General features: G+C 56.0%; 47 protein-coding genes and 2 tRNA genes (1 of these 49 cut by a window edge). 18 read left to right on the top strand and 31 right to left on the bottom strand.

From position 1 onward, the window contains the following. Positions 1-583 precede the first annotated feature (583 nt). Positions 584-667: transfer RNA gene (locus tag SH421x_RS04230), tRNA-Leu, on the bottom strand. Positions 668-955: 288 nt separating this feature from the next. Here SH421x_RS04230 and SH421x_RS04225 point away from each other — a divergent pair. Both SH421x_RS04225 and SH421x_RS04220 read left to right on the top strand, forming a co-directional pair. Continuing rightward, a complete protein-coding gene (locus SH421x_RS04225) occupies positions 956-1606 on the top strand; it encodes a hypothetical protein (RefSeq protein WP_488854149.1) in 651 nt (216 codons plus the stop codon). Positions 1607-2004: 398 nt separating this feature from the next. Next, positions 2005-3441 (top strand): IS4 family transposase, encoded by a 1437-nt coding sequence (locus SH421x_RS04220; RefSeq protein ID WP_488851384.1) that lies wholly within the window; start codon positions 2005-2007, stop codon positions 3439-3441. Between the two features lie 52 nt (positions 3442-3493). Here the strand turns inward: SH421x_RS04220 and SH421x_RS04215 are convergent, their stop codons facing one another. From SH421x_RS04215 to SH421x_RS04205, 3 genes are read right to left on the bottom strand one after another with little or no spacing between them, the layout of a single operon-like run. Further along, positions 3494-3826: a gamma-butyrobetaine hydroxylase-like domain-containing protein gene (locus SH421x_RS04215; protein ID WP_488854147.1), complete on the bottom strand. Its 333-nt coding sequence runs from the start codon at positions 3824-3826 to the stop codon at positions 3494-3496. A 3-nt stretch (positions 3827-3829) separates the two neighbouring features. Continuing rightward, positions 3830-5062 (bottom strand): cysteine desulfurase-like protein, encoded by a 1233-nt coding sequence (locus SH421x_RS04210; protein WP_488854146.1) that lies wholly within the window; start codon positions 5060-5062, stop codon positions 3830-3832. Beyond that, complete coding sequence (locus SH421x_RS04205) at positions 5052-6335, bottom strand: phenylacetate--CoA ligase family protein (protein WP_488854145.1); 1284 nt, start codon at positions 6333-6335, stop codon at positions 5052-5054. The genes SH421x_RS04210 and SH421x_RS04205 overlap by 11 nt, the downstream gene beginning before the upstream one ends. Positions 6336-6845: 510 nt before the next feature. Between SH421x_RS04205 and SH421x_RS04200 the strand changes: the two genes are divergently transcribed. Then, positions 6846-8120 (top strand): MFS transporter, encoded by a 1275-nt coding sequence (locus SH421x_RS04200; RefSeq protein ID WP_488854144.1) that lies wholly within the window; start codon positions 6846-6848, stop codon positions 8118-8120. A gap of 123 nt (positions 8121-8243) precedes the next feature. Here SH421x_RS04200 and ruvX read toward each other — a convergent pair whose 3' ends face one another. From ruvX to SH421x_RS04165, 7 genes are all read right to left on the bottom strand, one after another. Further along, the gene (ruvX, locus tag SH421x_RS04195) at positions 8244-8723 is read right to left on the bottom strand and encodes a Holliday junction resolvase RuvX (protein ID WP_488854143.1); all 480 of its coding nucleotides are present in this window, start codon (positions 8721-8723) and stop codon (positions 8244-8246) included. Then, complete coding sequence (locus tag SH421x_RS04190; protein WP_488854142.1) at positions 8720-9802, bottom strand: mannose-1-phosphate guanylyltransferase; 1083 nt, start codon at positions 9800-9802, stop codon at positions 8720-8722. Before SH421x_RS04190 ends, ruvX begins: the two co-directional genes overlap by 4 nt. Positions 9803-9811: 9 nt before the next feature. Next, complete coding sequence (locus SH421x_RS04185) at positions 9812-11212, bottom strand: UTP--glucose-1-phosphate uridylyltransferase (protein WP_488854141.1); 1401 nt, start codon at positions 11210-11212, stop codon at positions 9812-9814. Between the two features lie 155 nt (positions 11213-11367). Then, complete coding sequence (locus tag SH421x_RS04180) at positions 11368-12978, bottom strand: hypothetical protein (protein ID WP_488854140.1); 1611 nt, start codon at positions 12976-12978, stop codon at positions 11368-11370. 106 nt (positions 12979-13084) lie between these two features. Further along, positions 13085-14023, bottom strand: a complete 939-nt coding sequence (locus tag SH421x_RS04175; protein WP_488854139.1) for a hypothetical protein — start codon at positions 14021-14023, stop codon at positions 13085-13087. A gap of 110 nt (positions 14024-14133) precedes the next feature. Then, positions 14134-15312, bottom strand: a complete 1179-nt coding sequence (gene metK / locus SH421x_RS04170) for a methionine adenosyltransferase (protein ID WP_488854138.1) — start codon at positions 15310-15312, stop codon at positions 14134-14136. 377 nt (positions 15313-15689) lie between these two features. Then, a complete protein-coding gene (locus tag SH421x_RS04165; RefSeq protein WP_488854137.1) occupies positions 15690-16697 on the bottom strand; it encodes a methyltransferase in 1008 nt (335 codons plus the stop codon). A 162-nt stretch (positions 16698-16859) separates the two neighbouring features. Between SH421x_RS04165 and SH421x_RS04160 the strand changes: the two genes are divergently transcribed. Beyond that, complete coding sequence (locus SH421x_RS04160) at positions 16860-18122, top strand: prolyl oligopeptidase family serine peptidase (protein ID WP_488854136.1); 1263 nt, start codon at positions 16860-16862, stop codon at positions 18120-18122. 16 nt (positions 18123-18138) lie between these two features. Here the strand turns inward: SH421x_RS04160 and SH421x_RS04155 are convergent, their stop codons facing one another. Further along, on the bottom strand, positions 18139-19449 hold the full coding sequence (locus SH421x_RS04155; RefSeq protein ID WP_488854135.1) for a 3-deoxy-D-manno-octulosonic acid transferase: 1311 nt from the start codon (positions 19447-19449) through the stop codon (positions 18139-18141). 135 nt (positions 19450-19584) lie between these two features. After that, entirely contained in the window at positions 19585-23292 is a 3708-nt protein-coding gene (gene secA, locus SH421x_RS04150) for a preprotein translocase subunit SecA (protein ID WP_488854134.1), read from the bottom strand. A 350-nt stretch (positions 23293-23642) separates the two neighbouring features. Here secA and SH421x_RS04145 point away from each other — a divergent pair, with 350 nt between their 5' ends. The 4 genes from SH421x_RS04145 to SH421x_RS04130 all read left to right on the top strand — a co-directional run bounded on the left by SH421x_RS04145 (position 23643) and on the right by SH421x_RS04130 (position 27343). After that, a complete protein-coding gene (locus tag SH421x_RS04145) occupies positions 23643-24458 on the top strand; it encodes an MBL fold metallo-hydrolase (protein WP_488854133.1) in 816 nt (271 codons plus the stop codon). A 334-nt stretch (positions 24459-24792) separates the two neighbouring features. Continuing rightward, the gene (locus tag SH421x_RS04140) at positions 24793-25701 is read left to right on the top strand and encodes a DUF1559 family PulG-like putative transporter (protein ID WP_488854132.1); all 909 of its coding nucleotides are present in this window, start codon (positions 24793-24795) and stop codon (positions 25699-25701) included. 61 nt (positions 25702-25762) lie between these two features. Further along, positions 25763-26194 carry a hypothetical protein gene (locus SH421x_RS04135; protein ID WP_488854131.1) on the top strand — a complete coding sequence of 144 codons (432 nt, stop codon included), beginning with the start codon at positions 25763-25765 and terminating at the stop codon, positions 26192-26194. Positions 26195-26371: 177 nt separating this feature from the next. After that, positions 26372-27343 (top strand): transporter, encoded by a 972-nt coding sequence (locus SH421x_RS04130; protein WP_488854130.1) that lies wholly within the window; start codon positions 26372-26374, stop codon positions 27341-27343. A 9-nt stretch (positions 27344-27352) separates the two neighbouring features. Here the strand turns inward: SH421x_RS04130 and SH421x_RS04125 are convergent, their stop codons facing one another. Next, entirely contained in the window at positions 27353-28840 is a 1488-nt protein-coding gene (locus SH421x_RS04125; RefSeq protein ID WP_488854129.1) for a DoxX family protein, read from the bottom strand. Positions 28841-29328: 488 nt separating this feature from the next. Between SH421x_RS04125 and SH421x_RS04120 the strand changes: the two genes are divergently transcribed. Together SH421x_RS04120 and SH421x_RS04115 are read left to right on the top strand one after the other, a co-directional pair. Then, a complete protein-coding gene (locus tag SH421x_RS04120) occupies positions 29329-29760 on the top strand; it encodes a carboxypeptidase-like regulatory domain-containing protein (RefSeq protein WP_488854128.1) in 432 nt (143 codons plus the stop codon). Positions 29761-29820: 60 nt separating this feature from the next. After that, the gene (locus SH421x_RS04115; protein WP_488854127.1) at positions 29821-30738 is read left to right on the top strand and encodes a DUF1559 family PulG-like putative transporter; all 918 of its coding nucleotides are present in this window, start codon (positions 29821-29823) and stop codon (positions 30736-30738) included. 114 nt (positions 30739-30852) lie between these two features. Here the strand turns inward: SH421x_RS04115 and SH421x_RS04110 are convergent, their stop codons facing one another. Continuing rightward, positions 30853-31599, bottom strand: a complete 747-nt coding sequence (locus SH421x_RS04110) for a class I SAM-dependent methyltransferase (protein ID WP_488854126.1) — start codon at positions 31597-31599, stop codon at positions 30853-30855. A 155-nt stretch (positions 31600-31754) separates the two neighbouring features. Between SH421x_RS04110 and SH421x_RS04105 the strand changes: the two genes are divergently transcribed. The 3 genes from SH421x_RS04105 (at position 31755) to SH421x_RS04095 (ending at position 34357) form a co-directional block, all read left to right on the top strand. After that, on the top strand, positions 31755-32792 hold the full coding sequence (locus SH421x_RS04105; RefSeq protein ID WP_488854125.1) for a glycosyltransferase family 9 protein: 1038 nt from the start codon (positions 31755-31757) through the stop codon (positions 32790-32792). Between the two features lie 61 nt (positions 32793-32853). Next, positions 32854-33876, top strand: coding sequence for a M28 family peptidase (locus SH421x_RS04100; RefSeq protein ID WP_488854124.1), 1023 nt, complete (start codon positions 32854-32856; stop codon positions 33874-33876). 46 nt (positions 33877-33922) lie between these two features. Continuing rightward, positions 33923-34357, top strand: a complete 435-nt coding sequence (locus SH421x_RS04095; RefSeq protein WP_488854123.1) for a hypothetical protein — start codon at positions 33923-33925, stop codon at positions 34355-34357. Between the two features lie 118 nt (positions 34358-34475). On the opposite strand, the gene SH421x_RS04090 is transcribed toward SH421x_RS04095, so the two are convergent. The 3 genes from SH421x_RS04090 to SH421x_RS04080 all read right to left on the bottom strand — a co-directional run bounded on the left by SH421x_RS04090 (position 34476) and on the right by SH421x_RS04080 (position 37318). Next, a complete protein-coding gene (locus tag SH421x_RS04090; RefSeq protein WP_488854122.1) occupies positions 34476-34931 on the bottom strand; it encodes a hypothetical protein in 456 nt (151 codons plus the stop codon). Between the two features lie 83 nt (positions 34932-35014). After that, complete coding sequence (locus SH421x_RS04085) at positions 35015-35950, bottom strand: DUF1559 family PulG-like putative transporter (protein WP_488854121.1); 936 nt, start codon at positions 35948-35950, stop codon at positions 35015-35017. A 357-nt stretch (positions 35951-36307) separates the two neighbouring features. Beyond that, positions 36308-37318: an ATP-binding protein gene (locus SH421x_RS04080; RefSeq protein ID WP_488854120.1), complete on the bottom strand. Its 1011-nt coding sequence runs from the start codon at positions 37316-37318 to the stop codon at positions 36308-36310. 839 nt (positions 37319-38157) lie between these two features. Here SH421x_RS04080 and SH421x_RS04075 point away from each other — a divergent pair. Then, positions 38158-39660, top strand: coding sequence for a DUF1254 domain-containing protein (locus SH421x_RS04075; protein WP_488854119.1), 1503 nt, complete (start codon positions 38158-38160; stop codon positions 39658-39660). Between the two features lie 66 nt (positions 39661-39726). Here SH421x_RS04075 and SH421x_RS04070 read toward each other — a convergent pair. From SH421x_RS04070 to SH421x_RS04060, 3 genes are all read right to left on the bottom strand, one after another. After that, positions 39727-39800: transfer RNA gene (locus tag SH421x_RS04070), tRNA-Arg, on the bottom strand. Positions 39801-39933: 133 nt separating this feature from the next. Continuing rightward, positions 39934-43908 carry a PVC-type heme-binding CxxCH protein gene (locus SH421x_RS04065; protein WP_488854118.1) on the bottom strand — a complete coding sequence of 1325 codons (3975 nt, stop codon included), beginning with the start codon at positions 43906-43908 and terminating at the stop codon, positions 39934-39936. A gap of 184 nt (positions 43909-44092) precedes the next feature. Next, positions 44093-44668 (bottom strand): protoglobin family protein, encoded by a 576-nt coding sequence (locus SH421x_RS04060; protein WP_488854117.1) that lies wholly within the window; start codon positions 44666-44668, stop codon positions 44093-44095. A 153-nt stretch (positions 44669-44821) separates the two neighbouring features. Between SH421x_RS04060 and SH421x_RS04055 the strand changes: the two genes are divergently transcribed. Continuing rightward, the gene (locus SH421x_RS04055) at positions 44822-45283 is read left to right on the top strand and encodes an RrF2 family transcriptional regulator (protein WP_488854116.1); all 462 of its coding nucleotides are present in this window, start codon (positions 44822-44824) and stop codon (positions 45281-45283) included. A 125-nt stretch (positions 45284-45408) separates the two neighbouring features. Further along, positions 45409-46584 carry a mechanosensitive ion channel family protein gene (locus tag SH421x_RS04050; RefSeq protein WP_488854115.1) on the top strand — a complete coding sequence of 392 codons (1176 nt, stop codon included), beginning with the start codon at positions 45409-45411 and terminating at the stop codon, positions 46582-46584. Between the two features lie 27 nt (positions 46585-46611). On the opposite strand, the gene SH421x_RS04045 is transcribed toward SH421x_RS04050, so the two are convergent. The 6 genes from SH421x_RS04045 to rpmF form a co-directional block, all read right to left on the bottom strand. Continuing rightward, complete coding sequence (locus SH421x_RS04045) at positions 46612-47157, bottom strand: dihydrofolate reductase family protein (protein WP_488854114.1); 546 nt, start codon at positions 47155-47157, stop codon at positions 46612-46614. A gap of 170 nt (positions 47158-47327) precedes the next feature. After that, on the bottom strand, positions 47328-48569 hold the full coding sequence (gene fabF, locus SH421x_RS04040; protein ID WP_488854113.1) for a beta-ketoacyl-ACP synthase II: 1242 nt from the start codon (positions 48567-48569) through the stop codon (positions 47328-47330). A 30-nt stretch (positions 48570-48599) separates the two neighbouring features. Beyond that, a complete protein-coding gene (locus SH421x_RS04035; protein ID WP_002651224.1) occupies positions 48600-48836 on the bottom strand; it encodes an acyl carrier protein in 237 nt (78 codons plus the stop codon). A 223-nt stretch (positions 48837-49059) separates the two neighbouring features. After that, positions 49060-49830: a 3-oxoacyl-[acyl-carrier-protein] reductase gene (gene fabG / locus SH421x_RS04030; RefSeq protein WP_488854112.1), complete on the bottom strand. Its 771-nt coding sequence runs from the start codon at positions 49828-49830 to the stop codon at positions 49060-49062. Between the two features lie 70 nt (positions 49831-49900). Then, complete coding sequence (gene fabD, locus SH421x_RS04025) at positions 49901-50809, bottom strand: ACP S-malonyltransferase (protein ID WP_488854111.1); 909 nt, start codon at positions 50807-50809, stop codon at positions 49901-49903. Positions 50810-50868: 59 nt separating this feature from the next. Continuing rightward, entirely contained in the window at positions 50869-51057 is a 189-nt protein-coding gene (rpmF, locus tag SH421x_RS04020; RefSeq protein ID WP_262025171.1) for a 50S ribosomal protein L32, read from the bottom strand. Between the two features lie 222 nt (positions 51058-51279). Here rpmF and SH421x_RS04015 point away from each other — a divergent pair, with 222 nt between their 5' ends. Further along, positions 51280-52830 (top strand): UxaA family hydrolase, encoded by a 1551-nt coding sequence (locus tag SH421x_RS04015; RefSeq protein ID WP_488854110.1) that lies wholly within the window; start codon positions 51280-51282, stop codon positions 52828-52830. Between the two features lie 10 nt (positions 52831-52840). On the opposite strand, the gene SH421x_RS04010 is transcribed toward SH421x_RS04015, so the two are convergent. Then, complete coding sequence (locus SH421x_RS04010) at positions 52841-53632, bottom strand: endonuclease/exonuclease/phosphatase family protein (protein ID WP_488854109.1); 792 nt, start codon at positions 53630-53632, stop codon at positions 52841-52843. Between the two features lie 323 nt (positions 53633-53955). Here SH421x_RS04010 and SH421x_RS04005 point away from each other — a divergent pair, with 323 nt between their 5' ends. Further along, positions 53956-54726, top strand: a complete 771-nt coding sequence (locus SH421x_RS04005) for a 3-keto-disaccharide hydrolase (protein WP_488854108.1) — start codon at positions 53956-53958, stop codon at positions 54724-54726. A 90-nt stretch (positions 54727-54816) separates the two neighbouring features. Here the strand turns inward: SH421x_RS04005 and SH421x_RS04000 are convergent, their stop codons facing one another. From SH421x_RS04000 to SH421x_RS03990, 3 genes are all read right to left on the bottom strand, one after another. Continuing rightward, positions 54817-55308 (bottom strand): hypothetical protein, encoded by a 492-nt coding sequence (locus tag SH421x_RS04000; RefSeq protein ID WP_488854107.1) that lies wholly within the window; start codon positions 55306-55308, stop codon positions 54817-54819. An 89-nt stretch (positions 55309-55397) separates the two neighbouring features. Then, the gene (locus SH421x_RS03995) at positions 55398-56696 is read right to left on the bottom strand and encodes a DUF1501 domain-containing protein (protein WP_488854106.1); all 1299 of its coding nucleotides are present in this window, start codon (positions 56694-56696) and stop codon (positions 55398-55400) included. Positions 56697-56757: 61 nt separating this feature from the next. Continuing rightward, positions 56758-57671, bottom strand: partial view of a DUF1549 domain-containing protein gene (locus SH421x_RS03990; protein ID WP_488854105.1) — the 3' end only. It continues 1846 nt past the right edge of the window; the window shows 914 of its 2760 coding nt (coding positions 1847-2760); the start codon falls outside the window, past its right edge; the stop codon is at positions 56758-56760.

Raw genomic sequence — 57671 nt, 5'->3', positions numbered from 1 at the left:
AAACCGGAATTGTATCGAGCGCCTGATACGGTTCGTCCGTCTCAATATGCGAGTAAACGTCCATCGTCAACGTGATCGTTGAATGCCTTGCAAGTTCCTTAGCCTTCGATGAATGAACGCGAGAGCGGGCAACAGTTCATCGAGCTGACGCCGTTGTTATCGATACCGATTGCCCGATATCGGCCTTCGCCCCCCTATAGGCGTCGTAGGAGCGATTGAGAAGTTTCCCAATCCTCGGTCAGGGGAACTTGCTTCGACTTGCCTGACGCCGTCTTGAGCGTCCCGTAAAAACGTTTTGATGGAATCTGAATCCGTTTTGCGTTCGGCATCCCTTGGAACTTCGGCGTCCGTTTTCGTCGATGTACTTAGCAGACATTTTCGCCACAATTACAATGCTTTTCTCCAAAAGAGAGCGAGTAAAAGCGACCAACGGAGACATTTCTATCCGCACGGTAATTGCACGAAGTCCGCACAGAAACGCTGTGCGGACGCCATGCGGACAAACTTTTCAACGAAAAAAGCTCGTGCTTTTGACACGAGCTTTTTAACGTAAATCGTTTTATCTTAGGCATTTAAGCCTAAGTGCCGAAGGTGGGAATCGAACCCACACTCCCTTGCGAGAACTGGATTTTGAATCCAGCGCGTCTGCCAATTCCGCCACTTCGGCAAGGCAATTTTAGGACCACGATCGCTGTGAGGCGGTTCGCGGTCATTTCGCAGGCTAGTCTAGCACACGACTAGGCTTGCTTGGGAATTTGGCATTTTAAGTGGGAAGCGGCTCGGACGCAACTACCGTCTGAAAAAGGTTTTCGGTCCCGCCGCAGGCTCTATTTCTCGCAAATATCGCTGCGTCAAGTCGTGGCCAAATCGGCATTTGGACCTTAGAATCGATATTTTCCCCCGATAGCGGCGCTGCGGCGTCGGCTTTGCCAACCTCTTGGCTGAAACGTACGGCATGAATCCGCTCCATCTTTGCATCGCGCTTTGCCCGTTGGCCGCCTACATGTTTCTATTGGGGGCGATCAACCTGTCGCGGCGGCCGTTTTTGACGACCGGGGGGCGCGACACGTACTCGCTGGGGGTCGCGGTGGTTGGTCTGGTGGTCGCTGGGCCGATGAAGCTGTTTCTGCCGGATCACGCGGCGGCATTGTTTGGCCCCTACATCTGGCTGCTGATGCTGTCGCTTTACTTTTTGGCGGTCACCTTTTGGGTGTTGATGGAGCGGCCGCGGTTGGTCGTGTTTAACTCCACCATCGATCAGCTGAAGCCGGTCCTGCGGCGGATTGCCAACGAGCTGGACACCGAGGCCCGGTGGTCAGGCGACGCGCTCCTGCTGCCGTCGCTTGGCATCCATCTGGTGCTGGAAGAATCGGCCGCAATGCGGAATGTGCAAATTAACTCAGTCGGCGCGCGGCAAGACTTTTTGTCTTGGCGACGCTTAGAGCTGGCGCTCGGCGGCGCGTTGCGCCGTGAGACGACCACGCCCAACCCGTACGGCGGCATCTTGCTGACGATCGCCGTTTCGATCACGGTAGTCGTGATGCTGCAACTGCTGCGACGCCCTGATCTGGCGGCGATCGAATGGCGCGAGCTGATGATGTTTTAGCGGAGTCCCATCTAATTTGCGTGCCACGGCTCTGTGAGCCGTGTCTTGGCAGCATCGATAGGGTATCCGGGTCATTTGGCACTTCGCACGGCTCACAGAGCCGTGGCACACCCATTTCTAACCCAATCGCAAAGCAGCGGCTGACTAGTTCGCTTGGCGATTGGGTTTGAAGACATGCTCATTCGTCGAAGACGCCGTAAGAGCATGGCACGAATGGCACAGTCATTTGAGGTCGAATTTTATTCGGCGCAAAATCCGTCTATCTGCAAGTCGAGTTTTTCGATTAAAATTCTCGACGCAGGACGATTGATCTTGCTGTGAAACCCTCCCAGGTCTCACACTTTAAAGCCCTCCCCGGTCGTTTGGCGCTTACCAGTGAGACCAGGGAGGGTTTTCTCATGGCATCTTGGTCGAATCACGCCGCTGGAGGCAACTTCAGTTTCGCGCAGGCGGTTGCTGGATTCCTGATCGCATCGGGAATCCCTTTTGTCGACATCTTGAGTGAGGAACGGATCGCTCGGGTTTTCGCCAAACACCAGCGACTCTTTGGACGCTCCTACACCACCGCAATCGTGCTGTGGACGTTTATGAGCCAAGTCCTTCGCGACGGCAAGGAAGCTTCCTGCCAGAGTGCGGTCGCTCGAATCAGCAGCTACCTTCACGGAAATAATGGTGGCGATGTCGCCCCGGACACGCGCGACTATTGCCGCGCTAGAGCGAAGCTTTCCGAAAATGCCCTGCACGAATTGACCACCGAGATCGCCGTCGAAACGGAGCGACTAGTTCAGCCAGAGCACCTGTGGAAAGGTCGACATGCCAAGCTCGTCGATGGGTCAACCTTCCTGATGCCCGACACGCCGAAGAACCAGGCCGCTTATCCCCAGAATCCCGCCCAACAACCGGGCATCGGTTTTCCGATCGCTAGGTTTGTGGTCGTGATCTCATTGGCGACCGCCTGCGTGGTCGATTGTGCGATCACCAGGTACATGGGCAAGGAGACCGGAGAGACGGCGCTGCTGCGGCAACTGATCGGCTGCTTTGTCAAAGGCGATGTGGCGGTGGCTGATCGGTTCTATGGCAACTACTGGATGATTGTGTTGCTAATGCAAGCGGAGGTGGATGTTTGCTTTCGCAAACATCATGGTCGGCACACCGACTTCCGTCGCGGTCGTCGACTTGGTAAACACGATCATGTGGTCCGCTGGGATCGTCCGAACCGACCGACGTGGATGAGCAAGGAAATGTATGACTTGATGCCCCGGTCGATTGAGCTGCGAGAGATTCGTTATGTCATCGCCAAGCCGGGGCGAAAACAAGAGCCGTTCATCATCGTCACGACCCTCACCCAGGCCGACGGCGAAGACTCGGTGCAGCACGAGGATCTCGCAGAGTTATTTGGCTTTCGGTGGAATGCGGAATTGGATATTCGGAGCATCAAGACGCACCTGAACATGAATCATCTTCGCTGTAAAAGTCCAGAGATGGTTCGCAAAGAGTTCTGGGTGACCATGCTGGCGTACAACGCGATCCGGACGACGACGCTTGGGAGTGCGTGGATCTGCGGCAGGCGACCACGAGAGGTGAGCTTCGTCAGTTGCTGCCAGTTCGTATTAGCGGCCTGGGATGTGATCGGCTCCATGACAGGCATCGAACATCGGTCTTACTGCCTCAGTCGATTAGAACAGATCGGAAAGTGCATCGTGGGACAGCGTCCAGGCCGCATCGAACCGCGAGTGCGAAAGAAACGCGGCAGCAACTACAAGCTAATGGTGCAACCTCGCCAAGAACTGCGCGAGCGACTCGCTGTCGGCGACAACTCCTTTGAAACAAGATAGTTACAACTATGACTGTGCCATTCGAGCATGGCACCAGGCTTAGCGCCTAGCGCTAATCGGCGGCTGGGTAGGGTTGGCCGAGCGAGTAGAGATACTCATAAGTATAAATGCCTGAGTCGTGTCCGTCGCTGAATTGGATTTGGTAGGCGTAGCGGCCGATCGGCTGCATGCCGGTGATCCGCAGCGGGATCAATTCTTCGGGGGCTAGAATCGTCAGCTGGTTGGGCGGTTTCTCGGCGGCCACGCGGGCCTTCTCACGCGTTAGCGCGTCAGGGCTGGCTTCACGGAGGCTGCGGACGGGGTAAACCCGCTGCGCGCCGTCGGACCACTCGATCCACAGGTTTCCATCGTCTAATAGTTTTAGCTGCTGGGGAATGGCCGACATCGGTTACTCCAACTCTCGCAAAATGGACGCGACGCGATCGATCTCTGCCGGCGTGTTGTAATGCACCATTCCAAGCCGGACCGCGCCTTCGGGTTCTAAGCCTATCGCTTCGGTCAGCGACAACGCGTAATAGTTGCCGTGCCAAGCGAAGACGCCGCGTTCGGCCAGATAGCGGGCCAACTGCTTGGGAGGCAGCGCCCGGTGCCGGATCGAAAAGGTTGGCAGCCGCTCATCAACGCGCTGGGCATTGGAAATGCCGTAAAGGGTCACCCCATCGATCGCTCCCAAATCGTCGAGCAGCTTGGCGCTAAGGGTTTGTTCGTAGGCGACAATCTTGGCGTACGAGGCCTTTAGCTGATCGCGGCGCGAACCGCCAACGCCGGCGATTTGCGAGAGATATTCGATCGCGGCGACGGCGCCTGCGATCCCTTCAAAGTTTTGCGTGCCGGTCATCCAGCGGCCCGGCAGCGACTCCGGCGCCGGTCGCAATTTGTAGGGCCGCAGCATTTCCATCCGCATTCGCTGGCCGTAGAGGATGCCGACGTGCGGCCCAAAAAACTTGTAGGCCGAACAGACCAGAAAATCGCAGCCCCAATCGCTAACGTCCATCAGCGCGTGCGGCGCATAATGAACCGCGTCGAGAAACACCAGCGAGCCGGCGTCATGCGCCAGCCGAGTGATCTCGGCCACGGGATTGATCGTGCCGACGGCATTCGACGCACAGCCGACGGCGACCAGCTTGGTCTTGCTCGACAGCTTGCTGCGAAAGTCATCCATATCGAGCGTGCAGTCATCCGTGCGGATCCCGATCTGCTTGACTGTAGCGCCAGCATCTTGCGCCGCCAACATCCAAGGGCTGACGTTGGCGTCATGATCCAGCTGCGAGACCAGGATCTCATCGCCGGGGCTCCAAGTACGCGAGAGGGCGCGCGACAGGGCGAACGTCAGACTGGTCATGTTGGCGCCAAACGCGATCAGGTCTGAGTAACCAGCGCCCAGCAGATCGGCGACGGCGGCGTGCGCGTCGTCCATCATTGCGTCGGTCTCGCGACTAGTCGCGAAAACGCCATGCGTGTTGGCGTTGTGACGCAGCAGATAATCGCTGACCGCATCGGCGACGCTTTGGGGAACTTGCGTTCCGGCGGGGCCATCCAGATAGACGATCGGCTGGCCATCTTGCTGACGGCGCAAAGCGGGAAACTGCTCGCGACAGCGCGCGACAAACTCAGGAGGCATGACGTTTATCCACAAAGCGACGACCTTTGCCCTCGAACCGAGGCAACGAGCCGATCTCGACCGAGGTGACTTCGATCCGCAGACCGAGACGAATCTGTAATTCTTTGGCGACGCGATCAGGGCGATTTAAGCGATCTTCGATTTCGACCGCCAGCTGATCCATCTGACCGTTCTTGAGCGCGGTCATCCGAAACTCGACGATCTCGGGGAAGCCGCGGACGATTTGCTCGACCGATGACGGAAATACGTTGACGCCGCGAATGATCAGCATGTCATCCGCGCGACCTAGCACGCCCCCTTCAAGCAGCACAAAGTTGCAAGGCCCGTTGTGATTCCAACTAGGGCGGACCAAGTCGCCGGTCCGATAGCGAATGACCGGCGCACCGTAACGGCCGAGCGTGGTGATGACCAGTTCAGACAACTCCAGCTCGGTGGCCGGCTTGCCCGATTCGACCGAGATAAACTCTGCCAGAAAGAAGGCTTCGTTCACATAAACGCCGCGCTGTTTTTCGTCCGAGAATCCCCAGGGGCCAATCTCGGTGGCGCCGGTATGATCGATCACTTTGGCGTTCCAAGCCGATTCAATTTTTTGCCGCACGGCAGGGATCGAACCGCCCGGCTCACCGGCCAAGATGATGCGGTGGACATTCGTATCGCCGATATCGAGCTTTTGTTGCTGCGCCACTTCGGCCAGATGCAACGCGTAGGTTGGCGTACAAAAGAGGGCGGTTGCGCCGTTTTGGCGAATCAGTTCTAACCGCGCTTCGGTGCTGAGCCCGCCGCTGGGAATCGCCAGACAGCCGCGCGCCGCGACCGCATCAAAGGCGCTCCAGAACCCCACAAACGGCCCGAAGCTGAATGCAAGGAAGCAGCGATCCTCGGGCCCGATCTCGGCTGCGTCCAGCACAAACTGCCAACCATCGAGCCACCACTGCCAGTCGGCCGCGGTGTCAAGCACGACCATCGGGCGTCCTCGCGTGCCGCTGGTGCGGTGAAAACGGACGTAGCGCTCTAGCGGATAGGTCCGATTGGCGGCCAAATCGCCGGTTTCGACCTTTCCGACCAATTCGTCCTTGAAAGTGAACGGCAAATCTGCGATCGCGTCGAGCGATTCTAGCGGGTGGGGCAGCGAACCTAACTTGTCCACATAAAAGGCATTGTGCGGCAGGATTTCGGCAACCAACGCATTGAATCGGGCAAGCTGATGTGCGGCTAATTGCGAAGCGTCGAGACGGCGAAGTTCGTCTCGCTGGGCAAACGTGTATGTAGTCATGTCTGCATCATAGAAACTGCGGCGACTCGCGGAAAGTCGGCGATTGCAATTACGGATTGGATTAGCCAGCGGCATGCCCTCGCTGTCGTTTTTTGAAGTTGCGCTATTTCGCAGGTTCGTAAGAAATAGAACGCGGAGGACACGGATGAATCACGGAAAACGCGGTAAGAATTAAGCCAAAAACGTTCACACCAGCCCGCAGCGCCAGCGAGGGAATTCGCTTGGCGATTCCAACCCAGATCGAAGTAGCCAAGCGAATTCCCTCGCTGGCGCTGCGGGCTAGTGTTTCATCGGTTTAAAATAGCGCAACTTCAACTGGGGCGCAGCGGGCTAGTGTCTGAACCGTTGGGGCATTCGAGATTCGTGCTTCATTCGACATTCTGATTTCGACATTCATCATTCCCACCGACCTCATTTCCCTGACGCGCAACCCCTTCAAGGGGAACTAGGCTACAATAAGCCCCTTTCCTAGCACACCGCCTTTGTCACTCTCCAACGTTAGCCCGCCGCATGAGCTCTGTACCTGTCGATAGCAACAAAACGACCAGCCATGGTTCGCTGGCGGTCATCTTTTTAACCGTCTTTATTGACCTGCTGGGCTTTGGCATCGTGCTGCCGCTGCTGCCGATTTACGCCTCGCAGTTTGGCGTGGATGAACATGGGATCGAGCTAGGGCTGTTGATGGCCAGCTTCTCGGCGATGCAATTTTTGTTTGCGCCGCTGTGGGGACTGTTGTCGGATCGCATTGGCCGGCGCCCGGTGATCATGATCGGCCTGTCAGGAAGCGTGATCTTTTATACGATCTTTGGCATCGCGACCGAGTGGCAATGCATTTGGCTGCTGTTTGTCGCCCGCATCGGCGCCGGGATCGCTGGCGCGACGATCTCGACCGCTCAGGCGTACATCGCCGATACGACCAGCCTAGAGAACCGGTCGAAAGGGATGGCGCTAATCGGCATGGCTTTTGGCTTGGGCTTTACCTTTGGGCCGCTGCTGGGATTTTTGGCGGTGCCGACCGGCGAGGGCGATCCTGGTCCTTGGCCCGGCTATGTCGCGGCGATTTTATCAGCCGCGGCGCTGGTGCTGGCTTGGTTCAAGCTGCCTGAATCGATGACGTTTGGCGCCGCGACGACAACCGTCAACTCGCATCGCGGTTTTTCATTCAGCTCGCTGCGCAAGGCCTTGGGCGCCAAATCGCTGGGCAGTTTGTTGATCGCGTTGTTTGTCTGCGTCTTCTCGTTCGCCAACTTTGAGACAACGCTCGGCTTGATGATCCACGGGGGCCGGTTGCCGGATAGCCCGTTTCACTTTTCGTTTCGCGCGGTCTGTTTGACGTTTGCGTTTATCGGAGCGACGCTGGCCATTGTGCAGGGTGGAATCGTCCGCCGGTTGGCCGGCAAGGTTTCGGAAGGGGTGCTGGCGGCATCCGGCGGAATCGCCCAGATCGTCGGCTTTTTGCTGATTTCGGCGGCGATTCAGACTGGCTCGACTGGATTGCTGTTTGCGGCGCTGGCCATTGTGGTAGGCGGCTTTGCCTTTGTCACGCCGTCGCTGAATGGGTTGATCTCACGCCGCACCGATCCCGAGAAACAAGGCGAAGTGCTGGGCGTGGCGCAAAGCGTGAACTCGATGGCCCGCATTGTGGGCTCAGGCCTGGGGATACCGCTGCTGATGTACTCGATGACGCTGCCGGCCTATGTCGCCGCCGGCTTGATGGCGGTTGGCGTGGTGTTGATCCTGGTCGCAGCCCGCGGCGGGAAAGACTTTGAGGCCGCCTCGTCTTAGTTGGTCGATGTGAGCAAGGGGAATTTGGGCGGCGGCAATGACGAATGTCGAAATCAGAATGTCGAATGAAGCACGAAGTCTGATTGAAAGATCGAGATCGCATCACAGCGGGCGACGAAGCGGCTAATCATCCAGCGCATCGAGCCCCGCGTCAGCCCGGGCGGGGTTCTCTAGATAGGCGGTTAGCAAGATCTGCGCGGCTAGCTTGTCGATGACTTGCTTCTTCTTTTGCTTGGTCATCCCTAGACCTGCCAAGTAATCTTTAGCGATGCTGGTCGTAAAGCGTTCGTCGTAGAAGACGATCGGCACGCCGGTGATTTTGCCGAGCCATTTGCCGAAGTTGCGAGCCTCGCCGGACTTGCCGCTTTCGTTGCCGCTTAAGTGAACCGGCAGTCCCACGACAAACAATACAATCCGCTCTTGGCGGGCTAAATCTTCAAAATAGTTCCGATCCAATTTCAGGGAGCGACGATTGTAGTTCTCTAGCGGACTGGCCAAGATCCGATCGGGATCGGTAATCGCGACCCCGATGCGAACCGTGCCAAAATCGATGCCGGCAATGCGGCCGGTTGTGGGGATTTCGGGAAGCTTGCCCTCGCTCATAGGTGAGCATCCCAGCCGTTGGCTTGCAGTTGTTTGACCACTTCGCGAATTTCTTCTTCGCGGTTCTTATCGGCGACCAGCGTTGCATCGTGCGTATGGACCACGATTACATCACGCATCCCCAGGGTCACAATCAAGTGATCATCATCCGCTTTGATGATGCAGTTTTGCGTGTCGACCCCCAGATGATTGGCCAACACGGTGTTGCCATCCGCATCTGGCTCGTTGAGGCGCTGCAAGCTTTGCCAATTGCCGACGTCATCCCACAAAAACGGCGCTTCGACCACGACTACGTCCTGATGACGTTCCATCACTGCGTAGTCAATGGATTTGCCGCGAATCGCGGTGAACTCTTTGGTGAGCGTTGCGGCTTGGGCCGGAGTTCCCCAAGCGGCGCCGATCGCGGCGAGATGGGCGAACATGTCAGGCTCGTAACGCTGCAGCGCGTCGAGAATTGTCTTGGCTTTCCAGATAAAGATGCCCGAGTTCCAATAGAAGCGGCCCGACTCAAAATATTCGCGGGCCACATCTCCTTTTGGCTTTTCGCGAAACCGGGCCACAGCAAACGAGGGCGGATCTCCCACATCGCTACTGAGCTCGTCACCCCGTTCGATATAGCCGAACGTCTCCGCCGCATATTTGGGCTGGATGCCAAAGGTGACGATCCGATCAGCCGAATCAGCAACCAATGCGGCGCCATATTGCAGGGCCGATTGAAACGCCGACTCAGGCGAGATCACATGATCGGATGGCATTACAACCATAATCGCATCGGGATCATCGCGCGAGACAAGCAGCGCCGCCAGTCCGATGCAGGGAGCCGTGTCACGCTTGCAAGGCTCGCCCACAATCGCTGCTGCCGGTAGCGTGGGAAACTGCTGCTGAATCGGTTGAACCAGCCGCTCGTTGGTCACAATTAAGATTCGCTCCGGCGAAACCAGATCGCCCAATCGCAAAGCAGTGGCCTGGATCATCGTCCCGTCACCGGTCAGATCCAATAATTGCTTCGGTCGGTCGACGCGACTCGCTGGCCAAAACCGAGTTCCGGCTCCGCCGGCCATGATCACCGCATGTAGCATTCGTCCATCCTATTCTAACGAGTCGCCCAAAACCGTCGGTTCGACGATTGGCGACATTTCCCCGACTTTTGATTTTAGCTCTTCACTATCGAGTGCGAACAGCGGACTAATTTCGATCGGCATCTCCGCCGCGACCGAAACGCCGGCTTCGACCAACCATTTCGTATAAATCGCCGTCAATGCAGCACGAGCGGCGCTCGGCGTATCGCTGGGCGCCCCGTCGGCGTTCTTAACCGGCGCAAAAGTAGTCGCCGGCGAGATCTCGACGACGATCGCATTTTTGGCGTGCGGCAGCAGATCAAAGATGAAACGCTCAAACTTGATTCCATTGGGCGTTTGCGGATCGATCTGCTCGCCGGCGAAGGTGCAGTACGGCACTTTCTTGCTGGCCAAATGCCATGGCAAGCTCTCGGCGTCGGCGGCCATATTGGCCAGAAAATCAACGTTCAATCCATGAATCGCGATGTTGCCGGCCCAATACTTCAGCGAACCGCTGGCGTCTCGCTCGGCCGCTAGTTCGTCCGAAAGCTCGCTATACTCGACCAAGCGCAGGCGCCCTTCGACCTCGACCAGCACGCCCACTTTTTCTTCGGGACGCTGCTTGGCCACCACCTGGGTCGACATCTGACTGCCGCTCAACCGGTGATATCCCAAAAAGAGCGGTTCGCAAACGTCGGCCAGCGGGTTGTCGACTTGAAAGTAGTAGACTTCTTCCAGACCGCGACCTTGCATGTCAGCCAGGCAACCGCTCTTGACCAGCGCCGCCAAGGTTCCGCCGTGACCATCAGGGCTAAGCGCCAGTTGATCAGGCGCCGCCAATAGCAACTTGCCGCTCGCCGCGTCGACCGCCGGCATCGTCCCTTGGCAGAAGATCTTGAGCTGCGCCTCAGGCAAACCGAAGTTGCCGTTGGCCGCAAAGAACTCGACCGTATCGTCATGCGTTGCAGGACTGGTCATCAGATAGAGCGGGATCGCGGCGTTGTAGCGATTCCCCCTGGCGATCAGCTTTTCAACAAAGATCTGAAATAGCGTTCGCTCGGTGACCGGGCCAATCGGAAACATCCCTTTGGGATGATCAAAGCCAAGCCGTGTTCCTTGGCCTCCAGCAACCAGCAATGCGCCCACCTTGCCCCGCGACAGCAGATCTTCGCCGGCTGCGATCGCATCGGCTTCGTTGATGCGTGGCGCGGCATCCTCGAGCCGAATCGCCGGCGGAGAAGTCATCTGTAGCGGTCCTGCGGCGGCGGCAGCTTTTTTCTTGAGCGTCGCGGCGATCTCATCCAAATCAACGGCAGCCAATTGCGCGGAGAGTGCAGCAGCGACCTGCGGATCGGCGGCTTGGAGATAGTTCAACAAGTCCTGCTCGCCGGCGCTGGTTAGTTTTGCGGTGAGTTGGGGATCAATCGACATTTCGTCCGCCTTTATCCTGGGTTTCAAAAGCCTGACTTGTCGCGACCGCGGGGGCAGTCTCGGCTTACTCTGCAAAGCACCTATTATTGGCGGTTTGAGAAATCGAACAACCGCGCGGTGCTGAATAAATGAGGAAGCGGCGCGGAAAACGAACTTTACTTCGTATTCCGCACAGGCAAGCGAACCTCCAGATCGTCATACCCCTGGAAGATATCATCATCCTTTCCGTCGATCCCCAGCGAGATGATACTCATGCGAATCTGGTACGGCTGGCCATTGTCAGCGTCGATCAGCATTTGCGGCAGATAGCGGGGCGAAAGCGATGCGATCGCCTGCGGATAGTTTCCGTTATCACGCTGAAAAGCGGCGGCCGCCAACACGATCTGCGTCATGTCGAGCTCCTTGCGCAGCTCTTGTTCACTATCAAAGTACTCATAGGCGGGAACAAAATACTCTTCCAACATCGTCTTTGCGACGTCACGACCGAGCGTCTTGCCGATCGACTTTTGCTGAAAGATCTGCAGCAACAAATTGGGCTGTTCTGATTCGTCTTCGCTGACTAGTTGATAGTACTCGCGATTGATCTTGACCAGCGCTGCATTCGTCTCTGGGATGGTGGGTTGCTGTAAAGCGGCGGCTGTTTTATCAAACAGCTGATTCGCAATGCGAAGCGGTTCGTTCCAGTCCATAAAGTGATTGCCAAACGCCGCATCAAACACCTTCGCGAGATCGCGATTGCGGGCATTGGTTTCATCAAAGGCTTCTTTGCGCGCGGTGCGAATAACTCCTTCGATGATCGACAGACAGATCAAACGCTCGAAAAAGTCATATCGCTCTACTCGAAATTCGTCCGCAGGCACTTTCGTAATTTGCTGTAGATGAGCGACCAAAAATTCGGAACTGGCCGCCGGCGAATCGGCCAATGCGCGACTTACTCGGCAAGCATTCAAGCGAATTTCGCAGCCGCTTTGCCAGCCGCTGACGGTCGGCGACAAGCAAACCAGCGCCCCCAGACGATGCAGTCGATAGGCGTCCTCGGCACAGCCTTGCAGGTCGCCGGCGCCAAGTCGCCGCATCGCGCGAGCCGCCAACAATTCAGAGGCTCCGCGGGCGATTTCTAAGGTCGGTTCCGCTATTTCGTACAACCCGAATTCTTGCATTTCAGGCAGCCAACCGACCGGCTCATAAAATCGCTCACGCTCGACCGCTTGCTCAATATGCGCTAGCGGCTTCGCGTTGCGTTCTATCCACTTGCCGATCTGGGGAAACTCCTCCTCGCTCCAGGGACGCAGCGTCGCCTCTAAAAGCTGCCGCTCTAACTCATATGCTTGATCGCTAGCCGCATCTTCGTCCTCCGCCGATTCATTGGCAGGCGGCAGCGCAAAGTCATCCCATTCCACTAAAAAAGGATCGTAACTCGCAAAGCGACGAATTCCCAGCGCCGCGAAAAATTCGCGACTATTGATAGCTAACAATGTCCAATAATCGGGGCCTGCCGCCAGCCACAGTTCGACGGCCGCATTGTTTTCCGGCGTCACCCCTTTGCTCAGGCGCGCGTTGATCGCCGCCAGGTAATCGACGTTGCCTGCGGCGTCGAGCGGACCTTCGATATGGGTCGTCTCTTTGCTGATCTGGATTTTGCGCAAGCGTTTTTTGAGCTCTTCCTTGGAAGTTGCTTTCGCTTCGGGCTCTTCGGCCTGGATCAGGGAAGGCGCGATGGCCTGCAGCAATAACAGTAGAAGCAGCAAGACGGAGGCGCGTCGCATGGCGAAGATCCGAAATAGCGCAGAAGGGACCAAATCAGGAGACGAGACGATAGGCCCGGATTCTACCACGCATTTTGGGCCCCTGCACTTCCTGCTGGGGCAACGACTAAAGTTCGCCGTGGTCGGCGGCGGCGTGCAGTTCGAGCACCACCGAAACCGCTTCGTCCAGTCCGCCGCTACGGCGGAGTTCGACCCGTGCGCCGTGCGCTTCGACCAAGGTTGTCTTCACCGATACTTCGGGGCCTTCAACCTGACAGATCTCGACTTCCGGAATCTGGGCCAGCGGCGGACAAAATGCGACGTGGACAGTCTGATGCCGCTCACCGGCGGCGAAATCGGCCCGTAGATAACCGTAGACGACCTCGGTCATCGCTTCCCGGGCACGCGTAAGCTGTTGCGAAACATTGCCGGCCACAAAGTGCGGCCCCTGAGTCTCGGCGTCATCAAATCGCCAGAGCTTGTCTTCGGCATCTGCCGCCGGAGGAGGAGTCTCGCTAAGCGGTGATTCTTTTGCTGTTGGCGGATCGAAACGGCGCGTCACGACCGGCTTGGCCGGCGCAACTTCTTCCGTTGCTTCCTGCGACTTCGCTCCGTGAGCGGCACGTAGCGCTTCTCGAGCGCTGATCGCGGGGCGTTGAAAGCCACCGGGTAAAATCTGGGGGATGAAGAAGAGGAGCGTGATCGCTTCTTCCGCCGCCACGACAAACCAGAGCAAGAAGACAACAAACGCTGACATCTGGCTGCTGGTCAACGAGGCCGCCAAGACAATGCTGCAAACCAGCGGCGCCAGTGCGATGGTGAACTCTGCCTGCGGCAACGACCGACAGCGTCCGCCGTAGAGCCAAAGCGCGCGAATCGAAGCGGCAATCCCGGCCAACGTGATCGCGGCAAAGAAGATCGCGAAGCCAGAGACGTCAACCAACGACCAACCGGCCAGACGAAGCCAAATCGCTTGCAACGAGACCAGCGCCAAAGCGATGGTTCCGATCCACGCGGTCGGCAAGAGCAAAAGCCGAGCTTCGCTGCTGGGAGGTTGGTTAGACATAAATACGATTCCGTTCGGGTAGGCGCAGGAAAAAACCTTCCTGCCGCGGTAGTTTGGCAGGAAGGTTTTGAGCGTGCAAGTCGGTTTTGCGAGGTAAACCGACGCTTCCACTAGCTGGCGACAGCGGCGACGCCGGCTTCCGCAGCGAGCGTGGCGGCCGGCTTGGTGCTTTCCCACGGGAATTCTTCGCGACCAAAGTGCCCACCAGCGGCGGTGGCGCGGAAAATGGGTCGACGCAGATCCAAGTAATCAATGATGCCGCCGGGGCTGAGCGGGAAATGCTCACGAATTAGCTCGACAATGCGGGCGTCATCAATTTTGTTGGTGCCAAAGGTTTCGACATGGACGCTGACCGGTTCGGTCACGCCGATCGCGTAAGCCAGTTGCACTTCGCACTGCTCGGCCAGACCGGCGGCGACGATGTTTTTGGCGACGTGACGGCCCATGTAAGCGGCGCTGCGATCAACCTTGGTCGCGTCTTTACCACTGAAAGCACCACCACCGTGACGGCCCCAGCCGCCGTAGGTGTCAACAATGATCTTTCGACCGGTCAGACCGCAGTCCCCCATCGGACCACCGACGACAAACTTGCCGGTCGGGTTGATGTGATAGGTGATTTCGCCGTCGATCAGTTCGGCCGGTAACAGCGGCTTCACGATCTCGTTCATGATGTAGTTGCGAATTTCGGCGTTGTTGACCGAATCGCAGTGTTGTGTCGATACGACGACCGTGTCGATGCGCACCGGCTTGTCGCCGTCAAACTGCACCGTCACTTGGCTCTTGCTGTCGGGACGCAGCCAGTTGACTTCGCCTGCCTTGCGAGCTTCGGTCAGACGATTCAAAATCTTGTGCGACAGAGAGATCGGCAGCGGCATCAGTTCTGGCGTGTGATTACAAGCGTAGCCAAACATCAGACCTTGGTCGCCAGCGCCAATTTGCTTGCCGGCTTCGCTGTTTTCATTCACCCCTTGGGCGATGTCGGGACTCTGCTTGTCGAGCGTCACCATGACGGCGCAGGTATCGGCGTTAAAGCCCATTTTGTCATCGGTATAACCGATGTCGCGAACGACCGAACGAGCGACGTCTTGATAGTCGATAACCGCTTTGGAGGTGATTTCGCCCGCCATGACGATCAGACCGGTGTTGACCAGCGTCTCGCAGGCCACGCGGCTCATGGGGTCCTGAGCCAAAAGAGCATCCAGAATTCCGTCAGAAATCTGATCCGCCATCTTATCCGGATGGCCCATGCTGACAGATTCGCTCGTAAACAAGTACTTTCCAGAAGCCACAGATCCCACTCCTAAAGCGATAACACGCGACTGCGCCCTCCAACCCCGAAAGTGGGAAGGGAACGATTCAGCAAAACGCGCATTATAGGAACATTCAGGCCATTTGAACAACGGCGGATCACAGCAACTTGCGGATATTCTTCCTCTGCCAAGGCCGTAAGGGGCGAACTTCTAGTATCCGAAAACTAAAAAATTGCAATTCGCTTAATGAACGGCTCCCCCATGAGGCTATTCGCACCGGGGGGGTTGCCACTCCATTTTGAGAGAGATCCTTCGATCGCGTCCTTAGGAAAATAGCGTTGGATTGAAACGTTAGTTCCGAGCGAAACTGACTAGCTCAATACTGTTCGCTAGAAATGCTGTCCAGAAAGTTACGACTAAATCGCGGTCGACTCCAATACTGAAATCGGCTGCGACGTGTGGATTACGCGGTCAAGCTGGAACCCGCAAGCGGCGACCAGATCACGATACTCGGCTTCTGTCCGCTCTTTGCCTCCGGGGATTAACATCATCGTCAGGTCGAGCAACTTGCCGGGGAAAGGCTCGTTGCCAGCTGGGATGACGTATTCGACCAGCAGGAGCTTTTGGCCTGACTGCATTGCAGCGCGACAATTTTTCAGAATCAGCGTGCTCTTTGCATCATCCCAATCGTGGATGATGTGACGCATCATATAAGCGTCAGCTCCGGTGGGGACTTCCTGAAAGAAGTCGCCGCCGACCAGCGTCATGCGGTCATTGACGCCTGCGGCGACAAAGTTAGGCGCGGCGCGCTGCACCACATGCGGCAAATCGACCAACAAGCCCCGAAGCTGCGGATATTTGGTGAGCAGCGAGATCAATTTTGATCCATTGCCGCCGCCGACATCGGCGATCACGCCAAACGAAGAAAAGTCATAGGCGCCCAGAATCGCTTCCGTTTCGCGGCCATGGATACTGGTCATCGCAGCGTCAAAAATTGCCGCCGACTTGGGCTGTTTCCCCAAGTAGTCGAAAAAGGGCTCTCCATACTCTTGCTCAAACGCATTTTCGTCTGACTGCACGGCGCTGCGAAGTCTGCCCCATGTCGCGTAATGCTCTCCTCCCATCATCAGCGTCAACGGCTGTAACGATAGCGGATGATCGCTTTGCAGCGGCTCGGCAAGCGCGGTCATCGCAAAGGTTCGCGGTTCCGTTTCAGCAAAAAGGCCGAGCGACGCCGCCGCTCGCAGCAAACGATAGAGACGATCCGGGTTAGCGTCGCACTGTTGCGCCAATTCTTCGACTGAGGCCGGCCCCTGGCTTAGTAAATCAGGCAGCCCCAACTCACCAATCGAAATGACAATTTGCGAAACCTGATATCCACAAATCATCTGCATCAACTGATCTAACGAAGCATCGTTTGACATCCAATCCAACTCCCAAATGCGACACCATGGCGAAGCAGCAGCCCGCATTCTAGCGATCTCGGCCTGCCGCTGGCGAGCCGGGGAAAACTGGGTGACTCAGCCCCCCGGATCGGTTAATATGCTCGCACTTGGATCTCATCAACCCCCGCTAGATCGCCTACCATGCCGATTCAATTCACCTGCCCAAGTTGTGGAAAAACCTACAGCGTGGGGGATCAACTCGCCGGCAAGCAGGCCAAGTGCAAAGCGTGTGGAGCGACAATTCCGATCCCCCAGGCCAACCGCTTAGACCCAACGGAGGCGGAAGAGGAATACGGCTTGGTAGGGTATGGATTGAAAGACGATCTCTTTGGCGGTGAGTCGACACTGGGGCCGCTGCCTCCCACGCCCCAACCGGTTGCGGCTACAAAAAAGCGAAGCGGATCTCGCTCTGGGCTGAAAACATTGCTGTACGTGGTGGGAGGAATCGCTGGCGGTTTCTTGCTGCTGATTGCAATCTGCTGCGGGGCCATCTCGATGCTGCCATCTGCGGCCAACGAACCACCAGGACCAACGTTGGAAGAACGCCTGGCTTCGATTGAGTACCAACCAATTCCGGCGCCGTCGTCATCGCATGGCATTCCCGGCAGTGAGGTTCGGATGGCGTTTGTGCAAAGCCATGGCCGTGGCCCAGCCGGTTCGATGCAACTGCGAATCTACATGCCGCCGGGCGAACATGCAGCGGGCTCGTTGCCGTGCGTGGTGGTCGCTCCGGCTGGTACGACTTTGCTGTATGGCTCGTCGATGGATGATGACGACTACCACGACGAAACATTGCCGTACGCCGAAGCCGGCATGGTTGTGATCTTCTATTCGTTGGATGGCCCCGAAGAGGAAGACGAGGGACACCAATCGTCGAAAGGCCCCTTCCCCAGCTATCGGCATTTTCACGACGCCTGTGCTGGAGTAGTCAATGGTCGTAACGTGATCGACTATGTCATCAAAAACATTCCGCAAGTCAATCCGCAGAAAATCTACACGGCCGGCCATAGCTCGGCAGGCACCTTATCATTACTGCTGGCGTCGTATGAACCACGAATCGCTGGCGCCGTCGCCTACGCGCCCTGCATTGATGTCGAAAGCCGACTATCGACCCTCCTCTGGCTCCCCGGCGTCCAAACCGCCTATCCCGGGGTCAAGCAATTCCTGCACGAAAGTTCGCCCCAAAATCGAGCCGACAAAATGGATTGCCCCGTCTTCCTCTTCCATGCCCGAGATGACTCGAATGTTGATTTCAGCGAGTCGCTGGGATACTCCAAGCAACTAACGCAGCACGGCGTCAACGTAACGTTCGTTCCGGTCGAAACCGGTGAACACTATGATTCGATGATCGCCGAAGGAGTTCCGCAGGGAGTCAAGTGGATCCAGGAACAGGCGGCCAAATAGCAAAAGCAGCGAGACGCTAGGCGGCCGCGCGGCGATGACTAACTTCGCCTGGCGGCAAAAAAGGGCGGAGCACGTTGAGCGTGTTCTGGACCGCGCCCAACTGCGAAGCGACCAGCTGCTGAGCGTTCTCGCCCAACTCAGCGCGCCACGGGGGCTCATCCAGACAGCGCCCCACAAAATCAACCAAGGCCGCTTCGTCTGTGACCATCACAGCGCCTTCCGCATCAAGCAGCATGTGCACCACGTCACGGAAGTTTTTGGTGTTGGGTCCAAAGCTGACCGCGGCGCCATAGGCGGCCGGCTCAATCATGTTTTGTCCGCCGCGACGACCAAAGCTGCCGCCAACAAAAGCGATATCCGCCAATCCCCACCAAGCGCCAAGCTCTCCGACCGTATCGACCAGCAGCACATGGGCTGTCGGATCGACCACACTGTACTCCAGCGACGAGCGCCGGGACCAGCTGACGTTACGCTCATCCAGCAGTGCGGCGACTTCGTCAAAGCGTTCTGGGTGTCGCGGCACCAAAATCAGTCGCAACTGGGGATGACGCGGCGCTGCCGACACAAAAGCGTCAAGCGCCGCCGCTTCTTCACCGGCTTGCGTACTACCGGCCAAAAAGACGATTGCGTCGCTGGGAATTTGCGTCAAGCGTCGCAGCCGTAGCGTCTTTGGATTGCGGCGATTGGTTTCGGCGCCGTCGAATTTTAAAGAGCCTGTGGGGACAACGCGATTGGCGGATGCTCCTAAAGCAATAAACCGTTCGGCATAGGTCCAGTCTTGCACTGCGATACAGTCGAGCTTGCGCAAAATCGGACGCAACAAGGCAGCGACGCGGCGATAGCCGGAGTAGCTTTTTTCGCTCAAACGCCCATTGACCACAGCGACCTTGACCCCGCGCCGCTTGGAAATCTGGATCAGATTCGGCCAGATTTCGAGTTCGACCAAGATTAGCGTTTGGGGGCGGATGCGACGCAGCGCCGTTTTCACAGCCCAGCTAAAGTCGAGCGGAGCATAGCTGACCAAGCAATCGTCATAGCGTGCCCGCGCTAACTCATAGCCGCTGTGCGTGGTGGTCGTGATGTAAAAATCCACGTCCCGTGATTCACTGCGAATCCCCTGGATGATCGTTGCTAGCAGATTGACTTCGCCCACGCTGACCGCATGCAGCCAAACGCAATGCCGATCCCCGTGACGCTTTGCGACCAGGCCAAAGAATTTTTGCAGTAATCCACCGCGACGACGCCCGCGAACCAGCGCTGACCAGACAAAGTACGGGATGGCCGCAGTGATCGCGCCGAGATAGACGATGTTGAGCAACCAACCCATAGGGAATCCTTTCCCGGTCTCGACTCATGGCAATGCGGCGACGCAATGAGGCGAGCAGAACATGCGACGCTTGAAGGGGGGAATCGAAAAGCAGAGCACTATCAGCACTCTGCTCTCTGATTATCGACAGGTATGCTACGTAACTCCGCGGTCTTTGCCCATATGACAATCTTTGTATTTCTTGCCGCTGCCGCAGGGACAGGGAGAATTACGTCCAACCCGCTTTCCGACGTTGCGAATCGGTTCGACAACCTCTTGTTCGCCGGGGGTTGAACCTTCGTTGAGCTCTTGCTGATGGGCCAGTTCGGCGGCTGTCGAGCCAACTTCGTCATGGCGGGCTTCGGTTTCGGTCCAGGTCGAGCTGACGAAATCTTCGTTCAGGCTTTCGATCTTATAGACCAGATCGGTAACGCGTTCGCCGATCGATTGCCACATCGCTTCAAATAAACGCATCCCTTCTCGTTTGAATTCGACCTTGGAGTCGACTTGAGCATACCCCGAGAAGGCAACGGCGCTCTTAAGATGGTCCATCGCGAGCAGATGATCTTTCCAGATCGAATCGATCAATTCGAGCAGCACGCTCCGTTCCATTCGGGTCATTTCAGGACGATAACGTTCGTTGACTTCGCGAATCAAGCGCTTTTCGAGTTCGGCTCGATCGAGTGGGGCTAACTCATCGGCGTCGACTTCTTTGTTGATCGTCATGCGGATCCAGTCCGCCAATGAGTTCACTTTGCCGTTGCCACCGCTGACGATCGCTAGCGTCTGCTGATCCGAGCCAGACTCATAGATCGATGCGACTTTATCGCGAACCTTCTGGATCTTCTCAGCAGCCTGCAGGATGTGCCCTTGGCTCTTTTCTTCGAGCAACCGCTGGATTTCGTCGCGCTGCTTGCTTTTGATATCTTCGAGATCGATATTGATTTCAAAACGTCGCGCGGCCCAGTCAATCAAGCCTTCGCGATCCAAGCGAGAATGTCCGCCCGATTTGTCGCTGAACTTATAAATGCCGGCCAAGACGGGGTACTGCGATTCCTTCTGTTCGTAGGCGGCTTTGGCCTTCTCCAGAATCATATCGGCGATCGCTTTTTTGCTTTTCTCACGGAAGTCCGCGACCGCAAGCTGCAGATCGAACTTGTAGTGAACCCAGCCGGCCAAGCTCTTATAGCCAAAATCAGGATCGAGAAACTTTTCCCCGTCCGACAGATCGACCTTTTGGATTTGCTCGCGGGCCTTTTCGACCAATAGCGTATCGACATGATCACGGCCCACCTTTTTAAGGTCGCGATCACTAAAATTGGTCTTCCACATCGAATTGGAAAAGCGGGCCATGGCCTGCCAGTTCCATTCGGACTCTTCTTCTTCGGCCGGCAGATTCTCGTCGATCGCGGCCATCACGTTAGATTCGGCCTGACGCTCGGCTTCGTCCTTGGCATGTTCGGCCGCGGCGTTAATATCGAGTCCGCGATAGTCGCGGGGATCCAACTCGCACGAAAGTTCCATGCCGGCCCAACGCGCGAATGTTTCGACGCCGTAATCTTTGGCCAGCAGCATGTCGACATAGCGGTCGGTCTGCCGCTCAACCATGTCAAGAATCAACTCTTTGCAGTCGCCGCCATCCAAAATTCGTTGGCGGAAGCCATAGACGCGCTTGCGCTGCTCGTCCATCACTTCATCGCTTTCGAGCAGATTTTTACGGATGTCGAAGTTGCGTTCTTCAATCTTCTTTTGAGCGCCTTCGACGCGGCGAGTCACCATCCGACTTTCGATCGCTTCGCCGGCTTTCATCCCGCCAGGCATGCTCATCAAGAAGCCGCGGATCCAATCACCAAAGAAGATCCGCATCAGATCGTCTTCGAGCGACAAGAAGAAGCGACTGCTGCCGGGATCGCCCTGACGACCGCAACGACCACGCAGCTGCAAGTCGATACGACGCGACTCGTGCCGCTCGGTGCCGATCACATGCAAACCGCCCAATTCGCGGACGACTTTGCCTTCTTCTTTCATCTTCTCGCGCGACTCAATGTCGGCGATTAGCGCATCCCACTCTGCTTCCGGCACTTCTAGACGTGTCGGATATTTGTCTTGCAGTTGCGCCCAAGCCAATGTCTCGGGATTGCCCCCCAAGACAATGTCGGTACCGCGACCGGCCATGTTGGTGGCGATCGTCACAGCGCCGATCCGTCCCGCTTGCGCGACAATGTCGGCTTCTCGACGATGCTGTTTGGCGTTGAGCACCTGATGACGAACGCCGCGCCGCTCGAGCAAGGCTGAGAGACGTTCGCTCTTCTCGATCGAGACGGTGCCGACCAGGACGGGACGACCTTTTTTCTGGATGTGGCGAATCTCTTTACGCGGGAACTCCGTGCGTCCTTTGCCCCCTTTTTCTTCAAAGACAACGACGCTCTCTTCTTCACGAATCAGCTTGCCCCAGCGTTCGCTGCCATCCTTCATCTCAAGCACGTCCCACTTGTGGAACCGTTCGATCTCGTCGGCGACCGCTTCGTATTTTTCTTTTTCCGACATGTAGATAATGTCAGAATGGGTGATTCGCTGCATCGTCCGGTTGGTCGGAATCGCGATCACTTCCAGCTCGTAGATCTTCCACAATTCGCCGGCCTCGGTCATCGCAGTACCGGTCATGCCGCCAAGCTTGTCGTACAGCTTGAAAAAGTTCTGCAGCGTGATCGTCGCCAGCGTCTGCGTCTCTTCTTTGATCGGCACCCCTTCTTTCGCTTCGACCGCTTGATGCAGACCATCGCTCCATTGGCGACCTTCCATCTTACGACCGGTATGCTCGTCGACGATCACCACTTTGCGATCTTCGACCACATAGTTGACGTCGCGGATGTACAGAAAATGGGCCTTGAGCGAATTGTCGATCAGGTGAGGCCATTCCATGTTGCCAGCGGTATAAAAGCTTTCGACACCGGCTAGGCGTTCCGCCTCGCGCACTCCCTCGTCAGTCAGGTTTGTGCTGCGATCTTTTTCGTTCACTTCAAAGTGAACTTCTTTCTTCAGCGTGCGGGCAATCTTGTCGGCAACTTCATACTTGCCTTTGTCTTGATTCGCCGGTCCTGAGATGATCAACGGCGTTCGCGCTTCGTCGATCAAGATGTTGTCGACTTCGTCGATGATCGCAAAGTTCAAACGCCCCTGCGACTGCTGCCAACTTTTCGGAAAACGCGCATCGCCGCGCGCGGCAGGGCGCATATTATCGCGCAAGTAATCGAAGCCGAACTCGTTGTTCGTACCGTAGGTGATGTCTAACGAGTAGGCGACTTGTCGCTCGTGAACTGGCATGTTGCTTTGAATCGCGCCGACCGTTAGGCCAAGCCCTCGATAGAGCGGCGCCATCCATTCCATATCGCGGCGAGCCAAGTAGTCATTCACGGTGACTACGTGAACCCCTTTGCCTTCCAGCGCGTTGAGATAGGCCGGTAGCGTCGCAACCAGGGTCTTACCTTCGCCCGTCACCATTTCCGCAATCGCGCCGCTGTGCAACACCATGCCGCCGAGCATCTGCACGTCGTAATGGCGCATGCCAAGAAAGCGTTTGCCACCTTCGCGACAGACGGCGAACGCTTCGACCATCAGGTCGTCCAACGTTTCGCCTGCGGTCAGACGCTGCTTGAAGAGCCGCGTTTGATCAAGCAGTTCTTCTTCAGACATCGCTTCGTATTTTGATTCGAGCGCATTAATCGCGTCGACAGTGGATTGCAGACGTTTTACGTACCGAGCATTCGACGATCCAAAGATCGACGTGATCAGTCGTTCAAAACCGCTGAGCAAATTGCCAAAAAACAGGCAAATTTGCTCCCACATCCGTTCCAATAGCTCCATCGGTCGCTTTGCTAATGTCGGGTCAAAAGGGAGGGAAAGGTTAGATGCGAAAACGTCCTTAAGATGACATGAATTCCGCCGGCAAAATGTGCGCAAACCCTTTCCGCTGGGTAGCTTATAAGGATTATACCACCCGGTCAACCGCGCTTCGATCGGGGCGAACCAGACTGTTCGTTGAAAATCGAACAATCTTGGTCGCCAAGTCGTGCGAGGGACAGAAGATCGGACGGAAACGACGTCCTGCGGTTGAAAACCGCAACCAACCGCGAAACAATCAACCTGTCCCCTTTGCAAGCATTCGGCGACTTGCCCAAACGCTTGTTTCCTCAACACCTTAGGTCAATCCCCTTTTGAATCTCGCCGTCAAACCTGCAAAAACTCGCGATATTCGGGGGAAATTGATTCTCCTCGGTACCGGCACCTCAGCCGGCGTCCCCTCGATTGGATGCGGATGCCCTGTTTGTGCTAGCAGTGACCCTCACAACAAGCGGATGCGCTGCTCAGCCATTTGGGGACTTCCCGAGGGAAATCTGCTGGTGGACACTCCGCCAGACATGCGATCGCAACTCCTGCGCGAAGATATTGGGATCGTACACGCCGTCGCCTACACGCATCAGCATGCCGATCATCTGTACGGCTTGGATGACCTACGGATTTTCCAGTTCTACCTGGGACACGGCGTGCCGCTGTACTGCGAAGAAGCCGTTGAAAAGCAAATTCGCCTTGCTTACGGCTACGCGTTTTCGGATTTAACGCCGACTCATATCGGCGCAGCGCCGGCGTTGGATATCCAGCGAATTGGCCTCAGCCCGTTTTCAGTGCTGGGCGCTCTGGTAACGCCGATTCGTTTAAAGCATGGCCCTCGTTTTGATGTCCTCGGCTTTCGCATTGGCAATATCGCCTATTGCACCGATACCAACGAGATCCCGGTCGAAAGCCTGCCGCTGCTGGATGGCCTGGATGTGCTGATCCTCGACGCTCTCCGTCCCGATCCCCATCCGACCCATTTTTCGCTCGCTGAAGCGGTCGCCATGGCCGAGAAAATAGGGGCCAAGCAAACCTATTTCACGCATGTCTCTTGCCGCATGGATCATCAAGAGACAAACGCCAAACTCCCTTGCCATATGCAGTTGGCATACGATCAACAAGAGATTCCGCTCTCCTAAGCAGGGAAGATGGTTCACCTTGTGCGCAAGTTGATGCTCCCGCTTCCGCCAAGAGAACAATGTTTACCCAGTGCAGCTAATCGCAAAAAAGCTCTCTTTCCTTGTTTTTTTCAGCAATTCCTGACGATATCAGTTTTGCGCGCTGGTCAATTCGCATAGAATTACCCTAATGCTGGGCTAGCGATGAGCAACTTCCCTCTAATCGCATGAATTCGCTATTTTGCCTGGAATTTATATATCCGCAAATCTTGGCAAGTGTTCAGCGTCGCCAGCAGACTCAGCCGTGTAGCGAGTTTCCTTATCTCTTCATCATCTAATCCCATAGGGTCTTCCAATGCGCAAAACGCATGGATTTACGCTGGTCGAACTGTTGGTCGTGATTGCGATTATCGGCGTCTTGATTGCGCTTTTATTGCCGGCAGTTCAACAGGCCCGCGAAGCAGCTCGGCGAATGCAGTGCACCAACAATCTCAAACAAATGGGATTGGCCTGCCATACCTACATGGACACCTATTCGTCGCAACTTCCGCCGGGGGCATTTTATGTACCGGCGACCGGCGTCTGGAATTCGCACAGTTTTGCGGTCGCGATCTTGCCTTTTTTGGAGCAAAACGCTTTGTACGAGCGGTACGACTTTACGAAGGCGCCTGACTCGACGCAAAACGCCATCGTGAGAAAATCGCAGGTCAATGCGTTCTTCTGCCCTAGCTTTGACGGCCAGCCGATCAGCACTTCGTCAATTGCATACTCGGACGGAGCATTGTTCACTTATCAGGCCGTAGGCGGGGTTTTCTACAACAGCGCAACCTTGGACCAAAACCTGACGACTTCGGCACATGGCAAGTTTCCGAGCAACGGAGTTTTTCGGATCGATGGCTCTCGTCGCGTGGCGGAAGTGACCGATGGACTTAGCAACACAATCATGATCGGCGAATATACGCATCGAGATAAATCTGGAACAAACGGCGGCTTCCCCGGCAATGTACGCGTCTGGGTGATCGGCGCGTTGACCAACCAGGCTTGTTACAGCACAAAGGCGATCTATCAAGACACGGTGAACTCTCGGCGCGATCGCTTGACCGGCGTAGCGTTTAATCATTTGCCGTTCACCAGTCTGCATCCAGGCGGGGTCAATTTTTCGGTGGCCGACGCCAGCGTTCACTTTGTACCAGAGACGATTGACTTTGATGTCTACCGTTCGCTGGCGACGATCAGCGGCGGCGAAACGGCGCCGCTTCCCTAGCCGCGTACCATTTCGGTGTGCTTGCCTGACCGGCGAAAGTAAGATGTCTCGGGAGAATACGATGCTTGGTTTCGATCGAATCGCGTTTGGCTTAGGCCTCTGCATGTTGCTCGCTGGATGTGGCGGCAACAATGGACTTGAGACTGCGCCGGTCTCTGGTGAAGTGAGCTACAAAGGCAAACCGCTGCCTTATGGTAGCGTCAGCTTTCGACCTCAAGCAGGGTCGCCTGCGACCGGCATGATCGGCAAGGATGGCAGATTTACGCTCTCTACCTATCGTGATGGAGACGGCGCGATCGTGGGGACGCACGCCGTGCTAATCAATGCGACCGAGCTTGACGCCGGGACTGCTGCGCCGGTCGAGCCGGGTGTAGAAATGCCGGTTCCCAAGTCACTGATCCCGCAACAATACATGAGCTTCTCGACCAGCGGAATCACCGCCGAAGTCAAAGCGGGAGAAAAGAATCACGTCAAGATCGAACTGCATGACTAAAGCAAGCTGCCACAGGGTTTGCTAGCATCTTCCAGCTTTTCTCTGCAGAAGCGGCGTCTTTGATTATCCCTAGTCGCCTCCTGCGACGATAGTGACGGTAACCCACAACTGCTAAATTCTCAATTTGCAGTCACCAGTTCCGAATTGATACGCGCCAGCCATTTTCAGAATCTCCGCATGCTTCGACCGAAGATTCCTTTGCGCTGGAACCGTATTGCGCTGACGCTAGGGATGGCTTGCTGGCTAGGGAACATCAATGCTTGGGCTGACGAAGCGCCAGAGCTTGCCGCTGAGTCATGCCTGAGCGGAACGTGCTTTGATCCCAGCCAATCGGCGAGCGACATTCTCCGCACGTACGGTCCCTGCGAGCATCAACGGCGAGGGACGCTCATGCAGTGGAGCTACGGAACCAGCTTCTCAGGCGGGCCAGATCTGGACAAACCGCTGGTGACTGATCGACCAGATTTTACCTCGGCAAGTTCGACCGTCGGCCGCGGCGTCGCCCAAGTTGAAATGGGCTATACCTACACCTATGACAATGATGCGGTGGCTGGAGCTGCTCACTCGTTTCCTGAAACATTATTGCGTTTTGGCGTCCTGGCCGATTGGTTGGAGCTACGCGTCTCATGGAACTACGGCCAACAATCGAGCGTACTAGACGACCTTGTCGGCAGCGAAGACTTGTATCTGGCCTGCGACATTGGCTTAACGCCGCAAGAGGGAATCTTGCCGGAGATGGTGCTGATCGCCCAGACAACGGTTCCAACCGGCGCTGACGATTTTACGGCGGGGCGCGTTTTGCCGGGACTCAACTGGGCTTACGGGTGGGAAGTGAGCGATTTTCTTACGACTGCCGGCAGCACGCAGTTTAACTTGGCGATCGATGATGTAACGGATGACGTCTATACCGAGTGGGCCCAGTCATGGACCGTTGGCTATTCTCTGACCGACAAATTAGGCGCCTACACCGAATGTTACGCATTGTTGCCCCACGATGCGCAATCAATGAAGCCAGAATACTATTTCAACGGCGGCTTCACCTATCTGCTGAATGACAATCTTCAATGGGATATTCGCGGAGGGGTCGGCCTAAATGACGCCGCCGATGATTATTTTGTCGGCAGCGGACTCTCGGTTCGATTTTACTAAAGCCCTTAATCACTGTCGTGATCGACTTTGCTCGTACGCTTCTAACCCTGCCGCAGTGATTAACGAACCTTCGCTTTCTACATAGGTCAGTCGCGGTTGCCGCAACAATGCTTTCAGGCCTACGTCGGAGATCTTCGTCTCATCGATTCCGATCCCTTCTAGCTTGGGGAGCAGCGGCAGGTTTTGCAGATCTTCATCGGTGATCGCGCAGCCTGTCAGATCCAACTGCTCTAGGTTCGGGAGGCCCGCCAACAGTCGCAGCAAGTCGGTGCGATAGATGTCGGGAGCAATGCGGACCGCATAAATCGGCGAGTTTTCGGCTCGCGTTAACATGATCACGCCGCGATTGCCCAGCAAAAAAACAGAGCGCCGATCGTCTAGTCCGACTCCGGCGACGACGCCTGGCGCGGAAGCATGAAACTCGTCCGACTCAATCCGCTCGATCTGGCCATCCGGCTGTTTGACGTAATACAAATCGTCGAGCGCATATCGCGTATCGGCGATATGCAATTTTGCGCCCGGGGGTGCGGATCGAGAGAAGTACTGTCGCAACAATCGCCGCTCATTCGGAAACGGAACGTTGAGTTCGCCCCAGCCATCAATATATTCTACGCCCGACTTGGTGGTGATCAGACCATCCGGCAAGTTGCCAGAATAGAGGACGCTGGCGATGCCGTGATCGATCCAGCCGACGTAAAATCCGGCTGGATAGACGAGGAGCACGCCGGCCGCCAACCATTCCCAGCGAGCCTTTGGCAAGGGATTAGGAATGCTGGCCAGTAACCAACAGCCGACGATCGCCGTGCAGAGGTTCCAGGGGATCACGCTGTAGTTCCAGTTGTAGGCAAGCGGCGACAAAAAAAGGATGATTCCGAGATGCATCAGTGCGCAAGGGATCGCCGCCCAGCGCGGTTGAAAGATCGCCAGCAAGCCGACGCTCAACTCCCCCAGCCCGACGCCCCAGCCAAACAACTCGCCGTATGCGGCTGGATCAAGCCCAAGCGACGATGTCATCTCCAACGCGTTCACTCCCAGCCAGTCCGGTGAGAGCAGTTTGTGCAGCCCGGCCCATGTCCAAAGCGACGCCAGAAACCAGCGCACCAACTGCATACCGCGCGGGTCAATAGTTGCCGCCATCAACACGGCGGTCGCAATAAACTGCGGCTGCGTCCGGAACTGATCAAAGACAAACGAAAGCAAGAGCGTACTCGCATGAATCACCAATCCCCACCGCGGACGAATGAGCAGAAATACGAGCGTCAGAAGCAACCAAACCCCAAACGGGATCTGCGGAAGCTCGATCAGCGGCAAATGAACCGGCGTTTGGCGAACCTGCCAGAGCGGCCAAGTGTAGAGAATGGTGATTGCCTGGGTGAGGGCGCAGACCACCAGCATTGCATACTGCAGATTTGACAGACCTACCCCAGACTTGGCGACCGCCGGTTGGGCTGTCGAGTTCGCAAGTTTGACTTTAGTGGGGAGAGGACCTGTAACCACAAATCTATTCCGTGATGAGCGGCGGCCACACCTACGCCAGCATTGAATTTGAGCTTTCGCTTAGAAACCGCTCTTTTTGTTGTGACACAAATGGCGAAAGTTGTCTATCCATCGCTACCCCGATTGGGAAAGTGAAAGCCATGCTGATTGAATTGAGTTCCAAGTCTGCATGCATGAGACGCACCTGCCTCGACGGATCGCCATCCCATCCCCTAAACGACCCTCCTCCTTGGTCCGATCACAATCTTATCTCTTGAAACAGGCGCCCCTCCAGCGACGGAGTCGACCGCGATTCGGTGGGGAGGGGCAACAATTCATCGGCTTCTGACATCTTTTCTCTAGCCAACCCGTGAAAACTATGGAAGAATAAGTGCACATGATATAACGTGACATCTAAAGAGCTTTATCCTTGGCTCCTTAGCTTGGCCCTGGCCGAGAAAAGATCGCGACTCATCCTTTCATTCGATTCTTTCCCCAGGAGTGCATTCATGCTTCGTCTCCTCCTACTAGGCTGCGCAGTCGCCGTAGGGCTGCTGCCGCTACTTGTGGGTTGCGGTTCTCCCCGCGACGGTTTGAACCGTCAGCCGGTCTCCGGCTCGGTCACTTTAAAAGGTCAGCCGCTCGAGAGCGGCTCCATTTCGCTAGAGCCACAAGACTCTTCATTAGGAACCAGCGGGGGCGCCGTGATTGAAAACGGCGAGTTCTCGATTGCACAACAACGGGGTCTGCCGCCGGGAACCTATACGGTGCGGATTTACAGCCCTGATCCAACAGCGATGGATTGGCCCGAAGGCGAAGCTCCCGGCGAAAGCCGCCGGCTTCCTAAAGAACGCGTTCCTGCCACTTGGAATACCAAAAGCGATCAAACCCTGACCGTCGAAGATGGCGGTGACAACCGCTTTGATCTGGCGATCCCCTAATCGCAGCAAGTTATACGTGCAGATCTCTCTTTTCTTATTCAATATCCCGGAACAGTAACCATGACTAATCAACGCAACCAATCACGCGGGTTCACGCTCGTCGAACTACTAGTCGTCATCGCAATTATTGGAGTCCTGATCGCGCTGCTACTGCCGGCAGTACAGCAAGCCCGCGAAGCGGCTCGGCGCATGCAATGCTCCAACAACTTAAAGCAGCTCGGCCTGGCGATGCACACCTATCACGACACGTTCAACAGTCTGCCTGCGGGCGTCTACGGCTGCTGCTTGGGAAGCTGGCAGTTGGCGATCCTGCCGCAGATGGAACTGGGCAATCTGTATAACAACTACGAGCAGAGACTATGGGACAACGACTACAGGTACAGCAGTCCGATGAATGTCGACGTTACCAGTACGCGGATTCAAACGTTGACTTGCCCCAGCGACGAACCGAACGCGCCCATCGCGACCAGCGGCGTGAACCTGACTTCGCACAATTACGCCGTCAACTATGGCAATACGGGTTATCTGCAGCAAACTACGCTGAACGGCGTCACCTTTGGTAAAGCGCCGTTTTCCCAAAATTCCTCCACGTCGATCAAGTTTTACGGACTACGCGATATTCTTGACGGGACCTCCAACACGCTATTAGCGTCAGAAGTCCTGCAAGGAAAATCGACCGATCTGCGCGGTTTCACTTGGTGGGGAGACGCATCGCAATTTACGACCTACCTGCCCCCGAACACCTCGCAGCCCGACGTTTACAACGGCACCTGCAAAAACGATCCGCAGGCCAACCTCCCCTGCACCGCGTCATCGACCAGCAACCCGGTGATGATGGCCTCGCGCAGTCGCCACCCCGGCGGCGTCCAGGCGCTGCGCTGCGATGGTTCGTCTGGGTTCATCTCAGAGAACATCCAACTCGACACCTGGCGAGCCCTATCGACCACCCAAGGCGCCGAAGTATTGGGCGAGTTTTAATCGGCCGCCCGTATAGCACAGGCCGCGACTAACGATCGACGAAATCGAGGCGATGCAGGGGCAAACTGGCTGGGATAGAAATTTCAAAGGGGCGGCGACAGGCCAAGGTCTGCCCTACCCCACGCGCTCAGCCGTCCAGGCTTCGCACTTGTAGACGACTTCTATTTGCGGCACTTCGGTTTGCTTTAGGTACTCGGCGAGTTCGGTCAAAAGCAGTTCTAAACGCTGGGATCCGGCGATGTGACTTAAACGGTTATGACTGCGCCAGAGCTGCAGATAGCGGTCTGGTGACATCAGCACGGTGTGCTTCGTTTCGTTACGACCGACGAAGCGAAAATCGCCGGTTGACTCAAGCGTTTGGTCCCAACCGCGATTGCGGTAAGCCTCGCTGAACTCTGGCACATGACGCTGGATCGCCTGCTCGGTCCAGCCGACGATGGTTCCGGTGGCAGCGACGCGGTTGTTCCAGAGGATCGTGAATCTCTGCCGGGGCTGAAGGATGCGGCTGATTTCCGGCAGCGCCTTTTGAGGCAGCGCCCAGTGAAATGCCTGGGCGGCGACGGCCCAAGCTTGCGACTGATCTGGCAGGTTGGTTGCTTCAAACGTACCGTCGACCCAAGTGACGCCGGGGATGTTAGCCTGCCGCCGCATCGCTTGATTGGGCTCTACGGCGGTCACGCGCAAGCCGGCGTTGGCCAAGACCTGAGAGAAGATTCCCGTGCCTGCGCCGAGATCCACCACTGGATCGCCGTCGGAAACGCCTGCCTGTGCTGCTAGCAACGAAATAAATTCGGCCGGATAGCTGGGTCGCGATGTGCCGTATGCTGCTGCTTGCTGCGAGAAATCACCGAGCGAGGACATGCAAACACCTGTGAACAGAGAGGATGCCAAGCTGCGGTTCACCTTGCCTTGAAAGGTCGCAGCAATTTAAGATGCGGAAACTCAATCGAACGGGTCTCGCTGCACGGATAGCATTACGAATTGGCGCGTTCGACTTTCAGGGAAGGAATGCGGCCATGGCTACCACCGATTCGCCGCGGATACTAATCGTTCGACTTAGTGCGTTGGGAGACGCGATACTTACGCTCCCGCTGCTCTGCGCCTTGCGAGCAAAATTCCCCGGCGCCCACATCACCTGGCTTACCGAACCAGTCGCCGCTCAAATTCTAGCGGGGCACCCCTGCCTTGATCAATTGTTGACTGTCCGCAAAGGCTGGCTGAAGCGTCCCAGCGAAATTTTCTCGCTGCGCCGCCAACTTCAGGCAGTAAAGTTTGACATTGCCTTCGACGTCCAAGGTCTTACCAAAAGCGCTGCTGCAGCCTGGCTTAGCGGGGCTCCACGACGTGTGTCGTTCTCTCGGGGACAAGCCCGCGAACTAGCGCCAAATCTAGCGACCGAGCAGATCACGCCCCAACAAAAGCATGTGGTCCGCCGCTACTTAGAGCTCGCCCAGGCGGTCGACATTTATTCGCCGGCAATTGAGTTTCGCCTGCCGATTGACGAGCGTGCGCGAACCGACGTCGCAATGATTCGTCGCGAACTCGACCGCACAGGCAATTTCGCCGTCCTAAACCCGGGGGCCGGTTGGTTCAGCAAAACTTGGATGCCGCAGCGATTTGCCGAAGTAGCCAAACATTTGCGAACCAAGTATCAATTGCCATCGCTAATTACTTGGGGAAACGAACAAGAAGCCGATTGGGCTGAAGAGATTGCCCAACTGTCAAAGGGAGCGGCGGTGATCGCACCGAAGCTGGCGCTGCCGCAATTGAAGGAGCTCTATCGCGGAGCCAATCTGTTTGTCGGCTGCGACACGGGCCCGCTGCATCTGGCCGCAGCGGTCGAAACCCCCTGCATTGCCCTGTTTGGGGTCACGCCGATCGAAGTTTGCTCCCCTTTGGGGCCGCACCAACAGGTCGTGCAAGCCTATTACCAGCCACTTTCTTCGCGTCAACGAGCTCGAGCCGGCAACGAAGCAATGCGGGCGATTTCGACCTCGATGGTGATCGACGCGATTGATTCTCTCTTTCAGCACCAAAGTCGGGAAGCGGCCTAGCTATTGGCGCCGTATAATCGATCCTAACCTTCTCGCTTAGCGGAATGCGATGGAAAAGATAATGCGCAAATTTGATGGGGCGACCCTGTTTCTGGCGGCGATGATTGCCGTCGCAGTCGGCGTACTCGGATACCTGGCCGTCTCCCAGTTTCAAACCTCGCGGCAGCCAGCTGCGGCGACTGTCGCCGCCGAAAAGCTGTCCGACTACGCACCATTCGATGGCGCCAAAGCGATGGAGTACCTCGAAGGGATGTGCGAGATCGGACCGCGTGCCAGCGGATCGCCGGGGATGGCGCGTCAGCAACAGTATCTGACCAAGATCCTCGAAGCGGCCGGCGGCACGGTGACGCGTCAAGAGTTTGAAGTCCGCCATCCCGAAGATGGCTCACGCGTTCCGATGGCCAACCTGATTGCGCAGTTTCATCCCGATCGACCAGAACGCATCCTGTTGTGCGCTCATTACGACACGCGTCCCTTTCCCGATCAAGATCCGCTCAATCCGCGGGGAACATTTGTCGGCGCCAATGATGGAGCAAGCGGCGTCGCCGTGCTCTGCGAGTTGGCCCGGCACCTGCCCCAACTGCAATCGGATGTCGGAGTCGACATCGTCTTCTTTGATGGCGAGGAGCTCGTCTACGATAATCGCCGCGATCCCTACTTTCTCGGATCGGAATATTTTGCTCGTGATTACGCCCAGAATCCGCCGGCCCATCGCTATCGCTATGGGGTATTGCTAGACATGGTGGGGGACAAGGATTTGCAAATTTATGAAGAGAAGAACAGTTTGCGATATCCAGAAGTGCGTCCGCTGGTGCAAGCGATCTGGGGAACCGCGCGGAAACTGGGAATTCGAGAATTCATCGCTCGGCCGCGACATGAAGTGCGGGACGACCATCTGGTGCTAAACGACATCGCCAAAATCCCGACCTGCGATATTATCGATTTTGATTATCCGAATCCAGGTTATGGCCCCAAGTACTGGCACACCGAAAAAGATGTGCCGGCTAATTGTTCGGCGTTTTCGCTTGCCAAGGTTGGCAAGACGGTCTTGACCTGGCTAAACGAACTGGAGCCTTCGCGGTAAGGACTTCGCCGCGCAGCTTTCCCCTTTTTAAGAATGCTGGACATTCATGCTCGCTTCGGCCATTCTTTCAGCTTTAATCTTATGCGTCGCGATTGTGATGCATGCGACGCATCTAGCGGCTTGGCGCCGCGCTGCGGCGGATGCCTCGCTGCCGGACTATCGGCGCAACTTTCTCCGTTTGCAGTTTCAGCGCCGGATGGCGGTGTGTCATATTCTGGCCGCCCTAGCGGCGGCGATCATGATCGGCCATTTCGTCCCCCGCTCGATCTTCTTCCTCATCTATTGGGGCTGCGTGATGCTGTTGATCGTGTGGATGGTGGTGCTGGCGATGGTCGACATGATGGCGACGCGCAACTTGATTCTGATCGAGCGAGATCAGCAGATCGCTAGGCGCCGAGCACTTGAGCAGCAGTTCGGCCAGCGGACGAAAGCTGCGCAAAGTTCTGCGGGAGATTCAGCGACTGAAGAAACGCAAGACTGAGACGGCGGCAGCAAGCTGAGGAACAGGCCCCTGAGATTGTACAGCCAAGAAAGCGCCAAAGGCCGTACTCCAGAGAGTTCGACCTTTGTTAATGCGCTGTTCCTGAATTACCACGTCGCTAGCTGCCGGTCATCCCTGCCGGGATCTCTCCCTTGTCGTTCAGATCGAAATTAAAATCGTGCGTAGAGTTGGAGACCTCCACCCGTAATTTCGACTGCTGATTATAGGGAGCCGGTAGATACTGGACCTGATCAGACAAGATCTGGCGTTCAATCTCTTCCGCAGTCGGATTCTTTTTTACAACATCTTTGGTGGCGTAGATCTGCACGGCGATCATGCCTGGTGAGGACTGGCCTCGGACGATCTTTCCATTTTCAATTGTCGCTCCGCCTGCCGAACTTTTGCCATCTACCGGAGTGAAAGAAATGGATCCGCTCTCGATCGGGGCCCCGTTAAAAGTGACATTGCCGGTGACCGTGACCATGCCGTCACTTCTACCGCACCCAAGCATCGCCACAAAAACGGCGGCAAAGCCGATCCCCGCCCAGACGCCACAAAACTTATTTGTCAACATCGTAAACTACTCCGCCATGGATGTTTAAGCAGCGGAAGACGGAGAGTGCAGATGCTGTTCGCCGTCACGCTTGCCGTATCGCGTTAGTTAGAAACGACTTCTCCACCTTGGGTCGAAGTCATTCCGCGCCACGACCAGATGTCGATCGTTTCTGGAACAAACGCGACCGAGCCATCGAAGTTAGCCACATTGACGCCGCCAGGATGCATGCTAAATGCCGCATACGTGGCGGTTTCCCATCGACCCGATTGGTGACAAGGAATTTTGTGCGTCGGATAGTCGTTCGGATCCCAGCAGCGGCGACCACCATCGACGGACGAGCGTGTGTTGGGGGTCAAATATCCAGTGAACCCAGCGCCGTTGCTAAAGATCGTGACGGCGTAACCCCCTTGCCAGCCGTTATTGCTTTGGTTGACCGGCACTTCGCCCAACATGACGGTATTGCTCGTGCCGTCGGTCACTGCGGAGAGGTTATAAACCTTGTTCATGCGAAAGGCGGCGCCGCCGTTGCTGTAGGTCCACAGACCATCCCAGTTATTGGCGTTCTCTTGATTGTAGTTGGTGCTGCCAACGCAAACCGCGTAGCTGGCCCGTTGATGTGACCAATCGCCGAAACCAGCTTGCGATTCGCCAACCGTCATGTTGTCAGACGGGCAAGACATCACCGACAACGAAGTGCCGCGATAGATCGGGTTGCGTCCGCCGTTGACGCGATCGGTCCAATCCAGTGAATCGGCAATTGCATTCTGCTCTAGGAACGGAAGAACTCGACCAACCCACGAGATCGTATCCCCATCCCAGCCGCTGAACCCGAGATACGGCAAGTTTCGATAGGTGTCGTGATAGTTGTGTATCGCCAAGGCGACGTTCTTCATATTGCTGACGCACTGGGTGCGGCGAGCAGCTTCGCGAGCCTGCTGAACAGCCGGCAACAGCAGAGCAATCAATACGCCGATAATAGCGATAACGACCAACAATTCGACAAGCGTAAAACCCGCTAGCGATTTCTTTTGTGACATGATGAGCTGCCTTCGACGAGTAAATAAAAAATCCAGGAACTCCTAAATTCTAAATTGCTCGCCCGCTGCATCAATGAGAATTGGGTTACCGGGATTTGAGTTCCTTTACACGCGATTTAGGAGCATTCTGCTCCCGCTGTCATTCTCCCTGAGCTTATTTGCTGATATGGCCTGCATTAAACTAACGCCTGGAAACCTTAACGGCGTTTTTTCCCTTACAGGGAGCTTGGCCCCAAGATTCTCTTCCCCTATTGGCCCGCTGTCACAGCAGTCGGCCAGACCAAGAATTGCGGGAATACGAACCGCAAAGGGCCAATTTTAGAGCACCAATCGGAGGGAGGTTGACTTCCGCTCCGACTAATTATCAGCACTTCGATGGGTCAATGGAGCGCCGGAGCGGCGAAAGATCATCGTAATTTCATTGCCATGTTCATTAAATTGCACGTCATCCATAAACGTTCGAATCAAGAATAAACCGCGGCCGCTAGGACGCGTGAGTTGCAGGAAATCTTCGGGATCGTAATGGACCTGCGAAACGTCGAAGCCGGGCCCTTCGTCGCGGACGATATAGTGCGACTCATCCGCTAGTTCACGAGCCGTAAAATAGACGCGACGCGAACAATAGGGTGCGATCGCCCGGCGGCGGGCTGCTTCTTCAAAGAAACGCTCCCCCCCTGTTTCTTTGAGCGAGGAACTGAGTTCAAGATTTCCGTGGTGCATTGCATTTCGCAGCGCTTCGTCGAGCGCAATACCAACGTGCAGCAGTTGGCCTTCATCCAAATGCCGAAACTGTTTCAGATAGTGCTGCATATGAGCAATCACCGCACCGATCAATTCGACGTCGTTTTCCAGCACAAAATGAAATTCGGTCTTGCTCCAACATTGGCCCAGCCGAACTTGCTGGCGATCGTGATGCGCTGCGGCAAGCACCTTACTCAACGTCTCTAGCAGCGAACCGGCGAGAATGCGTTTGGGTACGTAACTGGCCGCTCCATGTTGCAATGCTTGAATCGCGATTTCTTCGCTGCCGCAGGCGGTCATCAAGACCGTAGGAATCAACGGATATTGTTTCTGTATCTGCTCTACCAACGCGAGCCCGTCGATCCCCGGCAACCGCAAATCGGTTAGGACTACATCCGGCTGGTTGGCGGCGATCAATTGCAGCGCCTCTTCGCCGGATGAAGCGGTCGCGACATGCAGATTGCCGCGATTGTGATTCGACAGTAAGCCGCTGACCAGCGTGAGATCCGACGCGGCGGCATCGACAATCAGAATGCGAATCTCGTCGTAGCCGGTGACATAAAAACCAGCCGACTGCGGCGCAGAGCTGGCGCCAGCGGCGACCAACGATTTCGGAGAATTCGGCATTGCTGCTGCCTGTGATAATTGTGGGGAGTAATCGTGGACGCCGCTAACTCGTGTTGGACTCTAAGTTCATGCGAGAAACAACAGGGCGACTGCCGCTCAATGCAGGAAGGCGTTTCGGCTCAAATTTCAATATTCGGTGGTATGATCAGGGCGATCAGCGGTGAGCCAAATGCTATCGAAGTTTGGCAATCAAGCAAACGGCAGCATCCACAAAACCACCGCAATAACCCGTCGGGGTCTAATTGAAGAAACCGTCAGCAGCAGCGTCTTGAGAATTTTTTCGCTGGAGTCATCTTTCTTGAACAGCGAATGTCACCTTGGATGAATAGGCAAAAAAGCGGATTATCTGGCCTCCCCCCTCTTTGCTAGTGGTTATTGTAGCCAAGCTAGCTGCGCATCCGCTTCATTAGCCATACGTCAAAGTGGCTGCGTTTTTTACAATTCCCCGCTGCACTACAAACTCCCCGCCGCCGCAGCTGATGGTGATCAACGAGCCAGAGAAGAGTCTGCAGCCTCCCCTGATTCAAGCGCTCGCGAGATTGATCCGCCTATAGCAGCGAAAAACTATCAGGTCATTGTGGTGAGTCCTAGCGGCCCGTTGGTCGAACAACTGGAAGTGGACGAAACTTGCAAAGTGCTCTGATGAGAAAAACGATTGGACGAAGCAAAAATTCGCGAAAATCGACGCCCTATCGTCAAGATTTGTGAATTTATTTCTCTTGGCATTCTCGCCGCTCTATACTCGCAGCTGTTTGAAAACTGACAGCCGCTTAGTCGATCCAGGGCCATCCTTAGCTCTTGTCAGTTTTCCTCCGTTACAACACCTGGGAGATAGTGCAGTGATATCTTCGTATTGGCGTTTCTTAAAAATGTTGGCGATCGGCGCCTGGTGCGGAACTTTTGCCGGCTGCGCCGAAGAGACGAAACCAGTTACCGATTCGACGAAAAGTCCTCCTTCGGAAACAGATAAAAAGCCGATCGCAACTCCTCCCGCCGCGGTCGCCAAATCGACGCTTTCCGCTGCTGATGCCCAAGCGATCGCCGAAGATGCCTATATCTATGGTTATCCCCTGGTCACGATGGAAATGACCCGCCGCGTCATGACCAACGTGGCGGAGCCGGTCGGAACCAGGGCGCCAATGGGAAGCCTGATCCGGATGCAAGAGTATCCCAATGCAAGCTTCCGCGACGTCACCGCGCCGAATGCCGACACGCTCTATACAACCACTTGGATTGACGTCGCCAACGAACCGTGGGTGCTAAGTTTGCCTCAGGCGGATGACCGATATTATTTGTTTCCGCTGCTCGACGCTTGGACCGATGTCTTCCAGGCGCCGGGCAAACGAACCACCGGCACAGACCCGCAGCAATACGCAATCACCGGCCCCGGGTGGAAGGGAACATTGCCTGACGGAGTCACCGAATACAAATCGCCGACCAGCATTGTCTGGATTTTGGGGCGGATCTACTGTACCGGCACGCCGGAAGATTACGCCTCCGTTCACAAGTTGCAGGAGGAGATTTCGGTCGTCCCGCTTCGGGAGTTCGGCAAACCTTACACGCCGCCCCCAGGAAAAGTCGACCCAGCCATCGATATGAAGACTCCGGTCCGCGATCAAGTGAACGCGCTCGACATCGCGGCCTACTTCACGCTGCTCGCAGCGCTGTTGAAAGATAATCCGCCTGCCGAAGCCGACGCGCCGATCATCGCAAAGATGGCGAGCCTGGGTATCACCGCCGGCGAACCTTTCGCCTTTGATAAATTGGACCCCGCCGTCCAGTCCGCTTTAAAGGAGGTTCCCAAAGCCTCCTTTGAAAAGATCATGGCGCATTTCAAAGTCGCAGGCCAAGATATCAACGGCTGGGAATTTACCACCAAGACCGGTATCTATGGAACCGCCTACACGCAACGAGCTCTGATCGCCGCGATCGGTCTGGGCGCCAACCGACCTCAAGACGCGGTCTATCCAACTTCGACCGACGATGCCGACGGCAAGCCCTACAACGGCGCCAACAACTATTTGATGCACTTCGCCAAGGGAGAATTGCCGCCGGTTGATGGCTTCTGGTCACTAACGATGTACAACGGCGATTACTTCTTTGTCGAGAACGAGCTGAATCGCTACTCGATTAGTGCCCGCGATAACCTGAAAACCAATGAAGATGGTTCCGTCGACCTCTATCTCCAGGCCGAAAGCCCCGGGGCCGACAAAGAATCAAATTGGCTCCCCGCGCCCAAGGATAAATTTATCCTAATGCTACGTCTGTACTGGCCCTCCGAAAATGATCCCTCAATCCTGGACGGCAGCTGGAAGCCGCCTGCGGTGACGGTAGTGAAATAGTCGCCGCAGAGACGTTCACAAAAAAAACCGTCAATCGCTATCGATTGACGGTTATTTGTTCCAAAGTATCCCCGGCAGGGCTCGAACCTGCAACATCCCGCTTAGAAGGCGGGTGCTCTATCCAGTTGAGCTACGGGGACTCAACGTTGACTCTTCGGCTCCAATTCTAGCAAAATTGGCCGCTTGCCATAGATGATCTCCGCGGACCACCGTCAGACGCCGTTCAGACCGCGAAGGATCGCGCGGGTTGGCCTAAATTACCGCAAAATTCGCCTATTGAAGCGACTGCAAATAGGCGGAGACGTCACGCAGTTGGCGACGGGTCAGCACCTTGCTCATCTCCGGCATCAGCGAGACCCGCTGTTCGGCCAGGTCTTCAATGTCGTCCTGCGGAATCACGATTTCCTTTCCCAGGGCATCGCTTAGGACCAACTTGTCGTCATCTTCGTGGGTAACGATCCCCTGAACCGTCTTGCCGCTAACCAACAAGACAGAGGTCGCGCGATATTTCGGATCAATATCAGCGCTGGGTGCGACCATCGCCCGCAGCAGGTACTCGGCGTCACGCCGCTTGGCGACTCCATCAAGCGCCGGTCCGACGTCGCTGCCTGCTTTGCCAATCCGGTGACAGCGAATACAGGCCGCATCCAAATGGGTCATAAAGATTTTTTCGCCCAGCTTGGCGTCGCCGCCGAACAAGCTCGATCGATACGGCGCGATCACGGCCATGTCAGCAGTGCTCGGCGCCAATTGCTGAGCCATCTGAGCGATTTGCGGTGAGACAGAAGACTTGGCAGCGGCGGCAATTTCTAATTCAAGCTGCACGTCGAGCATCTTTTTCGCGAGGTGCTTTTCTAACTCGGTGATCAACAACTCGTTGGCCTGCTTTCCCGGGATCTTTCCCAACAGAGAAATCGCAACTTGCCTTTCAGCCAGCGTCCACTTGTTGCTGGCAAGCAACTGAGCAATCCGATTGAGCCCGACGTCATGAAACCTCGGCATCTCCATCTGTCGTAGCGTCGCTAAACGAAGCTCCGCGGATTTTGCTTGCCAAAACTGGGGCAACGTCGCGTGAATGAGATCGGACTTAGAAGTTGTCAAAGAGCGCATTGCTTCGACGCGCAACTCGGTATCCAGCTGGTTATCCAACGCAATCTGCTGCAAGAGCTCCGGAGGCAGCGTCATTTCTAGCATGTCGGCCATCGCCAAAGTCGCAGCACGAATTTTTTGACTGGGATCTTCCAGCAATGCAGCGACCAGCGGCGGCAAGCTTTCCGTCGGCAAGTTCCGCTCGATCGCGATGCGATACTTCTCACGATTGCGACCATCCACCCGATCCAGTCGCGGCTCTTCGGGCCATTGAGCTAATGCATCAATCGCTTCCAATCGCATCGCTAACGGCTGCTTGTCATTTTTGGCGAAGGCGATTACCCGCTGTGCGCTGGCTGCGTCTCCCAAACGATAATTGGCGTTGATCATGCGAATCGTCACGGCAGTATTATCGCCCTGCGATTGCTCAAGCAGTGAGGCGAGTTCTGGCATGGCGGCAGGGATCGAAAAATCGTCATGGATTGCTGTTACGGCCTCCTGCACGACGCGTGGATCGGTGTCTTTCAGAAACATTGCAACCTGCGGATTGGCTTGCTGCCGCAACGCCACCACCGCCGCCAAACGAACTTGCGCCTGGGGATGTTTAGCCAATTGGGCGATATCCTCTCGTGCGGCCAAGGCCATCGCGCCGGCGTGTCGCAGATAGAGATCTTGGCCCTCGTTCTCGGCCAGCATCGCGGCAATTGCCGCCAAGTCGCCTGACTGCGGATGAGCGGCCAGCGCTTGCGCGGCGAAGAAGCGAACCCGCGGACTGTTATCCTTCAGCAACGCGACCAGAGACGGCCCCGCATAGCGGGGAATATCCGAAATCGTGCGGAGCGTCTGAGCCAAAACCTCTGCATCGGCAGCGGTGGTTAATTCGCCTAGCGTGCTGACCGCTGCTGCATTTCCCTGGCAAGCCAGTTGCCCTAATCCCCAGATTGCATGGAAGCGGGCCAGTTGCGAAGTATTCTGTTTCACAGCCGATTGCAGCGTTGCCAGTTCGCCAAGTTTGACCAATTGGAATTGCGCTTCGAGCCGGATGCGTTGATCGGCATGCTGGAGCAACTTTGCTAACTCGGCCGGGTCACGTTGGGCGAAGCCGGCGGCCAATAGCTGGCGAACTTCTGTACGGATTGGCGAATCGGCGGAACCTGGCACGTCAATTTTCCAGACAGCGCCTTTTTCGTTCAGCGGATATCCGCCGCCCCAATCGACTCCGTACAAGCCGCCATCGGGGCCAAAGTTGATACCAACCAACGGAATGCCGTTGCCGATCTTATGCTGATTGATCATGGTGAACGAAGCGCCAGCGGCTTTGGCTTGAAAGGCGAACTGCACGCCGCCGGGAGCCCCGGTCAAAAAGAAATAGTCTTTGTACTGAGGGCTGAGAGCCGTACCAGGATTAAATGCAAAGCCGGCAGGTCCATCCAGCGAATAGGCCAACGGCGGCGTCAGATAAGCAGGCTGTGCCGCGCGCCGCGTTTGCCACAGTTCTTCTTCCATCCAGGGATTGTAGCGCTCGCCGCGATATTGATAGTTACAGCGCCAGCCGGCGTCGATCCCTTTGGCGATATAGACGAATCGCTCCTTCTCTCCCTTTTGGTCAGAGTCATTGTCGACGCCAAACAGATTGCCCTGCGCGTCAAACGCCAATTCTTGGACGTTGCGCAGACCGTGGGCGAAGACCTCGAAATCGCTGCCATCTGAATTGCAACGCATGACGCCACCCTGATTGGGATAGCGAAATTCTCGGCCTTCCTGCGAGACCACATGAATCCCTTTATCGCCAACCGACCAATAGATCTTGCCATCGGGACCGACGGTCAATCCGTGCATGTCGTGGCCTGCATAGGCGATATGAAACCCAAAGCCGGTCGCCATGATTTCGCGCTGATCCGCTTTGCCGTCCCCGTTGGTATCGCGCAGCCGCCAAACATCGGGCGCGATCGTGGCGAAGACATCACCGTCATGCCATAACATGCCGGCGGCGATGCCGGTGATTTCGGTTTGAAAGCCATCGGCGTAGGTTTCGATTTTGTCGGCAGCTCCGTCGCCATCGACATCTTCTAGGCGATGAATCTTTTCGGACAACACGGTCAGGTCATGCCAATCTTTGACGCCATCCTGGTTCACGTCGTCCACCCGCTTCTTCTTTGGTTCGGGTCCGCCGCTCGGCATTTGCGCATGAAAAAAAGCCTGCTTATCGGCAGGCGACTCAAAGCCAACGTCGTCGGGGATCCAGTCGGTGTTGGCCCGGATGTCGAGGTCTTGCGACTTGCGCCGCATCGTCTGCGTGACGTACGCGCGACCTTGATTGTCGAGACTGATCGCCACCGGGTCTGGCACATTTACGTCGCCGCTCCAGCGAATGAACTCTAGCGTGCTGGGATCGGCTGCCGATAGTTTCTTGGCGGACTTTTCACTTGGTTTGACAGGCGGCTTCGCTGCTTCTTTTTCTTTCTTGGCGGCCGGTTTAAGCGGGGGCTGCTGGACGACGACTCCATTAATTTTCACATCGTCCCACAGTCCAAGATCATCGAAAGAGCCGATTGCGATTCGTCCCCATGCGAAGCGTTTGTCATGGGCGACCATTTGCGGTTTTTCCATGTCATCGAAGTAAACTTCGATCAGTCCCGTTTCGACTTTGCGGACAATCTTGATCGAATGCCAAGTGTCATCTTTCCAGGGCGTTCCGGGACTCGTTTTTTCGCTGATTTTGATGCGCGGCGCGTTGTCGACCACAAAGATCTGATTCGAGTGATCGTCGGTCTTCTCGCCTAAGTGAACATAGTAGAAGTGGGCCGCGTCCTGCATGCCCCACGCGACCACCATATCGCGATGTCCTCGTGACGTTTGCAGCGTTTTTGCTTTGGCGGTTAGGACGAAGTCGCCCAGCAACTTGTCTTTGAGGATCGCTAGTGAGAAAGGACTGCGATGCGGCGGCTGATACTTGCCGACGCCGCTCAGCTTGAACGCGTGATTGCCATCCTCCAGCTTGACCACCGACCAGGTCGCCGGATCAGTCGGTCGCCAAGCGCCGGCGCCGTTTTCAAAGTTGTCAGCAAATACCAGCGGCAACGGGTCTGCCTCGGCAGACGAAACTCGGCCAGCTTGGGAGACAACAATCAACAGCCCCAACAAGGCGAATCGATGCATAAGACGGCAGGTGGTTAGCGAAAGGAAATCAGACGCCGGCGCAAGCAGGCTCAGCGACGCGGAGGAATCTTTTCAGAATAGTCCGATTTGCTGCTCCCGCAAACCGCCAAAAGAGGGCAACGGCAGAAATTGACAGCAGGCGTAGCCAACTGTCGCCGCTGCCGAGGCTCAACAGCACCATGAATTACGACGAGACATAGTGCCGCGAGATCAGATCCATCTGGATCCAGAGCAGTTTGTTGAAGGCGCGGAGCGTCGTGACTTCGGTCTCACGCGGTAAATTGAGGCTGCAAATGGTCGCGATTAGCGCATCGGTGACAAACGTCATCAACGCATTGATCTGCACCAATGGGACGACGATCGCTTTGTTGCCTGCATTTGGAGTATGAATCTTGCCGACCATATCGAGATACATCAGCATCTTCGCGTCATACGGACGTGTGACTAACGCCTCTAGATATCGGCTCAAATGGAGCTTGCGAAAGGTGATTTGGGCATGATCGATCCCCAAATCTTCGAGCTTCTCCGGCATCGGTCCGTCATAACCATGCTGCCGCGGCATAAAGTGCCGCCAAGTCGCGTCATATTGATGCAGCTTGTCGTAAACCGCGTCAACCAGGGCCGGCACGATCGGGCCTAAAAGCGGCGCGGCGCCGTGAATCGCCGAGATATCCTCTGGCCCAAAGCCGGTGAACTCTTGCAAGTATTGAAAGCGATAGGCAATGTCTTCTTCGAGACGCGTTTCATCAATGTATTGCACCGCGAGCTCCTTCGACCTGTCCCAGTTGGTAGCTTGGGCTAAAATAAAGGACCATCGACCGACAGATCGAGTGACTATTATTTGCTATTTCAATTTAAGCCGCTATTAATTGGACGTCAACATCCAATTAAGTCTCTCAAGACTACACGATCTATGTTTTCGCAAACTGTCGAATACGCGTTGCGCGCCGTTTGCTACCTGGCCCAGGCCGCTCCTAACTCCTGCACCACCGAAGAAATTTCGACCAGCACGCGAGTTCCCCTCGCCTATTTATCGAAAGTGCTGCAAGGGCTGGTAAAGTCTGGAGTTGTCCGTTCGCAGCGAGGAATCGGGGGCGGAATGTCGCTGATGAAGTTCCCTGAAGAATTGACCATCCTCGAGGTAGTCAATGCGGTCGACCCTATTCAACGAATTCACACCTGTCCACTGGGACTTGCCGCGCACGGTGTAAAACTGTGCGCTTTGCATCGCCGTCTCGACAACGCATTAAAGGGGGTTGAAGAGGCTTTTGGGGCGACAACGCTGGCCGAAGTGATCGCCGAGCCCTCCGAAAGCATCCCCTTATGTGAATTTCCGGGCAAATCTCCGATCAAAAAAGGACCATCTGCCGATTAAACCAGCTTTAATGGAGTTACGGGTTACCCTTGGCCAGCAGAAATCCCCACTGACCTATCTTGCGAAAAAGCTACAATATCCCAATTAGGGCAAACAGCAGCCCAATTTGGTGACTGAGACAGTAAATGGACCTATTCCCCTCTGCAAAAAATATCGACTGGGCCCAACAAGCGGAACAGTTCAGTGAGTACTTCTCTACCGGCGAGCTGATCCAAAACGGGATCGCGACGCTGGTGATCGTACTGCTGCTGTTGGTGTTGCGCAGTATTCTGGTGCGCGCGGTACGTCGCAGCGATAAGCTGCCGAGCGACGTTCGCCGTCGCTGGCTGGTTCAAATCCGCAACGGTTTGCTCTTCCTGTTCCTGCTTGGCATGACCATCGTCTGGGCCTCGCAGATTCAGCACGTTACGATTTCGATCTTGGCGTTCGCCGTCGCGGTGGTGATTGCGCTCAAAGAACTGATCCAATGCGTCTCAGGCTCGATCATGAAAGCCGTCGGCCGACCGTTCAAACTGGGCGATCGGATCGAATTTCAGCATATCCGCGGCGACGTCATCGACCATAACATCCTGACGACCACGATCATGGAGATCGGTCCCGATCAGATGACGCAGCAGTTGACCGGCCGCGCAATCGTCGTGCCGAACAACATGTTCCTGAACAAGGTCGTGATCAACGAGACCTTTACGCAGGAATATGTGCTGCACTGCTTTAAGATCCCTTGCAGCCTGAAAGATGACTGGCGACAGACCGAGCTAGATCTGCTGGAAGCGGCTAAGATCGAGTGCGAACCATGGCTCTCAAAGGCGCGGCAGCACTTTGACTTACTCGCCAAACAACAAGGTCTGACCGTGCTGTCGGTCGATCCGCGAATCACTTTCCGCATCCCCAAAGCAGGCGAATTAGAGCTAGTAGTCCGCGTTGTGGCGCCGGCTCGCCGCAAAGGTCGAGTCGAGCAATCGATTCTCCGCCGCATGCTCGATCGCCAGTGGGAACGGACCAAAGCGGCCGAAGCCGAGAAACTAGCGGCCGAAGAAGCGAAAGCCGCGGCGGCAATTGCTGCTGCTGCCGAAGCGACTGCCGCTGCTTTACCTGCTCCCACCGAGATCGCCACGCCGGCTATTACCAACAACACGGCCGAATCAGCTGAGCAACCTAGCGATACGCCTGAGATGTCAGCGACGCCGGCATTGCCCAGCATGGCCTTACCCCCCTCCGCCGACCCCAATCCCGGCGCGGCAGGCGGCGCAACCTTGGGCAACACCGGAGTAACGGCGTCACGCAATACTCGGTTTCCCTAGAACATCGCAAGCGACCGTAGTAGCCAACTAGGGATCGTATGCAACTTGATAATGCGTCAACAAAAACCCTGCTTCGTTCACCTTGCTCGACAGTAGTTTGAGCGGCGGTGACACGATCCGTCTCGGCAACAATGGCGATCCGCCTCCCAGCATGACCGGTGCGTATTGGACGAACACCTCGTCCAACAAGCCGGCCGCAAAAAATTGCCCAACCAAGTCTCCTCCGCCGACAATCCATAGATTCTGCTCGCCGGCGATTGTGCTCATCTGCTGATGCACAGGCCGCACATCGCCGCTGACAAAGCGAATATCGGCGCCTTCGATGATTGGCAAAGACCGTGAAGTAAACACCCAAGTTGGCTGCTGGTAGAACCATGAATCGCCGGAGCTGGCCATATGCCGCAAGAGCCATTCGTAGGTACCTGAGCCCATTGCCAGAACCGCGACCTCTGCAATAAACGCGTCATACTCCGCCCCGGGTTCAACTCCAAACTGAAACAGCCACTCCAGTGAATGGCTTTTGTCAGCGATATAGCCATCTAAACTGGAAGCAGTAAAGTATTGCGTTTTCATGATCGGCTCCGAGCGACACAAGATGCAGACGGTAATGCGAAAACTGGCTTTTGCAACAAGCTTGGGAAATCAACCCTCCCACCTTACTACCGGTCTGCCTTGCTGTCTGCGCACAAAAAAAGGCGCCAATAGCAGGCGCCTTGTTGATCGATATTTTGCAATGGAGCCGTTTACTCGCTGTACTTACCAACAATTACCGAAGCGTTGTGTCCGCCGAAGCCGAAACTGTTGCTCATCGCGTAGTTCAGCTCACGCGATTTTGCGACGTTCGGCGTGTAGTCAAGATCGCACTTTGGATCAGGCTCTTCTAGGTTGATGGTCGGTGGTACGGTCGAAGTTTTCATCGCCATGATCGAGATAATCATCTCGATACCGCCTGAGGCGCCCAGCGAATGCCCCAAGGCGCTCTTGGTGCTAGAAACGCTCAGCCGATAGGCATGTTCGCCAAAGACGTTTTTGATTGCTTTGGTTTCGGCGACATCTCCCGGCGGCGTACTGGTGCCGTGAGCATTGATGTAGTCAATGCAGTCGGCCTTCAGGTTGCCGTCGTTCAGTGCGTTTTGCATTGCACGCGACGCTCCGCGACCATCTTCATCCGGCGATGTGATGTGCCCTGCGTCGCCGCTGCAACCATAGCCGACGAGTTCGGCGTAGATCGTAGCGCCGCGAGCCTTGGCGGACTCCAGCTCTTCCAGCACGACGATTCCGGCCCCTTCGCTCATGACAAACCCGTCACGACCTAAGTCAAACGGGCGACTGGCTTTGGTTGGGTCAGAATTGCGAGTCGAGAGAGCACGCATGTTGGCGAAGGCGCTCATGCCCATCGGCGTGATCGCGGCTTCGGTGCCGCCGGTGATCATGACATCGGCTTCATCGTATTGAATCGCCTTCATCGCGTCACCGATGGCGTTGGTAGCGCTAGCGCAAGCGGTGGCAACAGTGAAGTTGGGACCGCGCAGGCCATATCGAATCGAGATATTACCGCCGGCTGCGTTGAGCATCAGCTTCGGAATTGTCATCGGCGAGACCCGATCAGGCCCCTTCAGCAGCAAACGCTCGACTTGATCTTCGATCGTTTGCAAACCGCCGATTCCAGAACCTAGAATCACTCCACAGCGGAACGAGTCATAATTCGAGAAATCGATGTTGGAATCGTTGATCGCATCAACTGCGCCGACCATCGCAAATTGCGTAAAGCGGTCGACGCGGTTGAGTTCCCGCGTATCAAAGTAGTTGGTCGGGCTCCAATCATGGAGATCCCCACCAAAGTTAACTTTGAACTTGGTAGTATCGAACAGCTTCAGTTCATGAATACCGCTCTCCCCCGCCGTCAGCTTCGTCCAGAATTCATCCAGACGATGACTGAGGGAGGTAACGATTCCCAGTCCAGTAACGACGACTCGTCGCTTCATTCCCTTGAACTCTTCCGAAGGTCGACGAAATTACGAATTCTTTGCTTCTTCGATAAACTTGATCGCCTGACCGACCGTTTCGATCTTGTCAGCAGCGTCTTCAGGAATATCGATGTCGAACTCTTCTTCCAGTTCCATCACCAACTCGACCGTATCGAGCGAATCGGCGCCGAGATCGTTGACAAACGAACTCTCCATCGTGATTTTGTCTTGGTCGACGCCCAACTGACTGGCGACGATCTCAAATACGCGTTCTTGTACCGACACGGCGTGAAGCCCTCCGCAAGAAACCAAGGAACCTGGCTTATTTACAGTATGTAAATTGTGCAAGCGTTAAAAATTCAAGTCCAACAAGATAGAGGAATTCTGCAAGACAGGTCAAGGTGGAAGAGACCTGCCCTGCGGCAATTCGTTTCGATCCGATGGACTTGCGTGACTATAGTCTTAAATGTATTCAGGTCAGCAAGTTTCGTCGATCAGGGGTGACCAATTAACCGGTCATTCCCCCATCAATTGTCAGAACTTGTCCGGTAATGTAGGCAGCTTGGGGGCTTGCCAGGAAAAGAACGCCATCGGCAATCTCTTCTGGTTTACCCATACGCTGAGCCGGAATCCGCTTCTTGACCTCATCCATGACCGCCGGCCCCAAGACCTTGGTCATGTCGCTTTCGATAAAGCCGGGACAGATCGCGTTGACCGTTACCTTGCGTTTGCCCAGTTCACGACTCAGGCTGCGAGTGAACCCAATCATCCCCGCCTTCGAGGCCGAATAATTGGTTTGGCCCGGGTTCCCCATCAGCCCTGAAACGCTGCTGATGTTAATAATCCGGCCAAATCGGGCACGCATCATCTGCTTCGACGCAGATCGCGTAAACAAGAACATCCCCCGCAAATTGGTTTCGATGACGTTGTCCCATTCGTCATCGGTCATGACCGGCAGCAGATTGTCGCGGGTAACGCCGGCATTGTTGACCAGGACGTCCAGCTTTCCCCACTTCTCCACTACGGAGTCGACGACCGCTTCTACGCTTTCACGCTTGGTGACGTCGCAACTGTAAGCTTCGGCGACTCCGCCGGCCGCTTCGATTGTGGCGACAGTATCCGCCAATTTTTCGGCATTACGAGCAACCACCGCGACTTTGGCGCCGCGCGAAGCCATCGCGATCGCGATCGATTTACCGATCCCTTGCGAAGCGCCAGTGACGATCGCGGTAAGTCCGTTCAAATCGACTGGTAATGCGGCGTGGGAATTGTCGCTCATCAAAATTACCTAACGTAAATGGCGCCTGAGGGCAAATGGCCTTTGGGCCGTGTAATGTTGAGATCTGGCTTTAGGCCGTAATATTATTGAATTCCGCTTTTCGCTCGATCCGCTTCATGAGACCACGAAGCACGCGACCAGCGCCGATCTCGAAAAATTCGTTAAATCCAGCGTCCAGCAAATAACGCATCGAATCTTCCCAGCGCACCGGGGAGCAAACCTGCTGAATCAGCAACTGGCGAATTTCTTCGGGGTCACAATGCGGGACGGCATCAACATTAGACACCACCGGGATTCGCGGAGCCGACATCGGCACATCGGCAAGCGCCGCGGCCAGCTTTTCGACTGCCGGCTGCATGATTTGGGTATGAAACGCACCGGCTACCGCCAGCGGCATGACTTTCATCGCGCCTGCTTTTTCGGCAATCGCTGGAACACGCTCGCAAGCGTCGTTGGAGCCAGAAACGACGATATTGCCGGGACAAAGCAGATTTGCGATCTCTAGGATGTCGTCGCCGCGGGCCTCATCGCAGATGGCCGAGACTTGATCGCGGTCCATCCCCAAGACGCTGACCATGCCGCTGGGCATCGCGTCCGCTGCGGCCTGCATAGCGGCGCCGCGGATCTGAACGACCCGCAGTGCGTCCTCAAACTCCATCACGCCAGCAAAGACCATCGCGGTATACTCGCCCAGGCTTAGTCCGGCGGTCCCTTCGCACGATAACAGAGCATCTGGATTTTCTTCGCGCATCGATTCGAGCGCGGCGATGCTGGTGACAAACAGCGCAGGCTGGCTGAAGACGGTCGAATCCAGCCTAGCGGCGGGACCGTTGAAACAGAGCTCGGCCAGATCATAGCCGAGGATCTCGCCAGCGCGCTGAAATAACTCGGCCGCCTTCGGACTCGAAGCGGCGAGCTGCTTACCCATGCCGACGTATTGAGCTCCCTGACCCGGGAACAGAAACGCGATCTTGCTCACGCGATTCCCCTTCTCGTGGTCGCGAAAGTGCTAGCACACACACGCGACGCGTGAGCTGATTACTCGGCGGCCTGTTCGTCTTTAATGATGACCCGCTTCATATAGGTGCCGCAGTTGGGGCAAACCACATGAGTCGGCAGAGCGATCCCGCAATTGGAGCAGGATTGCAGTTCCCGGGGTTTCAGTGCATCGTGCGAACGACGCATACCGGTACGAGAGTTGGACTGTTTACGCTTTGGTACTGCCATGGCGACTTCGCTTAGGTTGAGAAGGGCGGCCGGTGGATCCCTGCTGCTCGGGAGCAAAAACTACAATCGGCCCCGATCGCCTCAGAGTAAACGGATCATTTTAGGGAGGTTGGGCCCGCGTGTCAAAGGGCGTACCGCCTTGCCGCCGGAATGATTGCCGAGAGCAGCCGCTGGCTGTAAGCTACTTACTGCACTCGCTTTACGCAATCCAGAGCCCTTAATATGCCTCCAGCCCCGCCGAGCGTTATCCAGCTACATCCCGCCGATAATGTCGCTGTGGCGGCCAAAACACTAGCTCGCGGCGAGGCATTTTCACTGGGTGACCGCACAATCACCACCGCCGGCGAGGTCCGTTTTGGCCACAAGATCGCCCTGACAGCGATTCCAGTCGGCGAGGCAATTTATAAATATGGCCAAGTAATCGGCTATGCGACCAGACCCATATCGCCCGGCGAGCATGCGCATAGTCATAACTTCCATCTTGGCGAGTTACATCTCGACTACGCGTCGGCACAACATATCCCTCCGCAGCCTACACCCATCACAGGGCGCACCTTTGATGGATATCTTCGGGCCGACGGTCGCGCCGGCACACGCAACTACATCGCGGTTATCTCAACCGTCAACTGCTCGGCCAGCGTCGCCAAGTATGTCGCCCATGCGTTTGACCAGCGCCGGCTAGCCGAGTATCCGAATATCGACGGCGTCATTCCCTTCACGCACCAAAGCGGCTGCGCCATGCAGTTTGGTGGTGATGCGCATCAGACGCTCAATCGGGTGATGGCCGGCATCGCGCGACATCCCAACATTGGCGGCTATCTGCTGATCGGCCTGGGGTGCGAAACTGGCGCGATGGGCTACTTGGTGCAGCAGGAGCGGTTGGTTCAACTCGATGGCTCGGCCGATCAACCGGCAGGTGCGCCGCTGATTCTATCGATGCAGGATCAGGGCGGAACCGCCAAAACGATTGAAGCCGGCGTCGCACGACTGGTCGAAATGCTGCCGCGGGTCAACGATGTGCGACGGCAACCAATACCGGCCAGCGAGATTGTGCTGGCGACCGAATGCGGAGGCAGCGACGCTTACTCTGGCGTCACGGCCAACCCAGCGGTTGGCGCCGCGGCTGATCGCATAGTCGCCGCCGGCGGCATCGCAATACTGGCCGAAACGCCGGAGATCTTTGGCGCCGAGCACCTATTGACCCGCCGCGCAATCAACACCGCAGTGGCCGACAAACTGATCGAGCGGATCACATGGTGGAAACATTACGTCGGGATGTTCGGCGTGCAACTCGACAACAATCCTTCTCCCGGCAACAAAGAAGGAGGCCTGACCACGATCGCCGAGAAGTCGCTGGGCGCCGTCGCCAAAGCGGGCGGAACCGCGCTCGTAGATGTTCTGCAATACGCCGAGGCGCCCACTGCCCGCGGACTGATGGTGATGGACACCCCGGGCTACGATCCGGCCAGCGTCACCGGCATGGTCGCCGGCGGCGCCAACGTGGTGGTCTTTACGACGGGTCGCGGCAGTTGCTTTGGCTGCAAGCCATCGCCGTCGATCAAAATCGCCACCAATACGCCGATGTATGAGCGGATGGTCGATGACATGGATATCAACGCCGGCGAAATCTTGCACGGCGTCTCGGTCGATGCGATGGGAGCCAAGATCTTTGAAGAAATCTTGGCCGTCGCCAGCGGAAAGCCGACCAAAAGCGAAACGCTGGGGATCGGCGAAGAAGAATTCGTGCCGTGGTTGGTCGGGCCGACGCTTTAGATGATGCAGCTTAATTGCCGGTCGTCGGTAACAGCTCGACTAGGATCGCTCGATGGTCGGAAGCGATCGCTTCGTCCAAGACATAAACTTCACCGACAGCGAAGCCATTGGCTGGCCGAAATCCAATAAAGTCGATCTGCCGCTGCGGCTTGTCGACCGGAATCGTCGGTAGCTCACTCCGATTCGCTAACGTCCAGTGCTGTTGCACGTTTTTCATCACAGCGCTATCCAGAGTCGCATTGAAATCGCCGCCGATGATGGTTGCTTGCTGTTGATCGCCGATCAACTGCTGGATTGCTTCGATCGACGCCAGGCGATCCACGTCCGCGCTGCGATGATCCAGATGCGTCACCAACACACGGCAGTTTTCAATCCCCATCGCTGGAGGCAACTTGATCATCGCGCTGAGAATTCCCCGCGGCTCCCCTGCGGTCAAGTTCGGCAGCGGATGATTTTTCACCTCGCTCAAAGCAAACCGAGACAAGATCGCGTTGCCGTAGCCTCCTCCTTCTAAGGCCAAATTGCTACCAAAGGCGACCTCCATACCGGTCAGCTTGCCTAGCTCGGCCGCCTGATCGACATTGCCAGTCCGCTTGGTGTTGCGATCGACTTCCTGCAGCAGCACCAAGTCGGGCGTGACCGACTTGATCACGTTGGCAATACGCGGCAGGTCAAGCTTTCCGTCGATCCCTTCTCCGTGATGAATGTTGTACGACAAAATGCGGAGCGACTTTGGCGGTGCGGCCTCGGCAGCGCAAACGCACAACAGCAACATCAGGATCGCCAAGGTGGTTCGTGTCACAGGATTGGACTTTCAATTCAGATCGAAGGGGAAGTCGCCGGAATTCTGCGGCGAAGGTGCGAGCGGATCTATCTAATTAATGTCGCCAAAGTATCGCAGCGATTCTACGCGTTGAGAGACTCCCGATTAGGCGTTTCTTATCCCATCCAGGGGAAGGATCACCGTTTATTGGCCCAGGAATCTGTGATTTTCCCGTTTCCGTGGCCCTAGCAAGACGCTTTCGATTTGATCGATTATAGTTGAACTGGGTCGATTCCGAACCCTTTCGCCTGGCTCAGGCTCCCCCCGTACATTCCCCCGATCTCGATAAGAAAGCGACCGACATGAGAGCTCTCGCACTTGGCTTGACGCTGCTGATGGCCACCGCCGCCGTGGCCGAAGAAGGCAAATGGCGCCCCCTGTTCAACGGCAAAGACTTGGAAGGCTGGACGCCGAAAATCCGTTATCACGAAGCTGGCGACAACTACGGCGACACCTTCCGCGTTGAAGATGGCGTGTTAAAGGTCGGCTATGACGCAGAGAAATATCCTGAGTTCAACGAAACGTTCGGGCACCTGTTCTACGATCAGCCGTTCTCCAATTATCGTCTGCGCGTCGAATACCGCTTTGTCGGTGATCAATGCAAAGGAGGCCCCGGCTGGGCGCTACGCAACAGCGGGCTCATGATTCACGGCGAATCGCCAGAAACGATGGGCAAAGACCAAGACTTCCCTGCTTCGATCGAAGTGCAACTGCTCGGCGGCAACGGCAAAGACAAGCGTTCGACTGCCAACTTGTGCACGCCGGGGACCAACGTTGTGCTGAAGGGGAACTTGTTCATGCCCCACTGCACCAACAGCAGCAGCGACACCTTCCACGGTGACCAGTGGGTTACTTGCGAAGTCGAAGTCCACGGTAACGGTGCGATCAAACATTTCGTTAACGGCAAGCTGGTGCTAGAGTACGAAAAGTCGCAGCTCGATGCGCGCGACGCTCATGCCAAGAGCTTGGCGAAAGATGGCGATCTAATGCTGAGCGGCGGCACGATCTCGCTACAATCCGAGAGCCATCCTTGTGAGTTTCGTAAGGTCGAGATTATGGAGCTTGCCGAGTAAGCTGCTCACAGCGCCCAACATTCGAAACAGAAAACGCCGACGGAATATCCGTCGGCGCTTTCGTTTCTTGCAGAAAAAACAAAGCGCAGCTTACTTCGCGTCTTTTTTCTTCTTCTTGGCCGGCATGTCTTTGATGCCAGCGGCTTCTTTTTGCTCTGGCGTCAAAATGCCGACCAGCTTGGTGCGGACGACGGCGGTCAGCGAAGCCAGTTCTTTTTGAGCGGCTTGCTGCTCGCTCGAAAGATTGACTTTGCCGCTCACGTACTCGCGAGCTTCTTTCCCTTTTAGACCTTTGTCTTTGACTTCTTGCATCGCAGACTTGCGAGCTGTTTTTTGCTCTTCAGTCAGTCCAACCGCTTTGTTGGCTTCGGCCAGCTTGCCGCCAAATTCTTTCTTCAGCGCGGCGACTTGCTCTTTCTGAGCGTCCGTCAGTTCAATCTTCTTCAGCACGGCGAATACGCCGGCGTTGGCGGCGCCTTTGGCCTTTTTCGCTTTCTTTTCGGCCTTATCGGCGGCCATGGCCGGCAACGCGATCAAAGCAACAAACGTCAAAATCAACATCGTACGAACAACATTCTTCATCGCGGGGGTCTCCACCTAAGAAAAGAACCCCAGCGTCCTGTCCGACGGAATGCCGAAATCAAAGACGCTGGGAATGGGTCTAAACAAACTTATGCGAACAACTGATCAATCACGACGCCATCACGCACTAGCGTGATCGGTCGACCGCTGCTGGTGTGATACTCTTTGGTATGATCAATGCCAAGCGCGTGATAGAACGAAGCGGCGACATCATCCGGCTTAATGCCATGTCCGTCAGCCGGAGCAGAGCCCTTCTCGTCGCTGGCGCCGATCACCTGACCGCCGCGAACGCCGCCGCCGGCCATGAGCATGGTCATGCAACGCGGGTAATGGTCGCGACCGCCGTTGGCGTTGATCTTCGGCGTTCGGCCAAATTCGCCGGTTACAAAGACCGCCGTTTGATCGAGCAAACCACGTTGAGCCAAACCGCCGTAAAGCGCGGCCAGGCCGTTATCCAGCGGCGGCAGCTGCTTGTCCTTTAGGCGTGCAAAGCCTTCAGTATGCGTATCCCAACCGCCGTTGGTGATGGTGACAAATCGCACGCCGGCTTCTACCAGTCGAATTGCCAACAAGCAGCTCATGCTAAACGGATCGGCCTCGAAGTCTTTAGCAAACGCTGGTGACTCTTTGCTGATGTCAAAAGCTTCACGAGCTTTCTTTGAGGTGATAATCGCGTGTGCTTGTTGACTGAACTGATCCAGCCCTTCCAGCAGTTGATCATCGGACTCAAATCCGCGGAACTTACGATCCAGAGATGTGAGCAAGTCTTGGCGACGGTTAACTTCTTCGATCGTTAAACCGCCTGAGAGGCTGACGCCACGCACCGCGAACGGTGCGCCTGCCCTGGGCGTCGAATTCGTGTTGAGCGAAGCATATTTCACGCCGAGGAATCCCGACGAATGCGAACCGCGTGGAATCGCCACATTCGGCGGCAGATCGACCGGCGCCGACAATTCTTTGGCGACGACCGAACCGTACGCCGGATATGTTAGCGATGCGATCGGACGCGTGCCGGTGTTGACGTATTCCGAACCAAGGCGATGTGCGGCCAACGTGTGCGACACGCCGCGCAGGATGCAGAATTTGTCGGCCTGCTTGGCCAGTTTCGGCAGATGCTCGCTGATCTGCATGCCGGATACGTTTGTTTCAATCGGCTTGAAATCGCCACGAAATTCACTGGGCGCATCCGGCTTCAAGTCAAAAGTATCGAGATGGGTCGGCCCGCCGGTCAGATCGATAAAAATGCCGGCTTTGGCGTTTTTGTCAGCGACTTGACCTGCGTTGGATAGCTGCAGGTAACCAGACAAGGTGAGCCCAACTCCGCCCAACAGGCCGATTTTCATCACATCCCGCCGCTGCATTCCATCGCATGTTCGGTGAATCGCCATAATCCGATGTCTCCCTAATAGTGATCGTAGCGCACTGGCGCTGTGGGTAGCGTGAATTGAATTAGTGGTTAACGATAAACTCTTTGGTGTTGACCAAGGCCCACATCAAATCGCGAATGCTATCAACCGGATCGCCGACCGTTTGGAAGTGACGTTCGGCGAGCGTTTTCTCTTCTTGATCGGGCCAACGGCTAAGCGTTCGAAGGTAAGCTTCTTCCACCATGGCGGCGATATCGGTCGGTGTCGACTTTTCGACGGTCGAAAGTTTTTGACGATGCAGTTGCCGCTCCAGCACTTCCAATCTCGAGCGCGCCGCAGCCAACTTTTTGGCGGCTTGCTGGATCAATTCCGGCTTGGAATTGTTTTTGCGGATTCGCATCAACTTTTCCTGTCCCTTGGCGATCAACTTGCGTCCTTCCTCGACGCGTCGCTCTAGCTGCTTATCGACATCGGGGTTGCCGTTGATCTGGCTTGCTAGTTCCGCGACCCAGCCGCCGTTGTCAGTCAAACGTTTGAGGACTTCCGAATCGTTCTGTAGATAAACGGTCTGCAACAGGCTCGCTTCCATCGAACGATCGCATTCGCAATTGCTTTCACGAGTCGATCGACCAAAAACTTGCAACGCATATTGGGCGTTACGAGCTTTGCCTTGCGGAGCGGTTCCGGGGATCGACATGGCGCGATCGTTCAAGGTCGCTGCGTAGTTCTCTAAGGTTTTGTCGTTGGTGGTCGCTTGGGTCACGATGTCGTAGGCGACTTCGGCCGGCAAGCGACGGGGAATGGCGCGGCTAAAGTTGCGAAAGTCCATCCGGTTCGTGTCATTCGGAACCCACGTTCGTTGGTAGGTATCGCTCGAAGTGATCTCGCGATGGAGCCACTTCATGTCGTAGCCACTTTTAATGAAGCCGTCGGCCAGATGGTCGAGCAGCGGCCCATTTGATGGCGGATTGCCTAGGCTCAGATCGTCGGCCGGAT

The organism is Blastopirellula sp. SH421 (assembly GCF_057808535.1).
Note: the sequence above shows the minus strand (reverse complement) of the source record. Positions and strands in the feature narration are given on the sequence as shown.

Bases quoted from the DNA above. Each gene is read 5' to 3' on its own strand.
- SH421x_RS04055 (WP_488854116.1), top strand. From the start codon at position 44,822: ATGTTTTCGCAAACTGTCGAATACGCGTTGCGCGCCGTTTGCTACCTG.
- SH421x_RS04140 (WP_488854132.1), top strand. From the start codon at position 24,793: ATGCGCAAAACGCATGGATTTACGCTGGTCGAACTGTTGGTCGTGATT.
- SH421x_RS04175 (WP_488854139.1), bottom strand. From the start codon at position 14,023: ATGTCTAACCAACCTCCCAGCAGCGAAGCTCGGCTTTTGCTCTTGCCG.
- SH421x_RS04005 (WP_488854108.1), top strand. From the start codon at position 53,956: ATGAGAGCTCTCGCACTTGGCTTGACGCTGCTGATGGCCACCGCCGCC.
- SH421x_RS04220 (WP_488851384.1), top strand. From the start codon at position 2,005: ATGGCATCTTGGTCGAATCACGCCGCTGGAGGCAACTTCAGTTTCGCG.
- SH421x_RS04095 (WP_488854123.1), top strand. From the start codon at position 33,923: ATGCTCGCTTCGGCCATTCTTTCAGCTTTAATCTTATGCGTCGCGATT.
- SH421x_RS04185 (WP_488854141.1), bottom strand. From the start codon at position 11,212: ATGTCGATTGATCCCCAACTCACCGCAAAACTAACCAGCGCCGGCGAG.
- SH421x_RS03995 (WP_488854106.1), bottom strand. From the start codon at position 56,696: ATGGCGATTCACCGAACATGCGATGGAATGCAGCGGCGGGATGTGATG.
- SH421x_RS04045 (WP_488854114.1), bottom strand. From the start codon at position 47,157: ATGAAAACGCAATACTTTACTGCTTCCAGTTTAGATGGCTATATCGCT.
- SH421x_RS04115 (WP_488854127.1), top strand. From the start codon at position 29,821: ATGACTAATCAACGCAACCAATCACGCGGGTTCACGCTCGTCGAACTA.
- SH421x_RS04050 (WP_488854115.1), top strand. From the start codon at position 45,409: ATGGACCTATTCCCCTCTGCAAAAAATATCGACTGGGCCCAACAAGCG.
- ruvX (WP_488854143.1), bottom strand. From the start codon at position 8,723: ATGAGCGAGGGCAAGCTTCCCGAAATCCCCACAACCGGCCGCATTGCC.
- SH421x_RS04200 (WP_488854144.1), top strand. From the start codon at position 6,846: ATGAGCTCTGTACCTGTCGATAGCAACAAAACGACCAGCCATGGTTCG.
- secA (WP_488854134.1), bottom strand. From the start codon at position 23,292: ATGGAGCTATTGGAACGGATGTGGGAGCAAATTTGCCTGTTTTTTGGC.
- SH421x_RS04000 (WP_488854107.1), bottom strand. From the start codon at position 55,308: ATGAAGAATGTTGTTCGTACGATGTTGATTTTGACGTTTGTTGCTTTG.
- SH421x_RS04015 (WP_488854110.1), top strand. From the start codon at position 51,280: ATGCCTCCAGCCCCGCCGAGCGTTATCCAGCTACATCCCGCCGATAAT.
- SH421x_RS04110 (WP_488854126.1), bottom strand. From the start codon at position 31,599: ATGTCCTCGCTCGGTGATTTCTCGCAGCAAGCAGCAGCATACGGCACA.
- SH421x_RS04225 (WP_488854149.1), top strand. From the start codon at position 956: ATGAATCCGCTCCATCTTTGCATCGCGCTTTGCCCGTTGGCCGCCTAC.
- SH421x_RS04120 (WP_488854128.1), top strand. From the start codon at position 29,329: ATGCTTCGTCTCCTCCTACTAGGCTGCGCAGTCGCCGTAGGGCTGCTG.
- SH421x_RS04090 (WP_488854122.1), bottom strand. From the start codon at position 34,931: ATGTTGACAAATAAGTTTTGTGGCGTCTGGGCGGGGATCGGCTTTGCC.
- fabF (WP_488854113.1), bottom strand. From the start codon at position 48,569: ATGAAGCGACGAGTCGTCGTTACTGGACTGGGAATCGTTACCTCCCTC.
- fabG (WP_488854112.1), bottom strand. From the start codon at position 49,830: ATGAGCGACAATTCCCACGCCGCATTACCAGTCGATTTGAACGGACTT.
- SH421x_RS04210 (WP_488854146.1), bottom strand. From the start codon at position 5,062: ATGCCTCCTGAGTTTGTCGCGCGCTGTCGCGAGCAGTTTCCCGCTTTG.
- SH421x_RS04100 (WP_488854124.1), top strand. From the start codon at position 32,854: ATGCGCAAATTTGATGGGGCGACCCTGTTTCTGGCGGCGATGATTGCC.
- SH421x_RS04065 (WP_488854118.1), bottom strand. From the start codon at position 43,908: ATGCATCGATTCGCCTTGTTGGGGCTGTTGATTGTTGTCTCCCAAGCT.
- SH421x_RS04205 (WP_488854145.1), bottom strand. From the start codon at position 6,335: ATGACTACATACACGTTTGCCCAGCGAGACGAACTTCGCCGTCTCGAC.
- SH421x_RS04165 (WP_488854137.1), bottom strand. From the start codon at position 16,697: ATGTCAAACGATGCTTCGTTAGATCAGTTGATGCAGATGATTTGTGGA.
- SH421x_RS04080 (WP_488854120.1), bottom strand. From the start codon at position 37,318: ATGCCGAATTCTCCGAAATCGTTGGTCGCCGCTGGCGCCAGCTCTGCG.
- SH421x_RS04155 (WP_488854135.1), bottom strand. From the start codon at position 19,449: ATGGGTTGGTTGCTCAACATCGTCTATCTCGGCGCGATCACTGCGGCC.
- SH421x_RS04215 (WP_488854147.1), bottom strand. From the start codon at position 3,826: ATGTCGGCCATTCCCCAGCAGCTAAAACTATTAGACGATGGAAACCTG.
- SH421x_RS04180 (WP_488854140.1), bottom strand. From the start codon at position 12,978: ATGCGACGCGCCTCCGTCTTGCTGCTTCTACTGTTATTGCTGCAGGCC.
- SH421x_RS04135 (WP_488854131.1), top strand. From the start codon at position 25,763: ATGCTTGGTTTCGATCGAATCGCGTTTGGCTTAGGCCTCTGCATGTTG.
- SH421x_RS04160 (WP_488854136.1), top strand. From the start codon at position 16,860: ATGCCGATTCAATTCACCTGCCCAAGTTGTGGAAAAACCTACAGCGTG.
- SH421x_RS04190 (WP_488854142.1), bottom strand. From the start codon at position 9,802: ATGCTACATGCGGTGATCATGGCCGGCGGAGCCGGAACTCGGTTTTGG.
- rpmF (WP_262025171.1), bottom strand. From the start codon at position 51,057: ATGGCAGTACCAAAGCGTAAACAGTCCAACTCTCGTACCGGTATGCGT.
- SH421x_RS04085 (WP_488854121.1), bottom strand. From the start codon at position 35,950: ATGTCACAAAAGAAATCGCTAGCGGGTTTTACGCTTGTCGAATTGTTG.
- SH421x_RS04105 (WP_488854125.1), top strand. From the start codon at position 31,755: ATGGCTACCACCGATTCGCCGCGGATACTAATCGTTCGACTTAGTGCG.
- SH421x_RS04130 (WP_488854130.1), top strand. From the start codon at position 26,372: ATGCTTCGACCGAAGATTCCTTTGCGCTGGAACCGTATTGCGCTGACG.